This window comes from Hymenobacter puniceus, assembly GCF_014333525.1.
Taxonomy (GTDB): domain Bacteria; phylum Bacteroidota; class Bacteroidia; order Cytophagales; family Hymenobacteraceae; genus Hymenobacter.
Genome location: NZ_JACSCX010000002.1, coordinates 569,870 through 627,540 on the forward strand (window position 1 = coordinate 569,870; position 57,671 = coordinate 627,540).

A 57,671-nucleotide genomic window follows, 5' to 3' on the forward strand; every position below is an offset into this window, starting at 1 on the left:
GCCAGCCAACCGCCAAGTTCCAGAAAGAGGCGGCAACGGCCGTAGCAGCGGTAGGCGAGGAGGCCGTAGCTAAGCACTATGAAGTGTGGCTGAGTTCCTTAGCCAAGCTGCCCGTGCAGGAACTCACCCGCACCAACAACTACGGTGGCCACTCCTACACCTATACCGAGTGGCATTTTCTGAGCCAGACCAACCAGGAGGCTGTGAAAGGACTGCTCTGGACCTGCGTGCCGTTGCTGAATACCAGCATGCTGCATTTCGTGAGTGAGCTGGCCGCCAAGTGCTACCGCAAAATACCTGGCAAGGGGCAGCTGGCACCCAGCCTCGGCAATGCGGGCGTGTGGGCGCTGGCGCAGGGCGGCCTGCCGGGCGTGGCGCAGTTGTCGCGCCTGCACACGGCCGTGAAGCAGCCCAACACCCAAGCCCTGATTGGGCGCTATCTGGAAAAAGCGGCGCTGGAGCTGGGCATGACGCCGGCCGAGCTGGAAGACATGGCCGTGCCCGATTTCGGACTGGTAGACGGCCGGGCGGAGTATACCTTCGGCGACTACCAGGCCGTGCTGGCGCTGGCCGGCAACAAGGCCGAGCTGCAGTGGAGCAAAGCCGGCAAACCACTGAAATCAACCCCAGCGGCTCTGAAAAACACCCACGCCGATGAGCTGCGGACGTTGAAGCTCACCCAAACGCAGGTGCAGCACACCTACACCACCCAGCGCGACCGACTCGACCGGAGCTATATCACGGGCCGCCGTATCGGGTGGCCCCGGTTTCGGCGCTACTACCTGGAGCACGGCGTAGTGAGCGAACTGGCGCGGCCGCTCATCTGGCGCATCCATCACCCCGACAGCTCTCACCACGACGTTTTGTGGCAAAACGACGCCTGGCGGACTGTGCAGGGCGAGGCGGTGCCAGCGCTTACCGACGACGATTCGGTGCAACTCTGGCATCCGGTGTTGGCGGCCACCGATGAGGTGCTGGCCTGGCGTGCTCTGCTCGATTCGATTGAACTGCGGCAGCCTTTCAAGCAGGCGTACCGTGAGGTGTATCTGCTTACGCCGCCTGAGGAGCGCACCAATGTCTACTCCAACCGGATGGCGGCGCACGTGCTGCGCCAGCACCAGTTCAGTGCTCTGGCGCGGGGCCGCGGCTGGACCTACCGCCTGATGGGGGCTTATGATAAGGGCTACGAGTCGGACTCTACCACGCTGGAGCTGCCCGCGCACGGCTTGCAGGCGCAGTTCTGGGTGAGTGAGGTCAACGCCGACGACGCGTACAACGAGACCGGCATCTGGAACTACGTCAGCACCGACCAGGTACGCTTCGTGACAGACCACGGGCAAGTGCCACTGCCCGAGGTGCCGCTGCTGGTATTTTCGGAAGTGATGCGCGACGTGGATTTGTTTGTGGGGGTGGCCTCGGTAGGCAACGACCCGCTCTGGCGCGACAACGGCGGCTTGGTGCAGTACCGCAACTACTGGGAAAGCTACAGCTTCGGCGAGCTGGGCGAAGTGGCCAAAAACCGCAAACTGGCCCTGGAACGGCTGGTACCGCGCCTGAAAATCGGGAAGGTGAGCGAAATAAAGGGCAATTTCCTGGAGGTGCAGGGCAAGCTGCGGACCTATAAAATCCACCTGGGCTCAGGCAACATCCTGATGACGCCCAACGACCAGTACCTGTGCATCGTGCCCGACCGGTCCGTGAAAACCGCCAGCACCGCCGGCGTATTCCTGCCCTTCGAAGGCGACGCCGTGCTGTCCATCATCCTCAGCAAAGCTTTGCTGCTGATGGACGATGATAAGATTACCGACGACACAATAACCCGGCAGATCAAACAGCGCTAAACGTGGTAACCATAGCCATAGCCAAAAAAGCGCCTTCTGCTAGCAGAAGGCGCTTTTTTGGCTGCTGTCGGCAAAGTGACTACAGCTTGTCGTCGAAGTAATCGGTGATTTTCTGGTAGAGGTGGACCCGGTCTTTGCCGCTCACGTTGTGCGGGTGGCCGGGGTAAACGAAGTAGTCGAGCTGCACGCCTTTATCCACAGCGGCTTTCAGGTAGTCGAGGCTGTGCTGCCACACTACTACGTCGTCGATGGTGCCGTGGATGAGCAGCAGCTTGCCCTGCAGCTTATCTACGTAGTTGAGCAGGTTGGCCTGGGCGTAGCCGTCGGGGTTTTCCTGGGGCGTGTCCATGTAGCGCTCCGTGTACATGATTTCGTACAGGCGCCAGTCGACGACCGGCCCGCCGCCCACGCCCACCTTAAACGTGCCGGGGCTGCGCGTCATCAGCGTGGTGGTCATGAAGCCGCCGAAGCTCCAGCCGTGGATGCCGATGCGCGCCGCGTCTACATAAGGCAAGCTTTTGAGGTAGTCGACGCCCTTGAGTTGGTCCTGCATTTCCACGGTGCCCAGCTGCCGGAACGTGGCCCGCTCGAAGGCCGAGCCCCGGTTGCCGGAGCCGCGCGAATCCACGGTGAACACCACGTAGCCTTTTTGCGCCATCAGCTGCATCCAGAGGTTGGAACCGCCCAGCCACGAGTCCGTGACGAGCTGCACGTGCGGGCCGCCGTAGAGGTACACCACGGTCGGGTATTTCTTGGCCGGGTCGAAGTTGGGCGGCGTAATGAGGCGGCCGTAAAGGTCGGTCTGGCCGTCGGCGGCTTTCAGCGTTACCATCTTCGTTTCGCCTAGCTGGTACTCGGCCACAGGATTCGGGGCTGTGAGCAGCGTTTGGGTGGTTTTGCTGTCGGCCACACTCACCGTGCGGATAATACGGGGCGTAGTGGTGCTGCTGAACACGTCGAGCAGCTGTTTGCCCGAGGGGCTCAGCGTGGCCGTGTGCGTGCCGGTTTCCCGCGTGATTTCGCGCGGCTTGCCGCCGCCGAGCTTCACGGCGTACACCCGCCGCTGCAGCGGGCTGGCCGCCGTGCTCTGGAACACTACTTCGCGGTTGTTGTCGGCGAAGCCCAGCACGTCCGTCACCTGCCACGGGCCCTGCGTGAGCTGGCGCAGTAGCTTGCCGCTGGTGCTGTAGAGGTACAGATGCTCGTAGCCGTCGCGCTGACTGCGCCACAAAAACTGGTCGGAGTGGCCGGGTACGAACTCCAGCGGGTGCAGCGGCTCCACGAAATCCTTGTCCGACTTCTCCTCGAAGAGCGTTTTCACGAAAGCGCCAGTGGTGGCGTCATATTGCCGCAGATGCATCTGGTTCTGGCCGCGGTTGAGCACGGCAACGTAGAGGCTTTTCTCATCGGGGCTCCAGCTGATGTTGGTCAGGTAATGTTCCTTGGGCTCACCGGTTTGCAGAAACACCGTTTTGCGGGTGTTCAGGTCGTAGACGCCCACCGTCACCTCGTGGCTTTTGTCGCCGGCCATTGGGTATTTGAACGGCTTTGCTTGCGCCGGCGTGGCCGAAATATCCACCAATGGGTAGTCCGTTACCATGGTCTGGTCCATGCGGTAGTAGGCCAGCCGATTGCCGGTGGGGCTCCAGAACGTGCCCTTCGTAATGCCGAACTCCGAGCGGTGCGCGGCCTGCCCATTCACGATAGCCGGGTTGGTTTCCTGGGTCACGGCCTCGTTTTCGCGGCCCGCCAGCGAAACGTACAGGTTCTGGTCTTTGGTGAAAGCCACCCGCGTGTTGGTGGGGTCCATTTCCACGTTTTCAGCGGCCTGGTCGTAGCCGAACAGGGCCGTGGCCTGCTTGCTGGCCACATTCACGCGGTACACTTTGTTGGCCCGCGTCAGCAGCGCCTGTTGCGGGCTCACCCACGTGACGGTCGGAAACGCCGTGGCTTTTACGGTCGGGGCGCCGGCTGCCTGCAGTGCCTGGCCCAGCTCGGCCAGCGAGAAAATGGCGGTGGCAGTGCCGTTGCTGCCGCGCACCAGCTCGTCCTGGCCGTTGGTGGTGCGCACGTAGCTGTATTCGTCTTTCGAGCCCGGAATCCAGGAAAGTTGGCGCAGATTTTCGGGCTGCAGGTTGCGGTTGAGGAAGGCGTCGGCCATGGTCAGGCGCTTCTGCTGGGCCTGTAGCGCCGGCAGCTGCGCTGCCACCAACAGGAGCGCCAGCAGCAGCCGGCGCAAAGGAAATGTACGCATGCGGAGAGAAGGGTAGGAGGGTAGGAAAGCGGAAAATTACGGCGGATTTCCCGGAGCCCCCGCGCCGGTCTGCCTGCGGCCACCGCGCCGGCCGGCCCTGCTGCCGATTCCGGCAAAATGCGGAAACGATTCAGGCCCTGAATCGGTTATAGCAGGCCGGGTGACGTGTCTGCAGTCCGGTTATCTGCCCGTTTTTCCGTATTTTTGCGCCATGAACAGCAAGCCGTTAATCGAGTACGACGAAGACGTACTGCTCCTGGAAGAAACCACCGATGTGCGCGACCTAATCGTGTACAACGACGACGTCAACACCTTCGACCACGTCATCAAAACCCTGATGGACGTGTGCGGCCACCAGCCCGAGCAGGCCGAGCAGTGCACGCTCCTCATTCACTACAAAGGCCAATGCACCGTCAAGCACGGCGCCTACGAGGAGCTGGCCGCCATGTGCACCGCCCTTCACGACCGGGGTATTTCGGCGGATATCCTTTGATTTAGTTGTCAGTTGCTAGCTGTTGGTTGTCAGTGCCATTCTAGAGTCGAATGCACTGCCTGAGACAAGCAACGGACAGCCAACAACCAAGTATACATGGAGTTTCCTTCTAAGCTGATAGAAAACGCTGTCGGCGAACTGTCGAAGCTACCCGGAGTAGGCAAAAAGACGGCCCTGCGGCTGGCCTTGCACCTGCTCAAGGCCGAAGCCGATACCACGGCCACCCTGGCCGAGGCCTTGGCCAAAATGCGCTTCGAAATCCGCTACTGCGACACCTGCCACAACATTTCCGACACGCCGGAGTGCGCCATCTGCGCCAACCAGCTCCGCGACCATAGCACGGTGTGCGTGGTGTCGGACATCCGCGACGTCATTGCCATCGAGAATACCGGCCAGTATAAGGGCACCTACCACGTGCTGGGCGGCGTCATTTCGCCCATCGAAGGCGTGGGCCCCAGCGACCTGCAGATCGACAGCCTCGTGGCGCGCATGGGCGGGCCGGAGTCGGAAATCAAGGAAGTGATTCTGGCCATCAGCCCCACCATGGAAGGCGACACCACGGCCTTCTACCTCTCGCGCAAGCTCCGCGACTTCGAGGGCGTACACATCAGCACCATTGCCCGCGGCATTCCCATGGGCGGCGAGCTGGAATACGCCGACGAAATCACGCTGGGCCGTAGCATCGTGGAGCGCCAGCGCCAGGCGCGGTAGCCAACCTCACCCCCTAGCCCCCTCTCCAAAAGAGACGAAGAACTAGCTTTAAAATAGTAGCATAGAAAAGCCCGTCGGATACTCCGACGGGCTTTTATTTATTTAATGAGCGAGTCTAAAACTAGTTTCAAAACTAGCGGCTAGTCCCCCCTCTCTTTTGGAGAGGGGGCTAGGGGGTGAGGCCAATCGTTGCTACCTTTCGGCCTCTATGCCGCCGCTATCCGTGAAGCTTTCCGTCGTCATCGTCAATTACAACGTCTGCTACTTCCTGGAGCAGGCCTTGCTGTCGGTGCGGCGGGCCACGGAGCGGCTGGGGCAGCCGGTAGAGGTGTTTGTGGTGGATAACAACTCCGTGGACGGCTCGGTGGCCATGGTGAAGGCCCGGTTTCCGGAAGTTATCCTCATCGAAAACAAGGACAATCCCGGCTTCAGCAAAGGCAACAACCAGGCCCTGCGCCAGGCCACCGGTGAGTACCAGCTGCTGCTCAACCCCGACACGGTGGTGGAGGAAGACACCTTCCGGGCCTGCTGCGAGTTCATGGACGCGCACCCCAACGCCGGCGGGCTGGGCGTGAAGATGCTGGACGGGCAGGGCAAGTTTCTGCCCGAAAGCAAGCGCGGCCTGCCCACGCCGGGCGTGGCGTTCTATAAGATATTCGGGCTGGCGCGGCTGTTTCCGGCCTCGCGCCGCTTCGGGCGCTACCATCTCGGCTTCCTCGACAAAGATCAGCCCCACGAAATAGACGTGCTGAGCGGCGCCTTCATGCTCATGCGCAAAGCCACTCTCGACCAAGTGGGCTTGCTCGACGAGGACTATTTCATGTACGGCGAGGACATCGACCTGTCGTACCGCATCACGCAGGGCGGCTGGAAAAACTACTACTTTCCCGGCACCCGCATCATCCATTACAAGGGCGAAAGCACCAAGCGCACCAGCGTCAACTATGTGTTCGTGTTCTACCGGGCCATGGTGATTTTCGCGCAGAAGCACTTTGCGCCCGGGCGGGCGGGGTTGTTTTCGCTGCTCATCAACGGCGCTATCTGGCTGCGGGCGGGGGCGGCGGTGGCCATGCGCCTGCTCACCCAGGCGGCGCCCGTGCTGCTCGATGCCAGCCTGATCTACGGCGGCATGTTTTTCCTGAAAAACTACTGGGAAAACAACCACAAATACGTGCGCACCGACTACCCGCCGGAGTTTATGCTGGTGGCAGTGCCGGCCTACTTGGTGGTGTGGCTGACGTCGGCGTACCTAAGCGGGGCCTACGACCAACCCACCAAAACGGCCCGCATTGTGCGCGGCATTTTCGTGGGCACGGTCCTGATTTCGGCCATCAGCAACTTCTTCGACGCCTACCGCTTCTCCAAGGCCCTGATTATTCTGGGCGGCGTGTGGGCGGTGGTGGCGCTGGTGGGGCGGCGCCTGGCCACGCACTTCCTGCGCTACCACGATTTGCGCCTGAGTGAGAAACGGCAGAAAAACGTGGCCATCGTAGGCTCCGGAGCTGAAAGCCTGCGGGTGCGCCATTTGCTGGAGCAGGCCGGCGTGCAGGCCCGCATCATCGGCTTCATCATGCCCGCCGCCGAGGTAGCTGCCGTGTCCACGTCCGCGGTTGATAACCGAGGCCTGCGGACTGCCAATAGCAGTAACACAGCTACGTTGGCGGCACCTCCACTGCTGGCCGAGCCCACCGACGAAGCGCTGGGCGAGGTGCGGCAGCTGGAAGACATCATCCGCATCTACGCCCTCGACGAGCTGATTTTCTGCGGCCGCGACCTGTCGGCCAGCCAGATCATCAGCCTCATGGTGAGCTTGCCACAGCAGCCGCCCGTAGCCTACAAAATCCTGCCCCAGGACAGCGAATACATCATCGGCAGCTCCAGCAAAGACTCGCCCGGCGACTACTACACGCTGGATATCACCCTGAATCTGTTTCGGCCCGAGCAGGTGCGCAATAAGCGGCTGCTCGACATCTTCACCAGTTTGCTGCTGCTGCTGGCCTCACCGCTGCTGTTAGGGTTCCAGCAGCACAGGAGTGGTTTTTTGCGCAACTGCGGGCGGGTGCTGGCCGGCTCCTGCACCTGGGTGGGGCTGCGCTACGCCGCCGCGCCCCAGCGCCTGGCCCGTGCCATCCTCTCGCCCGCCGACGGTGTGCAGGCCAGTGCCCCGCTCACCGAGGCCACCCGCCGCCGCCTGGAGCTGCTCTACGCCAAAGACTACGAGCCCGGCACTGACCTGCGCATCCTGCTCCGCCGCTTCCGCTGGCTGGGGACCGAATAGCGCGCCTGTCATTCCGACATTCCGCGAATCGAGCGGCGAGAGGAATCTGGACAAACTCACTCAGCCGTCTACTCAGATTCCTCCTGTGTCGGAATGACAGACGACCGAGTCCCTACGTTACTTTCGCCGTACTTTTGCCTTATCCCCACCCCAAATTCCCCTCCCGCATGTCCGACGCTTCCACGCTCACGTCTTCTGTTCTTTCCGACCGTATCCTGGCCATGCAGGAGTCGCAGACCATTGCCATGGCCAAAAAGGCCCGCGAGCTGGCGGCGCAGGGCGTGGACGTTATCAGTTTGAGCTTCGGCGAGCCGGATTTTCAGACGCCGCAATACATCAAGGATGCCGCCAAAAAGGCCCTCGACGACGGCTACACGTTCTACACGCCCGTGCCTGGCATCCCGGAGCTGCGCCAGGCCATTTGCGACAAGCTGCAGCGCGACAACCATCTCAGCTACAAGCCCGAAAACATTGTGGTGAGCACCGGCGCCAAGCAGGCTTTGGCCAACGTCGTGCTCAGCCTCATCAACCCCGGCGACGAGGTAATTGTGTTTGCGCCGTATTGGGTGAGCTACGAGGAGATGGTGCGCCTGGCCGAGGGCACCAGCGTTACGCTGATGGGCTCGTTGGAAAACGACTTCAAGGTGACGGCCGCCGAGCTGGAAGCCGCCATTACGCCGCGCACCAAGCTCATCATGTACTCGTCGCCGTGCAACCCCACGGGCTCGGTGTTCAGCCGGGAAGAGCTGGGCGCCATTGCTGAGGTAGTGGCCCGCCACCCGCAGGTGCACGTGCTGGCCGACGAGATTTACGAGTACATCAACTTCGTGGGCGAGCATGTGAGCATCGCGCAGTTTGAGGCCATCAAAGACCGGGTAATTACAGTAAATGGCTTCTCGAAAGGCTACGCCATGACGGGCTGGCGCGTGGGGTACCTGGCTGCCAACAAGGAAATTGCCAGTGCCTGCGAGAAGATGCAGAGCCAGATTACGTCCGGTACCTGCTCCATTGCCCAGCGTGCGGCCCTGGCGGCCCTGCTGGGCGGCCGTAGCTCCGCCGACGAAATGGTGGCCGCCTACCGCCGCCGCCGCGACCTGGTGCTGGCCCTGTGCCAGGAAATTCCCGGTTTCCGTACCCCCACACCCAGCGGCGCCTTCTACGTATTCCCGGATGTGAGCAACTGCTTCGGCAAAACTACCCCCGACGGCCAGGTAATCAACAACGCGTCGGACCTGGCCATGTTTATGCTGCACGATGCCCACGTGGCTGCCGTAGATGGCGGCGCTTTCGGGGCCCCGAACTGCATCCGGTTCAGCACCGCCGCCGCCGATGAGAAGCTGCGCGAAGCCTTCATCCGCATCAAAAACAGCCTGGTAAAGCTGAAGTAGCGAGCTTTGCAGCGGAAACGTAGCGCGAACTGTGTAGTTCGCGTCCCCGCGCCATTTAGTCAATTCCAACGGCGCGGGGACGCCCCCTCCTCAGTTCGCCCTACTGCTTTTCTGGCACCAAGTCGGCGCAACGCGTTACTTCCTACCTTTGCGGCCTCTTACCTGAATCTGCCGTAATGCCCGCTGCTGCCTCCGCGCCCACTTCACTGCCCGAACTGTTTGCCGCTTTCAATGGCCTCACCGTCCTGATTGTCGGCGACGTGATGCTCGACGCTTACGTGTGGGGCAAGGCGGCGCGTCTTTCGCCCGAAGCCCCGGTGCCCGTCGTGACGGTGAGCCGCACCGAGCAGCGGCTGGGTGGGGCCGCTAACGTGGCCCTGAACGTGCAGGCGCTGGGTGCCACCCCGCTGCTGTGCGCCGTAATCGGCGACGACCAGGGCGGCGACCAACTGCTGGAACTGCTGCATACCACCGGCCTCGCCCCCGACGGTATGGTGCGCTCCAGCCACCGGCCCACCACCGTGAAGCAGCGCATTCTGGCCCACGGCCAGCAGCTGCTACGCATCGACTCGGAAGTGGAAACTGACCTCAACAGCACCGAAAACGCCGACCTCACCGCCCGCTTCGAGCAGCTGCTGGACCGCGCCGATGTGGTAGTGTTCGAGGATTATGACAAGGGCGTACTCTGCGAAGCCAGCATTCAGCACTTCATCAGTCTGGCCCGGCAGCGCGGCATTCCTACCGTTGTCGATCCGAAGAAGAAAAACTTTCTGGCATACCGCCACTGCACGCTGTTCAAGCCCAACCTAAAGGAACTGCGCGAAGGCCTGGGGCTGACGTTCGACGAGGCCGACCAGCCAGCGTTCGAGGCGGCCGTGGCGCAATTGCGCGAGCTGCTCAGCCCCGACAACGTGCTAGTGACGCTGTCGGAGCGCGGCGTATTCGTAGAAAACGGCCGCTTCACTAAAACTTATATCCCGGCCCACCTGCGCAGTATTGCCGACGTTTCGGGTGCCGGTGACACGGTTATCAGCATTGCGGCACTGTGCGTAGCGCTGGGCATGCCGGCCCCGGTTACGGCCGCGCTGGCCAACCTCGGCGGCGGCCTTGTGTGCGAGCAGGCCGGCGTAGTACCTATCAAAAAAAGCCTGCTGCTGGCCGAAGCCCAGGAAACCGGATTAGATATTAGATATTAGGGCTTGGTGCTTAGAAATGAGTAAATAGAAAAAAGGCCCCGCCGTAACCCGGCGGGGCCTTTCCCATACACCCTAAGCCCTAAGCCCTAAGCCCTAAGCCCTAAGCCCTAAGCCGGGTGCTGTATTCTTTCACGGTTTCGATGAACACCTTCACGTTGTCTGGGTTGGTGTCGGGGTAGACGCCGTGGCCAAGGTTGGCAATATGGCAGTGTGGGCCGAACTGGTCGAGCATGGCAATGGTGGCGGCGCGCACCTGCGCGGGCGTACCATAAAGGGCGCAGGGGTCGAGGTTGCCCTGCAGAGTTTTGTCGCCGGTGAGCGGGCGTACGGTGCGGGCGTCCTGGTTCCAGTCGAGGCCGATGGTGCGGCAATTGAGCTGGGCGAAGTCTTCCACGGCCCAGAAAGCGCCTTTGGCAAACACCGTCACGGGCACCTCGGGAATAGCGGCGCAGATTTCGGCAATGTAGCGAGTGCTGAATTCCTTGTAGTGCGCGGGCGGCAGAATCCCGGCCCACGAGTCGAACACCTGCACGATGTTGGCGCCGGCCGCTACCTGCGCCTTCAGGTAGGCAATAGTAGTAGCCGTGATTTTGCCGAGTAGCTCGTGCGCCAATGCCGGATCTTGGTACAGCATGCGGCGAGCCTTGCTGAAGGTTTTGGAGCCGTGGCCCTCCACCATATAGGCCAGAATGGTCCAGGGCGCGCCGGCAAACCCGATGAGCGGCACCCGGCCGTTTAGGGCGCGCTTCGTGACGCGGATGGCTTCCAGCACGTAGCCCAAGTGTTCCTCGGGGTCGGCGATGCGCATGCGGGCCACGTCCTGCGCGGTTTTGATGGTTTCCGGGAACAGCGGCCCGCGGGCTTCTACCATTTCGTAGGTGAGGCCCATGGCGTCGGGCACCACCAGAATGTCGGAGAAGATGATGGCGGCGTCCACGTCCAGAGCATCCACGGGCTGAATGGTGACTTCGGCGGCCAGCTCGGGCGTTTCCACCAGCTCTTTGAAGCCGCTGAGGCGGGCGCGCAGTGCGCGGTATTCGGGCAGGATTCGGCCGGCCTGGCGCATCAGCCAGACGGGCGTACGCTCGGTTTCTTCGCCACGGGCGGCACGGAGGAGGAGGTCGTTCTTAAGCACAGGTTTCGCTGATTATTTCGCTGATTCCGCCGCTGCCAAGGCCAGCAGCCGGGGCGCAAAGGTACGCTGCATAGTTTGCAACCGCACACGTCTTATCAGCAGTCCGAATTGGAGTTCTCCTAACTACTGCACCGATAGATAATGATTGTTTTACGGTCGGTTAAAAAGCCAATAAACCGATACGCATTCATGGCGGAACTACCTCCACTTAACCTATAGGCGAATAAAGCAGGCTCTATATTGCCCGCCACTGCAGTAAATGGTTCGCTGCTGATAAATGTGGAATCATAGGCATAAGTAACCAGTGAAAGGGTTGTGTTAGTGGTTACTTGGTGAAGAATGTGCTGATAAACTGGAGCTGGAACCTCAATTCTTGCGCAGGCGCTGTAGTCGCCGTGTTGGTCAGGGTAACTTGCATCCTTGTCTATTATGCTACCTGCCTTGGGAAAAGGCAAAGAGGTGATTTGGTGGAATTCCTTCTCATAAAAGTCATCGGTCGGGTAAAATGCAGTATACACGAAGTAGCCTGTTATCAGTGAAATAGCTACAGGCAAAAACAGAAACAACCGGGCTGCTTTCTGAGAACGTTTAACCAGCCAACGGTAAATGCCCCAGCAGATAGTTGCTGGTAAGGCCAGCAGCAAACAGATTGTAAGCAGGAGTATCAATAAGAAATTCATTACTACCGGCTCAAGCCCGGAAACAGCGCCACAATAGCCGTAGCCATAAAATTCACCCCGATAGCCAGCGTCAGGAAGCCCATGATGCGGGCCAGCGCCGCCATGCCGGGCCGCCCCAGAAACCGTGTGAGCCTGAGCGACGACATCAGGATGATGTAGGCCGCCAGCGCCACCAGCACGAAGCCCAGCACAATCAGGCCCATGTCGGAGTAGCTGAGCTTGCCCGTAAACAGGCCGATGCACACGGCCATGGAGCCGGGCCCCGACAGCATGGGCATAGCCAGCGGCGTGAAGCTGATGTCGTTTTTGTGCATGCTTTCCTCCAGCGTTGCTTCCGACACTTTGGCGCGGTTGCCGCCCGGCGTGAGCAGGTCGAAGGCCGAGCGCATAAGCAGGATGCCGCCCGCAATGCGCAGGTGGTGGATGTTGATGCCGAAGAAGTTGAGCACATACTGCCCTGCAAAAAACGACACCGTGAGTACGCCCACCATGTACAGGCAGGCCTTGAGCCCGATGTTGGCGCGCTCGGCCGGCGTGTCTTCCTCGGTTAGCGTCAGAAAGACCGGCATAGCCCCAAAGGGGTTCACAACCGAAAACAGCGTGGTGAAAGTGGCGAGCAGAATCTCCATAGACCAGACGTGTAGCGCGGCTAAAGGTACGAGCCTTTGAGAATCAGCAAGCAGGGAAAATGCTATGTTTATAGCTGAACCGCCGCCCGGGTAGCCCGTAGAAGCAATTTCCCGGCAGGTTCATCCTGTTTTTCCTCTCTCTCCGCTGCATGAATACCACTCTTCCTCCCACCGTGGCTGCCGCCGATGCCGCGGCCGCTACTGAAACGCCGCTGGTTGGCATCATCATGGGCTCACAGTCCGACCTGAAAACGATGTCAGCGGCGGCCGAGCTGCTGCGCCAGTTCAACGTGCCGTATGAAATTACGCTGGTTTCGGCGCACCGCACGCCACATCGGCTGGTGGAGTATGCCGAAACGGCCCGCAAGCGTGGGCTGCGCGTCATTATTGCCGGAGGGGGCGGGGCGGCCCATTTGCCCGGTATGGTGGCCTCTTTCACTATGCTGCCCGTAATTGGAGTGCCCATCAAGTCGGCGGCCTCCATCCATGGCCTCGACTCCATTCTGTCGATGCTGCAGATGCCGGCCGGCGTGCCCGTAGCTACGGTAGCGCTAGACGGTGCCACCAATGCGGCCGTGCTGGCCACCCAGATGCTGGCCCTCAGCAACGCCCGCCTGCACGACGTGCTGGAAAAATACCGCGCCTCACTGAAAGATAAAGTGATGCGTACGATTGAAGAGCTGCGTAAAGGTGGCTTCAACGACGAGTAATTGCTGGTAGCTAGTACCATTCCACCTCTTTCCACTCCTTTTCTGCTCTAATGCCTGACTTCAACTCGTTGCCTTGGTGGCTTACTGCTCTCCACGGCTTGGTTTTTTTCCTGACGCTGGCTAGCCTGGTGGCAACGCTGCTGCCGCTGCTTCGGGAAACAGCGTGGTGGATCCGGGTATTCGATTTTCCGCGCCTGCAGATTGTGGCAGTGGCCTTGATTACCATGGCAGGGGGCTTGCTGCTAGGTTGGCACACATTGCCTGGCTGGTGGGGAATAGCGGCCCTGGCTGCCCTGGTCGTTGCCATGATCTACCAGTTTTTCCGAATTCTGCCGTATACCCGGCTATCCAAAAAGCAGGTCGGGGATAGTACGCTGCAGGATGGCAAGCGGCATCTGAGTTTGGTGATGATGAATGTGCTGCAGTTCAACAAGCAGGGCCAGCAGGCGCTCAAGGTGATTCAGGACACCGACCCCGATATTATCATGGCAGTGGAAACCGACCAGTGGTGGTATGAGCAGCTGAAGCCGCTGGAAGAAACGCACCCCTATACCTGCCACGAACCGCTCGACAACACCTACGGACTACTGTTTTTCTCCCGCCTGCCGCTGGAAGGCTGCGAAATCAAGTACTTGCTCGACGATGACGTGCCCAGCCTGCATACCCTCGTGCAGCTCGCCGATGGCCACACCAAAGTGCGTGTGTATGGCCTGCACCCCAAGCCGCCAGCCCCCGCCGAGTCCAAAACCAGTACCAAGCGCGACGCCGAACTACTGTTGGTTGGCAAGGCCATCGATAATAAAGACGAACCAACTATTGTGTTCGGGGATATGAACGATGTGGCCTGGTCGCACACCTCCGAGTTGTTCCGCCGCATCAGTGGCCTGATGGACCCACGCGTAGGTCGCGGCCTGCTGCCTACCTTTCACGCCGATTATTCACTGTTGCGCTGGCCTCTCGACCACGTGTTCGTGTCGGCCGATTTCAAGGTCGATGACATGGAGAGGCTACCGTATGTAGGCTCCGACCACTTCCCCATTTACATTAAGCTCAGCTACGAACCACACGACAAGGAGGAGCAAGAAGAAAATTGCGAGGAGGCTGATGCCGACGACCACGCCGAGGCCGTTGAAAAAATAAAGGAGGGCTTTGAAGAAGAGAAAGAGGAGGAAGTAGCAGAGGCCGACGACCCCGGGCACAAGACCGAGAAGCTGACTACATAGTTATAGGTAGGCAATTAGCTGGAAGTAGCTGAACAGTTGAGCTGGATGCCAAGCAGAACCGTAGGACGTTGGTTTGGCTGGCAGGCCAACCGGCAGAGTGAGTGCGAGCAGAAAATGCACGCTGAAAAAGAGTTTGCATACCAAAAGACTAGATGCAAACACGTAGTTTCGTTGTCCGATTCTCATTTTCCGCTCTGCTTCCTGTCCAGCTATGAAGTCTTTATTGCCATCCGCAAGCAACCTGCGCATCTACTTCGAAAACCCGGTGGGCATATTGCTGGAACACCCACTTGGTTATGCCATTGTGCAGTACAAAGCCGGAAAGCGCAACTTCGAGGAAATGAAGGCTTTTCTCACGCATACCAGCACGCTTATGCACGCCCGCAATTGGAATAAAATCCTGGGTGACCAGCGTGATATGGTGGCCTTCACGGAGGAAGAGCGCATCTGGATTACCGGAAACTGGCTGCAGCGTACTGGTACTACCGGCCAGCCAATCTACGGAGCTGTGCTAGTGGCTCACGACGTATTTGCGCGCCTGGCCATGAATTTGGTTATGAACGAGGCCCGTGAGTCCAATCTTATTTACCGTCTCTTCGAGGAGGAAGCTGCTGCAGAAGCCTGGCTGCGGCAGCTTCCGTAAGCTCAGCCCACTGAAAGGTACCCTGGTAGTGGGGGCCTTACACACGAAAAAGCCCCGAAGCATCTGCTTCGGGGCTTTTTTACGCTACGGGCAAGGTAGGCTTACTTGTTGCCGTCCACTTCTTCGTAGTCCACGTCGGTAACGTTGTCGTGAGGCTGGCTTTGCTGGCCGTTGCCGCCGGGCTGGCCGGCACCACCGAAGGGGTTGCCACCGTCGGCGCCGGGCTGGCCGCCTTCGGCACCGCCCTGGGCGTACATCTCCTGCGAAGCCGCCTGCCAAGCCGTGTTAATGGCTTCCATGGCAGTATCAATCTGGCTGATGTCTTTGCTCTCGTGGGCCTTCTTCAGGTCGGCAAGGGCATTTTCAACGGCCGTCTTGTTGCCGGCGCTCAGTTTGTCGCCGTACTCTTTCAGTTGCTTCTCCGTCTGGAAAATCATCGAGTCGGCAGCGTTTACCTTGCCGATACGCTCGGTTTCGGCTTTGTCGGCGTCGGCGTTGGCAGCAGCCTCGGCCCGCATCCGCTCAATGTCAGCATCGGTCAGGCCCGACGAAGCTTCGATACGGATTTTCTGCTCTTTGCCAGTGCCTTTGTCTTTGGCCGAAACGTGCAGGATGCCGTTAGCATCGATGTCGAAGGTTACTTCGATCTGCGGAACGCCGCGGGGCGCTGGCGGAATCGAGTCGAGGTGGAAGCGGCCGATGGTACGGTTCTGCGAAGCCAGCGGACGCTCGCCCTGCAGTACATGGATTTCCACCGACGGCTGCGAGTCCGAAGCCGTCGAGAAGGTCTCGCTCTTCTTGGTCGGAATCGTGGTGTTGCTCTCGATGAGCTTGGTCATGACGCCGCCCATCGTTTCGATACCCAACGAAAGCGGGGTCACGTCGAGCAGCAGCACGTCCTTTACTTCACCAGTCAGTACACCGCCCTGGATGGCAGCGCCCACGGCTACTACTTCGTCGGGGTTGACGCCTTTCGAAGGCTTTTTGCCGAAGAACTTCTCCACTTCTTCCTGGATGCGCGGAATGCGCGTCGAGCCACCTACAAGGATTACCTCATCAATGTCGGAAGTGCTCAGACCAGCATCTTGCAGCGCTTTCTTGCACGGCTCCATCGAGCGACGCACCAGATTATCAGCAAGCTGCTCGAACTTGGCGCGGCTCAGCTTCACTACCAAGTGCTTGGGGCCTGAAGCCGTAGCCGTCACGTACGGCAGGTTGATTTCAGTTTCCGTCGACGACGACAGCTCTACTTTGGCTTTCTCAGCAGCTTCCTTGAGGCGCTGCAGGGCCATAGCGTCTTTACGCAGGTCGAGGCCTTCGTTTTCGCTGGCAAACGTTTCAGCCAGGAAGTTGATGATTACCTGGTCGAAGTCGTCACCGCCAAGGTGCGTGTCGCCGTTGGTGCTCAGCACTTCAAACACACCATCACCCAGTTCGAGGATGGAAATATCGAACGTACCGCCGCCAAGGTCATACACGGCAATCTTCTGGTCTTTGTGCTTTTTGTCGAGGCCGTACGCCAAAGCGGCGGCGGTGGGCTCGTTGATGATGCGCTTCACATCGAGGCCGGCAATGGCGCCGGCTTCTTTGGTGGCCTGGCGCTGGGCATCGTTGAAGTAAGCAGGCACCGTAATTACGGCTTCCGTTACTGGCTGGCCGAGGTAGTCTTCGGCGGTCTGCTTCATTTTCTGCAGTACCATAGCCGAAATTTCCTGCGGCGTATACTGCCTGTCGCCGATTTGTACGGCTACCGTATTGTTAGAGCCGCGCACCAGCTCGTACGATACGTGCTTGCTTTCTTCAGTTACTTCACCGAAGCCACGGCCCATGAAACGCTTAATCGACTGTAGCGTGTTGGTAGGGTTGGTAATCGCCTGGCGCTTGGCCGGGTCACCGACTTTCCGCTCACCCTTGCCGTTGTCGAGGAATGCCACGATGGATGGCGTAGTGCGGCGGCCTTCGCTGTTCGGAATAACTACCGGCTCGTTGCCTTCCATAACGGCCACGCACGAGTTGGTGGTGCCGAGGTCAATACCAATTATTTTGCCCATCAGAATGGTTATCGTTTAGGAGTTGGAGTGTCAGGTTGGAGGATGCGAAGTGCTCGCTCTTGGGGAGTTACAAGACGCGTACCAGCCGCAAAAAGCCTGCTTTTTCGTGACAGATTGTCATTTATGAGCAGTTCGCTAAGTGGTTTCGCGACGGTCTGGCTTTTACGCAAATAAGCTCGGCAGGATATGCTGACACGGGGGCAGGGTAGAGTAAAGAGTCTAGCTTTTAGCCGGTGCTACCAAGAAGGTGCGTAGTGTGTTGTCCTCGGACTGGAATACTTGTGGGTCTACATTATCTCCTGGTGTATAATCGGTGTGGAATTTCGTAAGCCCATAGAAGCTTCCACCGAACAACTGAAGATCCGCATCTGCACCCCATTTATAGTTTTGTGCTTGTCCTACGTCGGCAATAGAAATGATTTCCACTGTTGACTCTGAAAGCATCCTTGCCTCCGCTTTCAACCACAGCTGATTTTGGTAGCCTTGCACAGGTAGATGTATCTCAAGGGTAGACTCTGGGTCTATATGGGCTGGTATAAAGGTGTCGAGGAAGAAACTCAGAATTTCAGTGAGGTTTTCAGGGCCTCCAAATGCTTCAAATTTGCCATTCTCTACTTTATAGCTGAACCAGTCAGTTGCACTCCTGTCATGCGATACATAACTAATAGTCGTTTGCCTGATACATGTATCTGTTAGATCTATCGAGACTATCCAGCCAGGATTATCTAATGTTTGTACGGATATACCATGCCAGACAGAAACCCCATATGTGTGCTCCCAATCACCGTTGCAGTTGAGGATATACCAGCGTTGAATCCTTTGCAGAAGGTCCATTAGCTATTAATTGATTTGAGTATGCATTCGTAAACTTCTGAATCGTCTGCTCCCACAGAGCTTTATTTTTCCACCAGTAGGGTTCGTGGCCGGAGCCGGGGAAATCCTGCCGCTGCTTTGGGCCACGCAAGGCCGCATAAATGCCGTCGGTTTCGGCACGGGTTACGCGCGGGTCGGCGGCGCCCCAGAGTAGCAGCGTGGGCGTGCTGGTGCGCGCCGCGTAGCGCGTGGCGTCTAGGTCGAAGGCCCAGAAGTTGTTGGCCAGTCCGCCCCACAGCACTAGCAAGTTGGCCATGGGGAAGGGCGGCACGTGCATGGACCGGAAGCGGCTTTGGGCGGTCTGCAACATCGAGCCGTAGGGGCACTCCAATATGTTGGCATCGGGCCGGATATCCAGTTCGGCTTCAGCGCGCAACGTAGCCACGGCACCCATGGAGTTGGCGTAGACGAACACTGGGCCGGGTTGCTGCTGTAGCCAGCGTACGGCCGTGGCTACGTCGTTGGCCTCGTGGTGGCCCACGGTACAGACGTTGCCCTCGGAGCCGCCATTGCCGGCAAAATCGGTGAGCAGCACGCTGTAGCCGAGGTGGCGGAAGTAAGCGGCTTCGGTCAGAAGCTTGCTTTTAGAGCTGGTGTAGCCGTGAAACAGTGCCACGGTGCCGCGCGGCTCCGGCACCGGCGCATACCATAATTCCAGCCGGCCGTTGGGGCTGGCGAGGTACACCGTGCGGTACGGAAAGTCCGGCGTCTGCTGGTTGACAGGCTTGGGGTTTTTGATGCCCGTAAGCAGAATCCCCACTTTCTGCAGCGCCGTCAATTGCTCTGGGTTATCGGTGTGGGAGCCGGGTTCAGTGGTGAAATGCGTGAAGCGCCAGGCATGGAAGAACGCCACGGCGTTTAGGGATATAGCTGCCAGCAAGAGGCAGACGAGGAGCCGCTTTAGGATAGGGGACATATACAAAGCCGAAATTAAAGCGAAAAGCGAGTTTCCCTCCTTGGAAAGGAAGGGGAACTCGCTCTTATATCTAGCGCAAATAGCACGCTCAGTAAGCAGTATCGGCCACTAGCCGCGGCTGCTACGGCCGCCACCGGCGGGACCGGGCTTGCGGCCCGCCGTGCCCCGCCCCGCCGATTTCGGGCCGGGCTTGCTACCAGTTTTGCCGGGTGAGGCATTCTTCGGCTTGCCGTTGGAGGGTTTGGCGCTGAACGTGCCCGGCCGGCCGGCACCGCGGCTGCCGGCAGCGCGACCATCGGCAGTGCCGGCTTTGGCGCCGCCCTGGCCGCCAAACCCGCCCCGGTTGTAGCCGCCGGCGCTGTTCTGGCCGGTTTTGCTGGTGGCCGGGCGCACGCCGCCGGGCCAGTATTCCGAGGTTTTGGTGGTGGGTTTATAGGTGCCGGCAGCGGCCGTCTGGGCGGCCATGTCTTCGCGCAGGGTTTGCACTTCGGCTTCAGTCAGCTCGCGCCACTGGCCGGGCTGCAGTTCAGCTACGGCCAAGTCGGCGATGCTGGAGCGCACGAGGCGCAGGGTGGGGTAGCCCACGGCAGCCGTCATTTTGCGCACCTGCCGGTTCATGCCCTGCGAAATCCGGATCTGCACCCAGCTAGTGGGAATGGCAGCCCGGAAACGCACTGGCTTGCTGCGCTCCCAAAGCTGGGGAGCTTCCGGTAGCATCTCCACCTCAGCGGGGCTGGTATAGCCGGTTTTCAGGTCAACGCCGCGGCGCAGGTTTTCCAGGGCTTCTGCGGTCGGAATACCTTCTACCTGCACCCAATACGTTTTCGGCACCTTGAAGCGCGGCTCCGACAGGCGGTGCTGCAGCTGCTTGTCGTCGGTGAGCAGCACGAGGCCTTCCGAGTCGTAGTCCAGCCGGCCCACCGGATAAATGTCGGGCACGGCCACGAAATCCTTGAGTGTCTGGCGCCCGGCTTCGTCGGTGAACTGTGTGAGAACTTCGTAGGGCTTGTTGAGCAGAATGTAACGCATGGCGCAAAGGTACCACGCATTATTGCGCCAGAGTATGTGCCGGCTGTAGAACAATGTAGAGACGCGACACTTCGCGTCTTGTTGTTGGTGATGTTGTTCTGTAGGCGAAGTGCCAAGACCGTTCAACGACGCGACGCGAAGTGTCGCGTCTCTACACCGTTCAACTCATTACACCCCGCCAGAATACTTGCGGGTAGCCCATTCCAGCGTGGCCAGCGCCAGCAGCACGAAAAACAGCCACTTCAGGTTGATCAGGTCTTTTAAGTCTTCCTGCGAGTAAATGACGGGCTTGTAGTCGGCCTTGAGGATGTCGTTGGTGAGCTGCTGAAACTGCTGCGGGAAGTAGAGGCGGGAGTTGCTGCGGCGGGCCAGCTGGTAGAGCAGGTTGTGGTCGGCGCGGCTCTGCAGGGCTTCAAGCTGCTGCTCCTGCACTAGTACCTCGCCGCGGTCCTGCTGCGCCTGGCCCGAAAGGGTGGCGCGGGCCACGTAGCGGTAGAGGCCGCCGGGCAGCGCGCCCAAGTGCAGCGGCGCGCCGTCTTCGGCATTGGTATATGTGAACGTGCGGGCTTTCTGCTGCTCATCGGTGAGCGTGAGCGTGATTTGCTGGCCGTAAGTGCGTTCGAAGATGGTGTTGTAGGTTTCGGCCGCGAAGGTCACGTCGTCCTGCGAGCTGAACACATCCTGCGTGGGGTACACGTCGAGGCGCTTCTTGTTGGCGTTCTGCGTGAGCAGCTGCAGCGTGCGGTTCACCAGCCGGTCGTAAGCTTCGGGCCGGTCGTCGTGTTCCACGGCTTCCTGCAAGCGCCACTGCCAGCTGCCTTCGGTGAGCAAAGTGGCCTGGCGCTGCTGCGGCGTGCCGCCGAAGATCAGCAGCGGCTTCTGAGTGCGTACCCGGCCCACCTGCTGCCAGAGCGCGGCTTCAGCGCCGCCGCCCAGCCGGTAGTCGCCGAACGGCACCGGGGCGGGCGGGTAGGCGGCAAAACGGCGCAGGGCGTCGTCCTCGAAGGTGAAGCGCGAAAAAGCCGGGTTGAGCGTCGGCGTCACGTCGTCGGTCTGGGAGCTGCGGGGCTGCACCGTGAGGCCTGTACCGAGGGCGTTATAGGCGGGGAAATCGGACTGTGCGCCCAGCACGTAGAGGGCCGGAGTGCGGCGGCGGCGCACCTCGGCCAGCACCTCGGCCCCCACGCCGGAGCGGGCCGGCAGCTGGTGCAGAATGGCCACATCGTAGTCCTGGCCGGCTTTCAGGGGGTTGATGCCGGGCAGGTAGGTGACAAGGTCGAAGTTGTCGTTGCCCTGGATGGCGGCGCGCAGGGCCTTAAGGTCGGGGTGGGGGACGGCGCCGGCCAGCAGCACCCGCAGCTTGCCTTTCACCACTTCGAGGTAAGCAAACTTATTGTTGTTGAGAGCTGTGAATTCGCCGGCCTGGCGCTCCACCACCACTTCGTAGCGGCGCTTGCCGGGCGCAGGAGCCACCACCGTAAAGGCCACCTTGGTGCGCCGCTGGCCTGCCGGTAGTGCCACGCGCCGGGTCTGGAGCACGCGGCCGTTTTCGCGCAGCTGCACCACGGCCGCGCCGCCCGCAAACCCGTCGTAGGTGAGGTCGGCTTCAATGGGAAACCGGTTGCCACTGAACGCTACGCGGTTGTAGGTAAGGGCAGGAATATTGAGGTCTTTCTTCGGTACTGTGTCGCCCAGGGCCAGGCTGTAAATCGGGAACCGAAACTCCGAGAAAGTCGGCGACTGGCCCTGGTTCACGATGCCATCGGAGGCCAGCACCACGCCGGCTAGGTTGCGGCCCTCGTAGCTTTCCTGAATGCCACTCAGCAGGGCATTAAGGTCGGTGGAGGCGGCCGTAAAGCGTAGCGAGTCGGCGGAACGCGCCGGGCCGATGAGCGGGCGGGTTTCCACCGTGAAGCCCTTGGCTTGCAGCGCGGCGGCCATTTGCCGCAACCCGCTGGTGGTCTGGCTCAGCACCGGCCGGGGCGTAAACAGCGCTACCGACTGCGAGTTGTCGACGGCCAGCACGATGGTGGGCTTTTCGGTGGTGGTGGTCGTGGTGTTGATGAACGGTGAGAGCAGCAGGAAACACAGGAAGCTCACCACCACGAAGCGCAGCGCCGCCAGCCCGTAGTTCAGGCGGCGGCTCCAGGGCGCCTTGGCCGAGTAAAGCAGCGCCGCATAGGCCGCGCCCGCTAGCAGGCACGGCAAAATCAACCAGGGAGAAGCAGCTATAGAAATCAAAAGACGGAAATAGCGAGTGAGCAGGCTAAGAACCCCGGCAAGCGCCACAGAGTTGCGTAGCGCGCCAAGGCCGGGTAGCGAAGGTAGCAGGTTGCGGGGGGAGAAGACAGAAGGAAACGTGTTGCCGCTTACCTTGGTGCGTAATCAGGCCCCGCTATGCTCCAGAAGGTAGTTCCCGTTTTGTTTGTGCTGATGTGCGCGGCGTTTGTGCTGTTGCCGAAGCTGCTTTTGCCGCCCGCCCACAGTCTGCAGGGTTTACCCAACATCAGATACCAAGACACAATCTGTATCCAGGTTGAATATGCCGGGTGTGGGGAGTGGGGTGGGCACCGCGAAATGATTAAGGTGTATCAGGAGGAGGTAGATCATCGGGAGATAGGCTACGAGGAAATGATAAACACCAAGCGTCCTTTTCTGGCCGAATACTGGGTAGACTCAACAGAATGTTCCTACCGGACAGACAGAAAGTTTCTGCTGCATAAACGCCAGATACTAACCTCTTCCCAGGAAGCTACTGTGCTACGGTACATTCAGGATTTTGTGCCTGCCAGCCTGCAGGCAAGGCAATTCCATGACATGATGGATGGCAATGGGTACGTGGTTTATCTGCCAGTCCTAGGAGAGGAATCTGTAGTACTCAGCTTTTCGAGTTCAGGGAAAGATATATTCCAAGAGTTACACGGGAAAATGTTCAAAAAGTAAGATTGAAGTATTGTCGTCAATTCTCGCTTTTCAACATTCGTATGAGCCGTACTCTGCGCTTTCAGATCCTATTCCGAAAAAAGGCGAAGGCGAGAAAATCATCAATACATCACCACCTCCGCGCACAGCCGCGCAATTTCCAGCTCCTCGTTGGTAGGCACCACCAGCACCCGCACCCGGCTGCCGGCCGCCGATAAGTCGCGGATGCCGGGGGCGCGGCGGGCGTTTTCGGTTTCATCGAGCTGGATGCCCAGGAAGTCCAGGTTGGCGCACACCAGCTGGCGCACCAGCGCGTCGTTTTCGCCCACGCCGCCCGTGAACACCACCGCCTCGGCTCCGTTGAGGATGGCCAGGAAGCTGCCGAGGTACTTCTTGATGCGGTGGGCGTAGAGGTCGTAAGCGAGGCGGGCGCGCGGGTCGCCTTCGTTGAGTTGGCGCGTGATGTCGCGCATGTCGCTGTGGCCGGTGAGGCCGAGCATGCCGCTTTCCTTGTTGAGCAGGTTCTTCACGTCGTCGAGCGAGTAGCCCAGCTGCTCTACCAAGTGGAAAATGACGGCCTGGTCGGTGTCGCCGGCGCGGGTGCCCATCACCAGCCCGTTCATGGGGCCGAAGCCCATGCTGGTATCCACGGCGCGGCCGGCCACGGTGGCGGTCATGCTGCAGCCGTTGCCCAGGTGCACTGTAATCACGCGGGCGTCGGGCTGGCCCAGGTAGCGCAGGGTTTCGCGGCTCACAAACTGGTGGCTGGTGCCGTGGAAGCCGTAGGCGCGCAGCCCGTGCTTGGTATACAGCTCCTCGGGCAGCGCGAAGCGGTAGGCGTGGGGCGGCAGCGTGCTATGAAACGCCGTGTCGAACACCGCCACCTGCCGGGCCTGCGTAAACAGCTGCTCGGCCACCTCCATACCCAGCAGGTTGGCCGGATTGTGCAGCGGGGCCAGCGGAAACAGCTCCCGAATGCGGGCCTTCACCTCTGGCGTCACCAGCGTCGGCTCCCGGAATTCCTCGCCGCCGTGCACGGCGCGGTGGCCCACCAGCTGCACGTCGGCCGGATCGGGCAGCACGCCGGTTTCAGGGTCGGTGAGCAGGCGCATGGCCTGTTCCAGGCCGGTGCGGTGGTCGGGGATGGGCAGGGTGTGGCGCTCGGTGTGCTCCTGGCCGTCGGGCAGTAGGGTGGTGTGCGTGAGCTGGCCATCGGGCAGGCCGATGCGCTCCACCAGCCCGCGGGCCAGCGGCTGCTCCTGCGGCCAGCGAAACAGTTGGTACTTCAGCGAGCTGCTGCCGGAGTTGATGACGAAGATGTGCATGGGGAGAGGCGGGAGAAATAGGAGCTGCTTGGGAGGTCGACAAAACACCAGACCGTCATGCTGAGCTTGCCGAAGCATCTCTACCGCTTCGTTGGATGATTTGTGCGAAGCGGTAGAGATGCTTCGGCAAGCTCAGCATGACGGTCTATTCAAGATGCTGGGGCGCGAACTGCAAAGTTCGCGCTACTGCGCTACCTCCTTCTTGGCCGGCAGCAGCTTCTTTACCAGTCGTACTACCTGGTCAACCACGAAGCCAACCACCAGACCGCCCAAGCCGCAGGCCACTACTTTGGCCAGCCAGGCCACGGCGGGCATGGAGGCCAGGGCTACTTCCAGCTCGTGCAGCAGGTGGGCGGTGAACGGGATGCCGTGGGCAATGATTTCGGCGCCCACCCACAGCATGGCGGCGGTGCCCACGTAGCTCAGGATGCTGAGAAACTTCGGCATGAACTTCACAAGGCCGCGGCCGAAGCTCTTGGTGGCTGCGCTGTTGTCGCCCTCGGCCAGGTGCAGGCCGATGTCGTCGGCCTTCACAATCAGCCCCACGAAGCCGTACACGGCCACCGTGATAAACACCGCCACGGCCAGCATCACCACAATCTGGTTCACGATGGGCTGGTCGGTTACCTGACTGTAGGCAATGGCCATAATTTCGGCCGACAAAATGATGTCGGTGCGGACGGCGCCGGCCACGCGCTGCTTTTCCAGCTCCTCCGGCGTAATGGTTTCCAGCTGCTCGGTTTCCGCGTGGGTCTCGGGGTGCTTGCTGAACATGGAATGCACCTTCTCGTAGCCCTCGTAGCACAAGTAAGCCCCGCCCAGCATCAGGATGGGCGTAATGGCCCAGGGCGCGAAGTAGCCCAGCACCAGCGCCGCCGGCGTCAGAATCAGCAGCTTGTTGAACAGCGACTTTTTGGCAATCTGGTAGATGATGGACAGCTCCCGGCTGGGGTCGAGGCCCACCACGTACTTGGGGGTCACGGCCGTGTCGTCAATTACGATGCCCGACACCTTGCCGGTGGTTTTTGCCACCTGCGCCGGCACATCGTCCAGGCTGGCGGCACTGACTTTCACTAAAGCCGAAATATCATCTAGTAAGGCAAAAAGTCCGGAGGCCATGTAGGTTGGTTGGGTGGTGGGATAAAAAAGAAAGGTGTTTTGTTGGCGTAGCGGGGCGCAAGCTACCGGATAGAATCCGGAGCGCCGCGGCGCCGGCCCGTACTGGATCAGGCGGAGGCCGGGGTGCGGCCGGTGCTCTGGCCACGGTCGGGATGGCAGCCAGAAACGTGCATACGTGCTGTTTGCCCATTCCGATGCTTGGGGAAAGCTGCCCGCCGGCTACTGTCCCCTCCCCGGCAAGGCCGTGAAGCACGGGAGCTACGGGGCAGCAATAGCGAATCTGGAATATTGCCGCTATTTTGGGTTCATGCGCGGTCTCAACAAAGTCACCCTCATTGGCAACCTCGGCAAAGACCCGGAAATCAACATACTGGACGGCAACGTGGCCGTAGCAAAATTCTCGCTGGCGACCTCCGAAACCTACCGCGACAAAGCCGGCCAGGCTCATACCAGCACCGACTGGCACAGTGTGGTGCTCTGGCGCGGCCTGGCCGAGCTGGCCCAGGCCTACCTGCGCAAAGGCAGCTTGGTGTACCTGGAGGGCAAGCTCAAAACCCGCCATTACGACGACGCGGCCGGCCAGCGGCACTACGTGACGGAAATTATTGGGGAGCAGCTGCTGATGCTGGATAAAAAGCCGGGCGAGCAACTGTCGCCGCTGGCGCCATGAAGGCGGCGGTTTCGCTCCGCCTGACCGATGATCGGGCCGGCTTTCGGGTGTTCTTTCCCTACTCCGACGCCGCCCTGCGTCCGGCGCTACTGGCGGCTGGCGTGCAGTACCGGGCCGCCCTGCGGGGCTATTGGCTGCCAGCCACGCCCGAAGCCGTGGAGCTGCTGCGGCAGGCGTGCCAGCGGGCAGCGGTGCCGCTGCACGTGCCAGTGGTACCAGCGCTGGCCGTGGCTCCGCCGCCACCTACCGCGCACGAGGTACTGCTGGCCCGCTACTGCCAGCTGATTGCCCTAAAGCGCTATAGCCCCAACACACTGAAAAACTACCGGGGCGCATTTCAGCTGTTTCTGACGCACCACGCGCCGCGCCTGCCGCTGGAGCTCAGCAGACAGGATGTGCTCAACTACCTGGCCGGCCGTGTGGCCGCCGGCATCTCCGAAGCCTACCAGAACGTGCTCATCAACGCCATTAAATTCTACTACGAGCAGGTAGAAAACCAACCGCGCCAATACTACGAAGTGCCCCGGCCCAAGCAGCCGCTCACCAATCCCAAAGTGCTGGCCCAGGTGGAGGTGCGCGCACTTTTGCAAGGCACTGAAAACATTAAGCATCGGGCCATGCTCATGCTGGCCTATGGGCTGGGACTGCGCCTGGGCGAAGTGCTGGCCCTTACGCCGCAGGACATCGACAGCCGGCGCATGGCCCTGTATGTGAGAGGCGGCAAAGGGAAGAAAGACCGGGACCTGCCCCTGCCTGATAGCCTGCTGCAACTACTACGGGAGCAGTTTCGGCAGTTTAGGCCAGTCACGTTTCTATTTGAAGGCCAGCGGCCGGGGGAGCCTTATAGTGAGCGTAGCCTGCAACTGGTAGTGAAGCAGGCGGCGGAGCGGGCCGGAATTCGCCGGCCCGTTACGCTGCACATGTTACGGCACAGTTATGCAACCCATTTGCTGGAGGCCGGTACTGACATTCGCGTTATCCAGGACCTATTGGGGCACAGTAGTATTAAAACCACTGAAATTTACACCCATATGGCTCAACGCAGCCGACCTGTTTCTCCCCTCGACAGTCTCGGATTGTAGGGACCGGGTTTCGGCAATAAGGCGAACGTCAGTACTATTACCGAAAGACTATTTCGTACAGAGCGTATATTGCCGAAACACAAACCCCCTCGCTACCTTCGGCAATAAAAATGTTATGCGCTATATAGTAAGCAGTCATGAACTTTGAGGAAACAAAGAACATTTACGCTTTCGCTGATGGAAACGTTACAACGTTTAAATTGGAATACGAGCCAAGGCGGTTTTCCATAGGACTCGACATAAAGAAGTTCAAAGGAAAACAGAAGTTTGAGCCATGTACAATTGAACTCGTGTTTAGCGGAACAACAGAGCTATACATATTTGAAGACTTTCCAACCAGTGGCGGGTATACCGATATTACATTTGTGAAACTTGATACGGGTGAGTTTTACTTAACACTTGACCCATATGGTAATTCGGGGGTTCCGCATGATGAAGACAATTTCGTAATGAAAGCTGAGACTCTAATGTTTGTCAACGAAGCGGGAGAAGTAAATGAAGTTCTGTAACATTAGTTATATAAGCGCATAACAGAGGCTTCCCAAAATGGCATCTATGTGCTAATTTGGAGTGGTAAAATAAGAATCATCAACAGAACAACGGCTGAACTGAAGGAATGCCAATGCTGCCACTTCGGAAAGCCTTTGGCCGATGGCTGCAAGCATTTGTGACACCTTAATTTAAAGTGTTTTATGTTAGACAAAACCTCATGGAAAGACTTACTAGCGAAAGCAAGAAAAGGTGATGCAACTGCTCAAAATGAAGTTGCAGACCATTTCTCTTTTGGACTTAAAACAACCACAAACGAAATCATTGTTAGACAAAACTTTTCATCTGCATTTTCGTGGTATGAGAAAGCTGCGATAAATGGAGTTGTTGATGCCTTGACAAACTTGGCAGACTTTTTAAGCGAAGGAAAAGGTTGTGAAAAAGACATTAATAAAGCCATTGATAATTATTTGTTGGCAATTGACAAAGGTTCAAGCAGAGCTGCATTAAATTTGGGAACAATTTATAGAGACAAGGAAAATTTCAAAAAAGCTTTTGAATATTATTCCTTAGCAGACAAAGTTGGTAAAGCTGATTATTCTTTAACTATTGGACTTTGCTACTATTATGGAATTGGTGTTTCAATTGACAAAGTAATTGCTTGTAAACAATTTCATAAAGTTTCAATCGACAAGTTGCAAAGACACACAATATGAAATTGATGAAGCAAACTATCTTCTTGGACTTTCTTATTTGACAGGAGAAGGAGTAAAAAAATCAATTGGTAAATCAAGAGCATATTTGAAACTTGCAAATGCAGACAACGACAATAGAAGTGCAGAACAAATTTTGTTTAATATTGGACAAAACAAACATTAGCAAAATATGCCTGCAGCCAACATTAGGTTTGGCGTTATTGGGGCTTGACGAATATTGCCTCAACATTTGTTCTTTATTGTGCTTCAGTTCGGGCTCGACGTTATAAATTTGGCTTATGAATAAAACATCAGCAATATTGCAATTATTGGGCTTCAGTTATGGGCAGACGGAATACTAATTCCCCAACAACGCCAAGCTTTTTTCGTTGGCCTAATAAAAACAAAAAGGACCCGTTGCTTTAAATGAAGCAACGGGTCCTTTTTGTTACTGCCAAATCTACCCCTGTGCCTGAATGGCCGTCAGTAGCACCGTGTTGTAGATGTCGTCGACGGTGCAGCCGCGGCTCAGGTCGTTGACGGGCTTGTTCAGGCCCTGCAGCATCGGGCCAATGGCCAGGGCGCCGGTTTCGCGCTGCACGGCTTTGTAGGTGTTGTTGCCGGTGTTCAGATCGGGGAAGATGAGCACGCTGGCCTGGCCGGCTACCGGCGAGCCGGGCAGCTTCTGCTGGCCCACGGCGGGGTCCACGGCAGCATCGTACTGGATGGGGCCTTCCACCAGCAAATCGGGACGGAGCTGGCGCACGAGCTGGGTGGCCTGGCGCACCTTGTCCACATCGGCGCCCTCGCCGGAGGTGCCCGAGGAGTAGGACAGCATGGCCACCCGCGGCTCGATGCCGAAGCGCCGGGAGCTGTCGGCTGAGGAAATGGCAATTTCGGCCAGCTGCTCGGCGGTAGGGTTGGGGTTCACGGCGCAGTCGCCGAACACCGCCACCCGATCCGGCAGGCACATAAAGAACACCGACGACACCACCGACACGCCCGGCCGCGTCTTGATGAACTGCAGCGCCGGCCGAATGGTGTGCTGCGTGGTGTGCACCGCCCCCGACACCATGCCGTCGGCCAGGCCCTTGTACACCATCATCGAGCCGAAATACGACACGTCGGTCATCAGGTCGCGGGCCATTTCCAGGGTCACGCCTTTGCTGCGGCGCAGCTCAAACAGGGTTTCGGCGAAGCCCTGGAACAGCGCGGAATTGGCCGGGTCGAGCAGCTGCACGCGCTGCGGGTCCAGGGGGCGGCCGAGGCGCTTGGCGGCGGCCAGAATCTGGGTTGGGTCGCCGAGGATGGTGAGGCTCACCACGTCCTGTTCCAGCAGGCGGGCCGCCGCGCGCAGCACCCGGTCGTCGTTGCCCTCGGGCAGCACAATGTGCTTGCGCTGGCTGCGCGCCCACTGCAGCAACTGGTACTGGAACATGTGCGGGGTGAGGCCGCGCGGCGCAAACGTGCTGAGCTGCTCCAGCAGGCGCGGCGCATCGAGGTGGCGCTCAAACGTCTGGATGGCCAGCCGGATTTTCTTGGTTTGCTGCGGCCCGATGCGCGCCTGAATGTTGCCGATGCGGGTGGTGGTCTGGAACGTGCCCGACTCCACCAGCAGAATCGGCACGGCCGCGGGCAGGCCCTCAATCAGGCGCAGCACCGAGTCTTCGGGCCGGTAGCCGCTGGTGAGCACCAGCCCTGCCACCCGCGGGTAGCTGGCCGACATATTGGCCTGCAGGGCACTCAGAATAAGGTCGGCCCGGTCGCCGGGCGTGATGATGAGCACGTTTTCCTCGAGGCGCAGCAAAAAGTTGGGCACCTGCATCGAGCCGTTGATGAAGTGGTCGACGGGGTTGGTGAGCTGGTCGGCCCCAAACAGCAACTCCCCGCCCAATTGGTCGTGGATTTCCTGCATGGTGGGGCTGCGCAGGGCCGCGCTTTCCGGAATAAGGGCCAGCTGGGTTTCGGGCGGCAGCTGGTCGCGGAGCAGGGTGCGTACCTCATCCAGCTGCGCTGGGGCCACGCGGTTGAGCACCAACGCCAGCACCTGCACCTCGCTTTCCAGCGCGTCGCGGCGGATGGACAGGGCGGCGTTGACGAGCTGCTCCACGGTTTTGTCGAGGCCTGAAATCAGCAGCACCACCGGCACGCTCAGGTTGCGGGCCACCTGCCAGTTGAGGTCCAACTCCAGGGCCAGGCTGCTGCCCACGAAGTCGGTGCCTTCCACCACTACAAAATCGTGGGCGGCTTCCAGCTGCTTGAAGCGGTGGATGATGGTGTCGAGCAACTCGCCGGCGCGGCCGGCTTCCACCATGCGCAGGGCCTCCTGGCCGGTGTAGGCGTAGGTATCGGGGTAGGCGAGGGGCAGCTGGAAGTGCTGCAGCACCGTCTGGATGTGGTAGTCGGGCTGGCCGTCGGCGAGGGGCGTGATGATGGGCTTGAAGTAGCCCACCCGCTGCGCCTGCCCCAGCAGCAGGTGTACTAGCCCCAATGTCACAACGGATTTGCCGCTGTACGGCTCAGCGGTGGCAATGAAAACGGCTTTGCTCATAGGTAAGTCGAGGGTAGTCAGAAGCCCTTACGGATGCGGCGCAAGGTAGGGCTGAAGTGGTCGGCAGCGTCACTAACCTTATCAATTCTCAGCGCGGCCCGCTGCGCTCCGCACGACGGTCTTTTTGAATTCCCCACGCGTTCAGAATGCCAGCCTCACCGCTGCAACACCTTCACTAGCTCCGGACTGTCGAATATGGCAACGGGGGAAATAACCGGCTCGTTCAGCGGCAGGTGGCTGCCGTACCGTTCGCGCAGCTTGGCCTGCACGGCGGGGTGGGAAAGGTCGAAGTCGCGCAGGTGCTGGAGCTGTCCGATTTCGCGGCCAGTTGCCTGCTGGTACATCTTCCATAGCAGCTCCGAGCAGTAAATTCGCTCGTCCGACCAGCCGAAGTACAGGTCGTAGCGGCGGCCGCGGTATTGCTCGCCGGCGGCGTGCAGCTTCCGCAGCACCGGGGGCGTCAGCACGGCCTGGGCGTCGCGCAGGCGCTTTACCACGAAGCGGCCGCCTTGTCCCCGCGCCACCCAAGCCGCTAGGGAGGTTTCACTCACGGGCTGCACGGCCTCAAACACGCGCCATTCGCCGTTTTTCCGGAACAGGATGCCGCAGTGGCTGTACGCGGAATGCGTAGCCAACTGAATGGCACGGCTCTGGGCTGATTGAGACGTCTGGAAAATCAGGTCGCCGTCATGCAGGCGCGGCGCTAGCTGCTGCACGGCGGTGCGAGCCGCCTGGGCCTGGCGCAGCCGGTCGTAGCGGCGGTGCAGGCGCGGGTAGGCCAGCACCGTGAGCAACAGCAGGGGCAGCAGAAACAGCAGCAAGCGGCGCATAGTGGGGTGGGCAGTTAGAGCTAAAAACTAGTTCCCCTCCTTAGAAATGAGGGGTTAGGGGTGGTTGATGCGGGTTGAACAGTTTTTAGAATTAGCTCTAGTACCGTTCAACGAATATCAACCACCCCTAACCCCTCCTTTCCAAGGAGGGGAACCAGCACTAGTATCTAAGTTTAAAAAAACTAGGTCAGCATGCCGCCGTCTACCTGCAGCACCTGGCCGGTGATGTAGCTGCTGTCGTCGGAGGCGAGGAAGGCAGTGGCTTTGGCCACGTCCTCGGGGGTGCCGCCGCGGCGCAGCGGAATGGCTTTGCGCCACTCGTCTACCTGCTTGGAATCGAGGGCGTCGGTCATTTCGGTTTCAATAAATCCAGGCGCTACCGCGTTGCAGCGGATATTGCGCGAGCCCAGCTCCAGCGCCACCGACTTCGTGAAGCCGATAATGCCCGATTTGGAGGCCGCATAGTTGCTCTGGCCGGCGTTGCCTTTGATGCCTACCACCGAGCTCATGTTGATGATGCTGCCGGCTTTGGCGCGCATCATGGGCTTGGTAGCGGCTTTGGTGAGGTTGAACACCGATTTCAGGTTCACAGCCAGCACCTGGTCCCACTGCTGCTCGCTCATGCGCATCAGCAGGCCGTCCTGCGTGATACCGGCGTTGTTCACCAGAATATCCAGCTTACCGAACTCGGCCACTACATCGTCTATCAGCTTTTCGGCTTCGGCATACACCGAGGCGTCGGAGCGGAAACCTTTCACTTTGGTGCCGTGGGCGGCCAGCTCTTCTTCCAGCTGCTGGCCCTTCTCCACGCTGGAGAGGTACGTGAAAGCCACCTGCGCGCCCAGTTGGGCAAAATGTACCGCAATGGCGCGGCCGATTCCTTTGGAAGCGCCCGTAATCAGGGCCACTTTTCCGTCGAGCAATTTTGTCATGCGGCGAAGATAGGTGCGTTATTGGTTTTTTGTTGCTCGTAGGGCACTGTCAAAGCCGGTGCGTCGGAAACCAGTGCGCCGCCGGTTACCTTGCAGCTGCTCTGGCGCGTTGGTACTGCCTACGGATAGAGTGAGGAACGAAAGATCAATAACAAACAACGAATTGCTCGAAACCGACATCTGCATTCTGGGCGCCGGGCCCGGCGGCGCCACGGCGGCCCTGCACCTAGCCACCGCTGACCACCGCTGCCTGCTGCTGGATAAGGCCACCTTCCCGCGCGACAAAGTGTGCGGCGACGCCCTCAGCGGCAAAGTCATCAACGAGCTGCGCCGGATAGGGGAGGCGCTGCCCGCCCAGCTGGCCGCCGACCCTGCCCAGGTGCCCAGCTGGGGCATCGATTTCTATGCCCCCAACGGCCGCAAGCTGGCCGTGCCCTTCAAACCGCACTATAACCCCGCACACGACCGCGCCGCCGGCCACATCATTAAACGCCTCGACTTCGATAATTTCCTGGTGGAAGAAGTGCGCCGCCGCCCCGAAATCGACTTCCGCGAAAACATTGATGTGGCGCTACCCGAGCAGCAACCCGACGGCCGCTGGCTGCTACGCACCACTGACGGCACGCCCGTGGCGCTAGCGCGCCTGCTGTTGGTGGCCAATGGCGCGCAGTCGGGGTTTGCGCGGCAGGTGGCCGGGCACGCGCTGGAGCCAGCCCACCACTGCGCCGGCCTGCGGGCCTACTACCGTGGCGTACAGGGCCTACACCCCGATAATTTTATTGAGCTGCACTTCATCCAGGATTTTCTGCCCGGCTACCTGTGGGTGTTTCCGCTGCCCAACGGCGAGGCCAACGTGGGCGTGGGCATGCTCACGGAAGCCGTGTCAAAAAAGAAAGTGAATCTGCGCGAAAGGCTAGCCGAAATCCTGCAAACGCACCCGGCTCTCAAAGACCGTTTTGCCGGGGCCGAGCGGCTGGGGCCGGTGCGCGGCTTCGGGTTGCCGCTGGGCTCTAAGCGCCGCGTGCTGTCGGGCCCCAACTACCTGCTGCTCGGCGACGCCGCCTCGCTCATCGACCCGTTCACGGGCGAAGGCATCAGCCATGCCATGGTATCGGGGCGGCACGCGGCCGATTGGGCGGGCCGGGCGCTGGCGGCGGCGGACTTTTCGGCCGGTTTCCTGCGTGGCTACGACGCGGCCGTGTACAACCGCCTGGGCCAGGAGCTGCGCCTGAGCCGCGCCATGCAGAAGCTGCTCGACTACCCGTGGCTGTTCAACTTCGTAGCCAACCGCGCCGCCAACAACCCCACGCTGGCCGAAACCCTCTCGATGATGTTCCTGGACCTGGATATGCGCGAGCGGCTGCGCCAGCCCAGTTTCTATGTGAAGCTGTTATTTGGCAAGTAGTACGTTGTCATTGCGAGCGGAGCGAAGCAATCCTTCCTCTCCGTGCGCTAAGCGTGAATTAAGCAGAAAGCCCTCCGGCGTTAGTGGACTACACTACTGCCGGAGGGCTTTCTGTTTAGGAAAACGTCTGCCACGAGAGCAAGGATTGCTTCTTCCTTCGTCCTCACAATGACAGGGGATTACTTGCCGGCGTAGCGGCGCAGGCTTTTGGCGGCTTCGGGATTGAGCTGGGTGGCTTTTTCGAGGTCGGTTTTGGCCTCGGCGGGCTTGTTGATGGAGGCGTAGCTGATGCCGCGGTACTCGTAGGCGTCGGCGTAGGTGGGGTCCAGCTCAATGGCTTTGGTGAAGTCGGGAATGGCGCCTTTGAAGTTAAACATCTGCATGCGGGCCGCGCCCCGGCCGAAAAAGGCCTCCTTGTCGGTGGGGTTGTAGCGGGTGGCTTTGCTGAAGTCGGAGATGGCAGGGGCGTACTGCTTCAGCTTGAGGCGATTCAGGCCTCGGTTGTAGTACACCTCGGCGTTGGTGGGCTTGAGGCGGGCGGCCAAGTTGTAGTCGGCAATGGCGTCGGCGTAGTCCTTGAGGTGGCTTTTGGCCTTGGCCCGGGTCAGCAGCGCGTCGAAGTTGCGGGGCGAGCCTTTAAGCGTCGCATCAGCAATGCGAATTTCATTGCGGTAGTCGGCGCTGGATTTGCGGGCGGCGGCCTCCATCGTGCCGGGCGCTGGTACCGGCGCGGTTACGGTGGCAGCCGTTGCTACCTCCGTACCGGTGCCGGAAGTAGCAGCAGGCGCAACGGTTTCCTGGCGCATGGCGCGCTGCGCGGAACCGGGCTTGTCGGCTTCGACGGTGGTGGCGCACTCACTGAAAAACAGCAGGCTACCGGTGATGGAAAGCAGAGAAAGTAGACGGTGGTTCATGAGCAAGGCAGTCAGAAAAGCGACCTGATGGCGCTGTAAAGTTAAATCGGGTCTTCTACGGCGCAACGACCCGAACGGATATAGCTAGTCCACTATTTTAAGTCCTCCATCGGGGCCGATGAGTAAGCTGCCGCCGTTGGTTGGCGAGTTGCGCCGCCTGCCTATCTTTGCCGGGCCCCACCTGCGGGGTCCGTGCCCGGCGCGGGTTTCCCAATCTCACCCTCAAGTACAACAACATGGCATTGCAATACGACCTGGTCGTTGTCGGCAGCGGCCCCGGCGGCTACGTGGCTGCTATCCGGGCTTCGCAGCTTGGTCTGAAAGTCGGCGTTATCGAGCGGGAGTCGCTCGGCGGCATCTGCCTCAACTGGGGCTGCATTCCTACCAAAGCTCTGCTCAAAAGCGCCCAGGTGTTTGAATACCTCAACCACGCCGCTGAGTATGGCCTCAAGGCCGAAGGTGTGGGCTATGATTTCGATGCCGTCATCAAGCGCAGCCGCGGTGTAGCCGAGGGCATGAGCAAGGGCATTAACTTCCTGTTCAAAAAGAATAAAATCGACGCCCTGATGGGTACCGGCAAGCTGCTGGCCCCCGGCAAAGTGGAGCTGACTAAAGCCGACGGCACCAAGGAAACCGTGGAGGCCAAGAGCATCATTCTGGCTACCGGCGCCCGTTCGCGCGAGCTGCCCACCATGCCCGTCGACAATAAGAAAATCATCGGCTACCGCCAAGCTATGGTGATGCCCGGGCTACCCAAGCGCCTCGTGGTAGTGGGTTCCGGCGCCATCGGCGTCGAGTTTGCCTACTTCTACCGCACCATGGGTTCCGAGGTGACGGTGGTGGAATACCTGCCCCGCATCGTGCCCGTGGAGGACGAGGAAGTGAGCCGCCAGATGGAGAAGTCGTTCAAGAAAATTGGCGTAAACGTGCTGACTTCGGCCGAGGTAACCAAGGTGGATACCAGCGGCGCCGGCTGCATCGTGACCGTGAAAACGGCCAAAGGCGACCAGCAGATTGAGTGCGACGTGGTGCTGAGCGCCGTGGGCGTGCAAACCAACCTCGAAAACATCGGTATCGAAGAGTTGGGCATTAAAGTAGAAAAAGGCCGTGTTATCGTGGACGACTTCTACCAGACCAACGTGCCCGGTATCTACGCCATCGGCGACATCGTACCCGGCCCTGCGCTGGCCCACGTGGCCTCGGCCGAAGGCATTATCTGCGTCGAGAAAATTGCCGGTCACCACCCCGAGCCGCTCAACTACCAGAACATTCCCGGCTGCACCTACGCCTCGCCGGAAATTGCCTCGGTAGGCCTCACCGAAGCCGAAGCTAAAAAGCAAGGCTACGATATTCTGGTGGGTAAATTCCCGTTCTCGGCCTCCGGCAAAGCCTCGGCCGGCGGCGTGAAAGACGGCTTCGTGAAAGTCATCTTCGACAAGAAATATGGCGAGTGGCTGGGAGCCCACATGATTGGCGCCAACGTAACCGAAATGATTGCCGAAGTGGTGGTGGCCCGCAAGCTGGAAACCACCGGCCACGAAATCATCAAGTCGGTGCACCCGCACCCTACTATGAGTGAGGCCGTGATGGAAGCCGCCGCCGCTGCTTATGGTGAGGTTATTCACTTGTAAACCTGTCATATAGATTCAGTTTGTGCCGAAATGCAAAAGGCCCCGAAACTAGATGGTTTCGGGACCTTTCGCTTTTGGTAAAAATCAGACTTAACTACCCAACCGGCTGTCCTGCCGGAACCGCGCCACCTTCGCCCGGATTTCTTCCAGCCCCAGGTTATGCACGCTGCCCAGGTGAGTGGTCTGGAACTCCTTGTGCGGCACGTACGAGCCATCCTCCACGGCCAAGCCCACCTGCTTGTAGGCCGTGCGGAAGGGCGTACCGGTCTGGATCAGCTGATTGATGTTCTCCACCGTGAACACAGCGTCGTACTTGGGCTGGTTGAGCAGGTCGGGCTTGATGCGCAGCTGGGGCAGGGCAAACAGCACGATGTCGAGGATATCGAGAAACTGTGTCATCGGCTCGAACAGGATTTCCTTCAGAATCTGGAAGTCCCGGTGGTAGCCGCTGGGCAGGTTGCCGGTGGCCAGCATGAGCGTATTGGGCAACGCCTGCAACGCGTTGCAGCGGGCCCGGATCAGCTCGAATACGTCGGGGTTTTTCTTGTGGGGCATGATGCTGCTGCCGGTAGTGAACTCCTTAGGCAGCTCCACGAAGGCCATGTCCTGCCCGTTGTAGAGCACTAAGTCGTAGCTCATTTTGGCAAGGGTGGCGGCCATGCCGGCCAGGGCGAAGGCCATGGTTTTTTCGGTTTTGCCGCGCAGCATCTGGGCTCCCACGCTGCTCACGGCCAGATTGCCGAAACCCATTTCCCGGGTGGTCTGCAATCGGTCAATGGGGAAGGAACTACCGAAGCCCGCGCCCGAACCCAGCGGGTTCTGGTCGGCCACGGTGTGGGCCGCTTCGAACAGGGCCAGGTCCAGCAGCAAGTGCTCGGCGTATGCCGAAAACCACAGCCCGAACGAGCTGGGCATGGCCGCCTGAAAGTGCGTGTAGCCGGGCATCAGGTCGGTTTTGTGCACTTCGGCCTTCTGCAGCAGCACCTCCACCAGCTCCAGGGTTTTGGCCGCCGCGCGCCGGGTGTAGTCTTTCAGGAACAGCTGAATGGCCGTCAGCACCTGGTCGTTGCGGGAGCGGGCGGTGTGGATTTTCTTGCCCGCGTCGCCGTAGTGTTCGGTCAGGTACGCTTCGATTTTGGAGTGCACGTCCTCGAAGTCTTCGCCGATGGTGAACGTGCCGGCTTCCAGCTGGGCGGCCAACTCCTGCAGGCCCTGCTGCAACTGCTGGTTTTCCGCCGCGGAAATCAGCCCCGCCCCGGCCAGCATGTTGGCCTGAGCCTGCGACGCCTGCACATCAAACTGCGCCAGGTACATATCCAGCTCCCGGTCGCGTCCGACGGTGAACTGCTCGATTTTCTTATCAACGGCAATGCCTTTATCCCAGATTTTCATGGTGTGGTTCTTATGGCTCGGGTGTGGGTTCTCGCAGTGTTTCGCAGTGGAAAAGCGCAGTGTTTCGCAGTGTTCAGACGACGTTAGCACACTGCGAAACACTGCGCCTTCCACTGCGAAACACTGCGAGAAATGCTACAACTCCAGCCCGTCCAGCAACTCAACATACCCCTGCACGCCGGCGCGGGTTTCGCTGAGCAGGATGTACTCGTCGGGGGTGTGGGAGCGGGCCGAGTCGCCGGGGCCGATTTTGACGGTGGTGAAGGGCATCATCGACTGGTCGGAGAGGGTGACGGAGCCGAAGGTACGGCGGCCCAGCGCCACGCCGCGCTGCACCAGCGGGTGCGTGAGCGGGATGCGCGAGGAGTTGAGGTGAGTGGAGCGCGGCGTCACCTCGGCCCCGATGAGGCTGCGCACGAGCTCCACCACTTCGGGGTTGGTGTACAGCTCGTTGGTGCGCACGTCGGCCACGAAGGTGCAACGGTCGGGCACCACGTTGTGCTGGGTGCCGGCCTGCAACTGCGTTACCGTCAGCTTCACCGGGCCCAGCAACTCCGACACCCGCTCAAACCGATAGTCGCGCAGGCGCTGCACGTCGTCGAGGGCTTTATAGAGGGAGTTTTCACCTTCCTCGCGGGCCGCGTGGCCGGTACGGCCGTGGGCCACGCAGTCGAGCACTACCAGGCCTTTTTCGGCCACGGCAAGGTCCATCTGCGTTGGCTCGCCCACGATGCCCAGGTCAATTTTCGGCAGCAGCGGCAGCAGCCGGCGGATGCCGTTCACACCCGACACTTCCTCCTCGGCCGTAATGGCGCAGATGAGGTTGTAGGGCAGATTCTCCCGCTCGTGGAAGTAGAGGAATGTGGCCAGCAGACTCACCGCCGAGGCCCCCGCGTCGTTGCTGCCCAGGCCGGTTAGCCGGTCGCCCTCTACCACGGCCCCGAACGGGTCGGCGGTCCAAGATGTGCCGGGCTTCACCGTGTCGTGGTGGGAGTTGAGCAGGATGGTGGGTTTGGCCGGGTCGAAGTTCTTCGAAACGGCCCACACGTTATTGGCGTCGCGCTGGGGGCGGGCCCCCCGGAACGCCAGAAACCGAAAAATCAGCTCGGCCGTCTGGTCTTCTTCCCGCGAGAACGAGGGCGTCTGCACCAGTTGGGTCAGCAGCTCGATGGCGTCGTGGGTGAGGGCAGTTAGCTCCGGCATAGCACGGTTTTTACGGGCTCGTTGATGCGCAGGGCGTGCTCGATGACTACCCGCGCCACGCCGGCTTCCAAGGCAGCAAAGGCGTTATCCAGCTTGGGCACCATGCCGGCCGCAATGATGCCCGCGGCCTTCAGCTGCTGGTACTCGGCGGCGGTTATCTGCGGAATTACCGAGGCGTCATCGGCCACGTCGCGCAGCACGCCGTCCTTCTCAAAGCAGTAGTGTAGCTCCACGGCGTAGTGCGGGGCCAGGGCGCAGGCCAGCACGCTGGCAATGGTATCGGCGTTGGTGTTGAGCAACTGGCCCGCGCCGTCGTGGGTGATGGCGCAGAATACGGGCAGCAGGCCGGTTTCCAGCAGCTGGCGCAGCAGGGGCACGTTCACGGCGTCGGCCGGCAGGTCGCCCACAAAGCCGTAGTCGATATCACGCACCGGCCGCCGCACGGCCCGGATGGCGTTGCCATCGGCCCCCGACAAGCCCAGCGCGTTCACGCCCGCGGCCTGCAGGCCGGCCACCAATTGCTTGTTGGTTTTGCCGGCGTAGAACATGGTCACGATGTCGAGGGTGGCCGCGTCGGTGATGCGGCGGCCCTGCACCATCTGGGGTTCCTGGCCCAGGTCGCGCAGCATCTGGCTGGCGCCTTTACCGCCGCCGTGCACCAGCACCTTGCGGCCCGGCACCCGCGCCAGCTCCCGCAGAAACTGCTGCAGCTGGGCGTCATCATCAATAATGCCGCCCCCGATTTTAAAAATTTTCAGGCCTTCGCTCATAGGATGCAAGTAGGGAGAAATGCGGCATTGCGCGCCGTACGCTGTCAAAATGAGGCTCATCGGGCCCCGGCCGCAACCGGGCGGCCTCACTGTTAAGAAATTTATTTTGCTCCCGGAGCGGCAAAGTTTCCGAAAAAAATCCTCTAGTTTTGCAACGATTTAGCGGTTTAAACGATTTAAACCGTGAAAACACTCCCTCGCCGCCCCGCGGCACCCGTCATGATTCAACTCTCTTCTATTGCGCTTCTGCGACGACCTAGACTGGTCGTGCGAATCATGCCAGCTTAATCGCTGGCTGCAATAGTACGTCCGGGTTCCGCCTCTACCGCGAACCGACGCCGGGTCCTCCCACCGGAGCCCACCCCAAGAGACACCTTCCGAATCAACCGACCGTAGTCCGAGTGTAAGCCTTCGTGTGACGTTGCCCGGTATCCGCCGGGATACCCCGCTCCCCGGCCTGCTGGCCCCACCTTCTTTTTGGGTTTTTGTCGCTATCGGCGTTTCTGCCTGAGCATAGGCTTTGCCTGGCCCGCGCCGTTCCCCTCCCGCTTTTCGTCTTTCCGAGTCTGCTGCCAAACTGAGGCAGCCCACCGAGCTTTGACCATGTTCCTACGAGTCGCCGATGCTGCCGATGCGCAGTATGTGGAAACCCTCTGTCAATGGTACGCCGAATCCGCCAAAACCCGCGGCGTCGGCATTGCCAAGCGTGATCCTAACTATCTGATTAAGAAGATGGAAAAGGGTGATGCCATCATTGCCTTCATCGATGACCAGCTGGCGGGTTTCTGCTACATCGAAACCTTCGAGGACGCGAAATTCGTGGTGAACTCGGGGTTGATTGTGAACACCGAGCTGCGCAAGGAAGGCCTGGGCCGCGCCATCAAGCACCGCGTGTTTGAGCTGTCGCGCACCAAGTACCCGGCGGCTAAGATCTTCGGTATCACCACTTCGGCGGCCGTGATGAAGATCAATAACGAGCTGGGCTACCGCCCCGTGACGTTCCCCGAGCTCACGCAGTCGGACGACTTCTGGAAGGGCTGCTCCAGCTGCAAAAACTACGGTATCCTGATGGAAAACCAGCGCAAAATGTGCCTCTGCACCGGCATGGTGTACGACACGCTGGACGACAGTTTCACGCAGCAATCCATTGAAATTCTGGCGCAGAAGCAGTAATCGGTAGTCACCTGAACGTCATGCTGAGCTTGCCGAAGCATCTCTAGCGCTTCGTTCTCACGATTGAGTTAGCCAGAGGTAGAGATGCTTCGACTACGCCTCCGGCTTCGCTCAGCATGACGTTCTTTTTTCCACAACCTCAGCACGCGAGATGCTTCGGCTCCGCCTCTGCATGACGGCCCACTAATACTACACAGCACTCCATGAAAAAAAAGGTAGTTCTCGCCTATAGCGGCGGCTTGGATACGTCCTATTGCGTGGTGTACCTGACCCGCGAGCTGGGTCTGGAAGTCCACACGGTGATTGTCAACTCGGGTGGGTTCTCCGAGGAGGAGCTGGCCGGCATCGAGCAGCGCGCCTACGAAATGGGCTCCACGCGCCACGAGGTGATTGACGTAACCGAGCGGTTCTACCAGCAGTGCCTGCGCTACCTGCTGGCCGGCAACGTGCTCAAAAACGACACCTACCCGCTGAGCGTGAGTGCCGAGCGGATGTTCCAGAGCCTGGCGCTGGCCGAGTACGCCCGCGAAAACAAGGCCGACTACATTGCCCACGGCAGCACCGGCGCCGGCAACGACCAGGTACGCTTCGACGTGGCCTTCTCGGTGATTTCGCCCGATACCGAAATCATCACGCCCATCCGCGACCTGGGCCTTTCGCGCCAGCAGGAAATCGAGTATCTGCAGCAGAATGGGGTGGAGATGAGCTGGGAAAAAGCCAAATACTCCATCAACAAAGGCATCTGGGGCACCAGCGTGGGCGGCGTGGAAACCCTGACTTCCCGCCAGGGCCTGCCCGAGTCGGCCTGGCCGACGCAGCTGAGCAAGCACGAGCCGCAGGAAATCAGCATCACCTTCGAAAAAGGTGAGCCGGTGGCCTTGAACGGCGAAACCATGAAGCCGGTGGACCTGATTGTGGCCCTCAACGAGCTGGCCGGTCAATATGCTATTGGCCGCGACACGCACGTGGGCGACACGATTCTGGGCATTAAGGGCCGGGTGGGGTTTGAAGCGCCCGCGCCGCTGATTCTCATCAAAGGCCACCACTTGCTGGAAAAGCACACGTCCAGCCGCTGGCAGCTGCTGCACAAAGACTACATCGCCAACTGGTACGGCACGCTGCTGCACGAGGCCCAGTATCTCGACCCGGTGATGCGCGACATGGAGGCGTTCCTAGAATCGTCGCAGGAGCGGGTGTCGGGGACGGTGTACGTTACCTTGAAACCGTATCAGTTTGAGCTGCTGGGCGTGGAGTCGCCGTTTGATATGATGCAGTCGAAGGTGGCCACCTACGGCGAGGAAAACAACGCCTGGGACTCGCGCGACGCGAAAGGCTTCATCAAAATCTTCAGCAACCAGCTGCGGATTCACTCCTCTTTCAACGATGAAAATTAAGGCGGGCATCGTCGGCGGGGCCGGCTACACGGCGGGGGAGCTGCTGCGGATTCTGCTGCACCACGAGTTTGTGGAGCTGGGTGGCATCGTGAGTTCCTCCAACGCCGGCAACCCCATCTACCAGGTGCACGACGACCTGGTGGGCGAAACGGAGCTGCGCTTTGCAGCCGAGTTGCAGGGCGACGAGGACGTGGTGTTTCTGTGCCTGGGCCACGGCAACTCCCGGGCCTGGCTGGAAAAGCATCCGCTACCCGAAACCACCCACATCATCGACCTGAGCAACGACTTCCGCCTGGAAGTCGACGCCGAGTTTGAAGGCCGGGAGTTTGTGTACGGGCTGCCGGAGCTGAACAAGGGCCAAATCCAGCAGGCCCAGAGCATTGCCAACCCCGGCTGCTTCGCCACGGCCATTCAGCTGGCGCTGCTGCCGCTGGCCCAGGCCGGCAAGCTCACGGATGATGTGCACGTATCGGCCATTACGGGCAGCACGGGCGCGGGGCAGAGCCTCTCGGAAACGGTGCATTTCTCGTGGCGCACCAACAACGTGTCTATCTACAAGCCCTTCACGCACCAGCATTTGGGTGAGATAGGGGAGAGCCTGGCGCAGCTGCAGCACGAGCTGGATGTGGACATCCACTTCATCCCGTACCGCGGCAACTTCACCCGGGGCATCTTCGCCAGCGTCTACACGCCGTCGGATCTGACCCAGGACGAGGCCCGCGCGCTGTACCAGCAGTTCTACCAGGACGCCCCGTTCACTACGGTATCGGACAAGGAAGTGCACCTGAAGCAGGTCGTCAACACCAACAAGTGCCTGTTGCACGTGCAGAAACTCGGTAAGCAGCTGCTCATCACCTCGGTTATCGATAACCTGGTGAAAGGTGCTTCCGGCCAGGCCGTGCAGAACATGAACCTCATCTTCGGCCTGCCCGAAACGACGGGTTTGGGTCTAAAAGCTGCTAGCTTTTAGCTGTTGGCTATTAGCCCAGTTTTGCCACCATTCGCACAATTCAAAAAAAGCTAACAGCCATCAGCTAGTAGCTAACAGCTAAAAGACCATGGAGCTTTTCAACGTGTATCCGCTCGTCAACATTACGCCCGTGAAGGCGCTGGGGGCGAAACTCTGGGACGACAAGGGCCAGGAGTACCTGGATTTTTACGGCGGGCACGCCGTTATCAGCATCGGGCACTCGCATCCGCACTACGTGCAGCGCCTCACCGAGCAACTCGGCAACATCGGCTTCTACTCCAACTCGGTGCAGATTCCGATTCAGCGGGAGCTGGCCGAGAAGCTGGGCCGTGTGTCGGGCTACGAGGACTACACGCTGTTTCTGTGCAACTCTGGGGCCGAGGCCAACGAGAATGCGCTGAAGCTGGCTTCCTTCCACACCGGCAAGAAGCGGGTCATTGCCTTCAAGGGCGCGTTCCACGGCCGTACCTCGGGTGCGGTAGCCGCTACGGACAACGCCAAAATCGTGGCGCCTTTCAACGCCGACCACCACATCAGCTTCCTGGAGTACGACCTGGCGGCGGTGGAGCAGGTGCTGCAGGGTGGCGACGTGTGCGGGGTCATCATCGAGCCCATCCAGGGCGTGGGCGGCATCATCATGCCCTCCGATGAGTTTCTGCAGGGGCTGGCGGCGCTGTGCCAGCAGTACGGCGCGCTGCTGCTGGCCGATGAGGTACAGAGCGGCTACGGCCGCAGCGGCAAGTTCTTCGCCCACCAGCACGCCGGCATTCGGCCCGACGTTATTTCGGTGGCCAAAGGCATGGGCAACGGCTTCCCTATCGGCGGCATCCTGATTGCGCCCGAATTGAAGGCGTCCTACGGCCTGCTAGGTACCACGTTTGGCGGCAACCACTTGGCCTGCGCCGCTGCGCTGGCGGTGCTGGAAGTTATTGAGCAGGAAAACCTGGTGCAGCACGCCGCCGAGCTGGGCGACTACCTACGCACGGAGCTGGAAACCCACGCCGGAGCCGAAGAAATCCGCGGCCGGGGCCTGATGGTGGGCATCAAGTACGACTTCCCCATCAAGGACCTGCGCGACCAACTGCTCTCGGAGCACCACATCTTCGTGGGCAACGCCTCCGACCCCACGGTGTTACGTCTGCTGCCGCCGCTGAATATCACTAAGGACGAGGTAGACCGGTTTTTGCAGGCGCTGTACGCATTAATTCCGGCCGAAGTGAAAAAGTAAACGACCTGTGGCCTAACTTGCAGCCCCAATGAGTAGCACCCTGAAGTTACCGAGCCACGCTCCCCTTCTGATAAGCTGCCCGCTGCCATTGGTGACTCCTGCGCAGCAACCGGCCGGTTCTTTCCCTGAAAGAACAGCCTCCCCCTTTTCCTTCCAGCAGTTGTGCCCGCCCGACTTTCCGATGCCTGACATTTGGAAGTGGCAGGGTGCGGGACCGATTGATTTAGTTTCTTTCTCTCCCGTTTGGCTTACCTCATTGTTCGGCTGGAATAGACCCCCGGTATTCGGTTCTGTTCCAGCCGAAATTGTATCCGGAAGGTTCCAAAGCCTTCGCCACCAGCATTCTTCCAACCAAGGCTAGAATATGCTTCTTCAGAAACCTCCTTTCCGTTGTGAGACTAGGCAAGCAATTGATGAGCTGGCAAAGGAGTTGAACTTGCCCAATGAGCCGCATATGCAGGACTGGACATGGGAAGTGGCAAATCCACTTGATATTGACAAATACGTTCAGCACTACCTCTCCTTGACCGACGAGGATAAGAAGTTTGCCTTGATGGAAATCATTATTCAAGCGGTAGAGAATCAAGAAAAAACTGTGGAATTCTCAAAATGCTGGGGAGTTCTGGAGCCAATCTTAAAAGAGAATTTCTCCTTACATGAGTGGAGCATATGGTACTGGTCATTTTTCGAAACTGATGATTTAGCCAACTGCTGGCTTATTGCGCCTTTCATGCGTGAAGTTTGGTATAGTGCCAATGGCTTTTTCGATAAGTCATCTATTGGTTAGAAACTCACTGACAATACAGGTCTTTTTCACCTTACCTAAATGTCCAAAACAGTAAAACTCGTCCTCGAAGACGGTACTGAAATCCAGGGCCAGTCGTTCGGCGCCTTCACCTCCGCCGCGGGCGAGGTGGTATTCAGCACGGCCATGACCGGCTACCCCGAAAACCTCACCGATCCGTCCTTCGCCGGGCAGATTCTGGTGCTGACCTACCCGATGGTGGGCAACTACGGGGTGCCGGGCGAGGAGCTGTACGAGTCGATTTCAAAGATTTTCGAGTCGGACAAGATTCACATTGCCGGCCTCGTGGTGAACTACTACTCCGAGGAGCACAGCCACTGGAACGCCGCCAAGAGCCTCGGCGACTGGCTGGCGGAGTACAACATCCCCGGCATCTTCGGGGTGGATACCCGCATGCTCACCAAGAAGCTGCGCGAGAAGGGGGCCATGCTCGGCAAGATTGTGGCTGAGCAGGACGTGCCCCTGCACGACCCCAACCTGGAAAACCTGGTGGCCCAGGTGAGCCCCCAGGGCGTGCAGCACTACGGCACGGGCCAGCACAAAATCGTGCTGGTGGACTGCGGTACCAAAACCAACATCATCCGCTGCTTCTTGGAGCGCGACGTGGAGCTGATTCGGGTGCCCTGGGACTACGACTTCACCCAGCTCGACTACGACGGCCTCTTCCTGAGCAACGGCCCCGGCGACCCCAAAATGTGCACCGCCACCATCGGCCACCTGCAAACCGCCCTGACGCAGGACAAACCCATTTTTGGCATCTGCCTGGGCTCCCAGCTCATGGGCCTGGCTGCGGGCGGCGACACGTTCAAGCTGAAATACGGCCACCGCAGCCACAACCAGCCCGTGAAGCTCACCGGCACCCAGCGCAGCTACATCACCAGCCAGAACCACGGCTTCGCGGTGGATACGGCCACGCTGCCCGCCGAGTGGGACATGCTGTTCGAAAACCTGAACGACGGCACCTGCGAAGGCATCAAGCACAAAACCAAGCCCTTCTTCTCCACCCAGTTCCACCCCGAAGCCGCCGGCGGCCCGCAGGATACGGAATTTCTGTTTGACCAGTTTTTGGACGCTGTGGCGGAGTATAAGGAAGGTCGATAGAAGATTACAAAAGGCTGTCATGCTGAGCGGAGCACAGCGAAGTCGAAGCATCTCTACCGCTTCGTTGAAAACCACCATACAGCTTATGCCCAAACGCAGAAATTTGAATGGAATTCCCCACAATATCACTCAGAGCTTCTTTGGGACGGAGCGGTATTATAGCTGCGGTTATATGGGCGACTGGCTATTGAATGCTGCAAGGCAACTCAACCTAACAAAAGCATCATTGAATGTAATGACTGCCACGTTTGAGCCCGCAGAGTTGAACATTCAGCCACTAACTCTAAATGCTAGAGAGTTAAAGAGCATAATTGCTAGAGAATTACTGGCAAATGGCTTTGAATCAACCTTCATAACAGAAGCTCATATCGACTTTCAATTTCTCAATCCAAATGTCTACCGGACAACACTATACTGTTTTCCATATTTAGTAGACAAACATGGAAAACGTTACGAATCAGGCCGAATTATAGCAGATGGATTTGAGTCGGATTTCGATGTTTTTGATGAAAAGAACATTCATCCGGCGAAGAAGGAAACAAGTATTCTTGACAAGTTGAAGGGTCTATTCGACCAATGAATAGTTGAGCGAATTGCCCAGTAGAGATGCTTCGGCTTCGCTCAGCATGACGTTCTGTTTGCACACACACGACATAATGAACAAACCCAACAAAGTTCTCATCCTTGGTTCCGGCGCGCTGAAAATTGGCGAGGCCGGGGAGTTCGATTATTCCGGTTCGCAGGCCCTTAAGGCGCTGAAGGAGGAAGGTATCCGCACCATCCTCATCAACCCCAACATTGCCACCGTGCAGACGTCGGACAACATTGCCGACGACGTGTACTTCCTGCCCGTGACGCCCTTCTTCGTGGAGGAAGTTATCAAGAAGGAGCAGCCCGACGGGATTCTGGTGGCCTTTGGCGGTCAGACGGCGCTGAACTGCGCCGTGGCTTTGTACCGCGCCGGGGTGTTTGAGAAATACAACGTGCAGGTGCTGGGTACGCCCGTGCAGGCCATTATTGATACCGAGGACCGGGATATTTTCAAGGAGAAGCTCGACCAGATTGGCGTGCTCTCGGCCCGCAGCGTGGCCGTAACCAACATGGACGACGCGCTGGCGGCGGCTGAGAAAATCGGCTTCCCCATCATCGTGCGGGCGGCGTTTGCGCTGGGCGGGCTGGGAAGCGGCTTCGCCAACAACATGGACGAATTGCGCGCTTTGGCCCAGAAATCCTTCACCACCTCCGACCAGATTCTGGTGGAAGAGTCGCTGAAGGGCTGGAAGGAAGTGGAGTACGAAGTGGTGCGGGATGCTTACGATAACTGCATCACGGTCTGCAACATGGAGAACTTCGACCCCATCGGTATCCACACCGGGGAGAGCATCGTGGTGGCCCCGTCGCAGACGTTGAGCAACCGGGAGTACCACAAGCTGCGCAGCATCGGCATCAAAACCATCCGCCACCTCGGCATCGTGGGCGAGTGCAACATTCAGTACGCCCTCGACCCCGTGTCGGAGGATTACCGCGTGATTGAGGTGAATGCCCGTTTGTCGCGCTCCTCGGCGCTGGCTTCCAAAGCCACGGGCTACCCGCTGGCCTTCGTGGCCGCCAAGCTGAGTTTGGGCTACTCGCTGGCCGAGCTGAAAAATAGCGTGACCCAGACCACCTCGGCCTTTTTTGAGCCGGCCCTGGACTACGTGGTGGTGAAGCTGCCGCGCTGGGATTTGGGCAAGTTTGAGGGCGTGAACCGGCAGATTGGCTCGGCCATGAAGAGCGTGGGCGAGGTAATGGCCATTGGCAAATCGTTCGAGGAAGCCATCCAGAAAGGCCTGCGCATGCTGGATACGGGCAAGCGCGGCTTTGTGGCCAACAAGCCCGAGCAGGTGGACAACGCCACCATCGACCAGCTGCTGAGCGAGCCGAACGAGGAGCGCATCTTCGCCATCAACCTGGCCTTCGAGGCCGGCTATACCATCCAGCAGGTCCACGACCTGACCAAGATTGACCTATGGTTCCTGCAGCGCCTGCTCACCATTTTCGAGCTGAGCAACCAGCTGGCCGCCCGCCGCGGCAGCGGCGTGGATGCCCTGGAAACCGGGCTGCTGCGCGACGTGAAGAAGGCCGGTTTCTCGGACCAGCAGATTGCCGTGAAGCTGCTGGGCGAGGGCGACGTGAAAGCCGATGAGCTGCTGGTGCGCGCCCGCCGCAAGGCCTTGGGCGTGCTGCCCGTCATCAAGCAGATTGACACGCTAGCGGCCGAATTCCCGGCCAAAACCAACTACCTCTACAGCACCTACCACGGCACCGAAAACGACCTGGAGCCCGAAACCGACAAGTCGGTGGTAGTGCTGGGCTCGGGCGTGTACCGTATCGGCTCGTCGGTGGAGTTTGACTGGTGCGGGGTGAATGCCGTGCAGACGGCCGCCGAGGAAGGCTACAAAACCATCATCATCAACTACAACCCCGAAACCGTTTCCACCGACTACGACGTGTCGGACCGGCTGTATTTCGAGGAGCTGAGCTTCGAGCGGGTGATGGACATTCTGGAGTTCGAGCAGCCTGAGGGCGTGATTCTGAGCACCGGCGGCCAGATTCCGAACAACCTCGCCACCCGTCTGGCCGACGCCAACGCGCCCATCCTGGGCACCGCGCCGGCCCGCATCGACGAGGCCGAAAACCGCCACAAGTTCAGCAGCATCATGGACGAGCTGGGTATTGCCCAGCCCCGCTGGAAGGAGCTCACCTCACTCGACGCCATGTTTAAGTTCGTGAACGAAGTGGGCTACCCGGTGCTCATCCGGCCGAGCTACGTGCTGTCGGGGGCGTCCATGAACGTGGTGTCCAACGCTTTCGAAATGGAAGCGTTTCTGAAAGCCGCCGTGGAAGTAAGCGCCGAGTACCCGGTGGTGGTGTCGGAGTTTATGCAGGAGGCCAAGGAAATTGAGCTGGACGCGGTGGCCGACAAGGGCGAAATAGTGAGCTACGCCATTTCCGAGCACGTGGAGTTTGCCGGTGTGCACTCCGGCGACGCCACCATGTACTACCCGCCCCAGCGCGTGTACGTGGGCACGGTGCGCAAGCTCAAAATCATTGCCGAGAAGATTGCCAAGCGCTTCCAGATTAGCGGACCGTTCAACATCCAGTTCCTGGAGAAAAACCGCGAAATTCGGGTGATTGAGTGCAACATCCGCGCCTCGCGCTCCTTCCCGTTCGTGAGCAAGGTGTCGGGCAACAACCTGATCAAAAAGGCCACCCAAGTGCTGCTGGGCAAGGACGTAACGCGCGACGAGAGCGAGCGGGTGTACGATTTGCCCTTCGTGGGCGTGAAGGCCCCGCAGTTCTCCTTCACCCGCCTGCCCGGCGCCGACCCGGTGCTGCGCGTGGACATGGTGAGCACCGGCGAAGTAGGCTGCCTGGGCGACACCGCCGAGGAAGCCCTGCTGAAGTCGATGCTGAGTGTGGGCTACAAGATTCCGCAGAAAACCGTGCTGATTTCCGGCGGCCCCATCAAGTCGAAAGTCACGCTGCTCTCGGCCGTGGAGCTGCTCGTGCAGAAAGGCTACCAGATTTACGCCACCCAGGGTACGCACCGTTTCTTCGCCGAAAACAGCGTGCCCAGCAGCCTGCTCTTCTGGCCCGATGAAATGCAGGAGCCCAACGTGCTGACCTACCTCAAAGAGAAGAAAATCGACCTAGTCATCAACATCCCCAAGAACCTCTCGAAGGGCGAGCTGGATAACGACTACAAAATCCGCCGCACGGCCGTGGATTTCGGAGTTGGTTTGCTGACGAATGCCCGCCTAGCCAAAGCCTTCATCCAGGCCTTCTGCCGGCTGGAAATGAAGGATTTGAAGATCAAAAGCTGGAACGAGTATAAGGCTATGTAAGGCTTGTCAGGGACGAGGAAAAAAAAGAACGTCATGCTGAGCTTGCCGAAGCATCTCTACTGCTTCGTTGTAGAAGTAATCATATACCACTGCGGTAAAGATGCTTCGACAAGCTCAGCATGACATTTTTGTATTATTTTCTGTCGAAAATCTGAAGATGATCTAATCATGCGTTTTCTTATATCAATCAGCTCTATTTGTCTATTGCTTGTTTCACCACAAAGAGGCAACCAATTGTATAAATCATATTATATGACTTTGTGCCCTGGTGGAGCACATTGTTTTAATTATAAAATAATATTTAAAAATAACAAATTTACCGAAATAGGATATAGCACCAGCGTAGCCTTTCCTCAGACAAAAGCTGTCGGAATTTATGATATACAAAATGATACACTGATACTTAGATTTCAAAAGCACATAGCGAGTAGACGAAAGATAAGATTCAGAATGAAAAATATATTTAAAAAAATACACCCTATTGCCAGAAGGCGTGTTAATTTTTGTGCTAATAGCGATACTACATTGTACTGTATACAATACTATCTAATTCGTAATGATAGTCTTATTTCGCTATATCGTCCTAAAGCTAATGGCCCATTCAAAAAGAGCCGGTTTTTCTATAAGACGAAATAAAAGTACCCCCGACTGGCGCGAGTTTAGCGCAGCATAACTCGTGACCAGCCATGACGTGGAGGTCGTACCTCCACTACCGCACTGGCGGCAAGGCGGATAATGGTTATCCGCCTTATTCAACAACTTCGTTCTACTGCGAGGCGCTTCCTCACCCGCATGGTCGGCACGAGTTACGCTGCGCGAAACTCGCGCTAGGCTCCATACTATCTTCCCCATGAAAAATTTCACCTCCTTCGCCGACGCGGGCGACTATAAAGCCCTGTTGCAGCAGGCCCTGGAAATCAAGGCCAACCCGTACGGGTACCAGCACGTCGGGCGCAACAAAACCGTTGGGCTCATTTTCTTCAACCCCAGTCTGCGCACCCGGCTCAGCTCGGTGAAGGCGGCCTACAACCTGGGCGCGCAGGCCTGGGTGCTCAACGCCGGCGCCGACTCCTGGACCCTGGAAATGGCCGATGGCGCGGTGATGAACGGCGGCACCCAGGAGCACATCAAGGACGCTATTGCGGTGATGAGCCAGTACTGCGACGTGCTGGGCGTGCGCACCTTCCCCACGCTCAAGGACCGGGAGGCCGACTACAGCGAAGAAGTGTTCCGGAAAATCATGCACTACGCCACGGTGCCCGTCATCAGCCTGGAAAGCGCCACGCTGCATCCGCTGCAAAGCTTCGCCGACCTGATTACGGTGGCCGAAACCAAGCGGAAGGAACGGGTGAAAGTGGTGCTCACCTGGGCTCCGCACGTGCGCGCTTTGCCCCAGTGCGTGCCCAACTCGTTCTGCGACTGGTTCTCGGAAATCGACTGGGTGGATTTTGTCATCACCCATCCCGAGGGCTATGAACTGGACCCAAAATTCACGAAAGGGGCCCGCATCGAGTACGACCAGAAAAAAGCCCTCGAAGGGGCCAACTACGTGCAGGCCAAAAACTGGAGCAGCTACCAGCAGTATGGCCAAGTGCTCCAGAACGACCCCGCCTGGATGCTCACGCCCGAGCACATGGCCCTCACCGACGACGCCAAATTCCTGCACTGCCTGCCCGTACGCCGCAACGTGGAAGTGTCGGATGCGGTGCTGGATGCACCCGGCTCGCTCATCATTCAGGAGGCTGGCAACCGCACTATTTCCATGCAGACGGTGCTGCACGAGCTGCTGAAGTAAAGCGGGTAGGATAAGTGAAGTTTACATAGATTTTTATGTATATTAATAAGCTGGCTGCCTGCCGCCAGTTTGAGCTTCACTTAACCGCATCACCATGAAAACGCCCGCCGCCTGTGCCCTGTTGCTATTAATAGCCGGGGCTGCCACCGCGCAAACCGTCCCGCCCCCGGTAACGCCCACCACGCCGGTTGTCTCAGATTCAGTGCGCAAGCCAACCCCGCCCAGCGCCGACGGGCAGCAGGGAACTATGGTTTCGCCGGCCGTGGCTGAGCCGCAGCCGGCCAAAGTGAAGGAGAAGCGCAAGCGCACCCGCATGCGCACCAACCCTAATTTCCCGGAGTAAACCGGCGAGCTTCTGCGCCACTGAAAAGCCGAACTGCTTCCTGAAGTGGTTCGGCTTTTTGCGTATCAAACACCTGCGAATCGTTGCCAAATCAAAGAAAAAGCCCAAGGCTGCCAGGCGGTTTGTGGGCAAAATCCGTTAGTTTTCTGATAGGGGATTTTAGCAGAAGAACATGCAGCCAACTGGTTTTGGCAGGGGATTTTGGGTGCGAACCACACAGCTGCTCAGTGGGCAAAGTGAAGCCTTAGCTGAACCATACGGAGCAAGGCTACGTTATAGGCTATTCAAAAGGCAGCCACGCGGCTGACTTAAGTAGTTCACCTTCAATCAAGTTTACATGAAAAAGCTACTTGCTATTGCCGCCGTGCTCGTAACCGGTATGTCTGCTGCCAACGCACAGACCACCAACACCACGACCACGACCACCACGCAGCCCGAACAGAGTACCACCATCCAGACGCAGCCTGCGCCCGGCGTGATTAACTCCACCACGACCACGCAGCCAGCTTCTACCACCACTACCGTAGAAACGCAGTCGAGCACCAGCGTAGCGCCTGCTACCACGCTGCCCGCCGATGCTAAAGTGAAAGACAAAAAGAAGAAGCGCAAAATCAAAACCGACGCTGACTAACCGCTCAGGCGAAAGTCTCGTTAGTTGAAAGCCTGGCTGCACTTGTTGCAGCCAGGCTTTTCTTTTGGCGGAGTGCGGCGGCCTGTGCAATTTAGCTTGCGCAAAGGCCGGTTGATTGACGACATAAAGGAGCAATACGACGCTTCCCTGGCAGATTCCTGAGGATATGAACGACCCGGCAATTCGAGCTTTACTGTATCCGCGGCTAGCCGGCGGGGTGTACATCGATGAGCTGCCCACCGGTACCACCCGCGCCGATGTGGTGCACATTACGCCCGATTTTCTGCACGGCTACGAGGTGAAAGGTGATGCCGACACGCTGCAGCGGGTGCCCAACCAGCTGCGCTGCTATGGCGAAGTTTATGATTTCGTGACGTTCGTCGTGACCGAAAAGCACCTGCCGAAGCTGTTGCCGCTGTTGCCCGAGTGGGTGGGGGTGCTGGTGGTAATCGGGGAGGAGCTACAGGAGCACCGGGCCGCCCGCTACAACGCCACCGTGGCCCCGGCACCACTGGCCTGCCTGCTGCTGCTAGAGGAAGTAAAACAGTTTTTGCTGGCCCGCGGCCTGCATGGCGTCAGTGGCTTGCGCCGCGCCGAAGTGCTGCAGTTTTTGCGCACCACGCAGCTGGTGCCGCTTTCCAGCCTCGCCCGCTACGTGCGCGAGCGGCTGATGGCCCGCCTGCCCGACCGAATGGCTGCCCGCGCTGAACGCAAAGAGGAGCGCCAGCGGCTGGCTGGCCTCCGCAAACGGCGCAAGGCCCGCAAAGCGGCCACCAGGAAAAAGACCCCAAACCCAACGGCTACCAGCAAGCCCGCCAAGACGTCCGCCAGAAAGCCCGCGGCACGCTAAAGGCCGAGTGTGAGCTGCTTGCCCACAAAATCTTCTGGGGTTTCGAGGTTGGAAAGCGCCACGCCCAGCAGCCGCACGCCTTTGGGTAGTGGTAGGCAGCCCTGTATAAGCTCCTGACTTATTGCGGCCAACGCGGCTTTGCTGGCCAGCGGTGCCAGTAGGGTCCGGCTGCGCGTAATCTGCTGGAAGTCGGCGTATTTCACCTTGAGCGTGAGCGTGCGGCCCAGCAACCCGGTGCGCTGGCAGTGGTCCCAGACGGAATCCAGGCAGGGCTGCAGACCCGAGAGTAGCTCCTCCAGCGTATGCAGGTCTTCGGCAAAAGTGGTTTCCGAGCCCACCGACTTGCGCACCCGGTCGGGCCGCACGGGGCGGTGGTCTTGGGCGCGGGCAATGAGGTAGTAGTGCCCACCCGCCTTGCCAAAATGCTGCCGCAGAAATGCCTCGTCCTGCTGCCTGAGGTCCAGGCCCGTGAAGATGCCCAACTGATTCAGCCGCGCCGCCGTGGCCGGCCCGATACCGTGAAACTCGCCGACCCGCAGCTGCGCCACAAACGCCAGCCCCTGCTCGGGCCGAATCACGAACTGGCCGTTGGGCTTGCGATGGTCGGAGGCCAGCTTCGCCAGAAACTTATTGTAGCTGATGCCCGCCGAGGCCGTTAACTGGGTTTGACGCAGGATTTCAGCCCGGATTTCGCGCGCTACCTGCGTAGCCAGCCCGATGCCTTTCAGGTTTTCGGTGACGTCGAGGTAGGCTTCGTCCAAGGAAAGCGGCTCGATGAGCGGCGTGTACTCGGCGAAGATGGCCCGGATCTGCCTTGACACTTCTTTGTACACCTCGAAGCGTGGCTTAACGAACACCAGCTCCGGGCACTTGCGCAGCGCCGTGCTGGAGGGCATGGCCGAGCGCACCCCAAACTGCCGGGCCTCGTAGGAGGCCGCCGCCACTACGCCCCGCGCCCGCGAGCCACCCACGGCCACCGGCTTACCGCGCAGTGCCGGATTGTCGCGCTGCTCCACAGAGGCGTAAAACGCATCCATGTCGAGGTGAATGATTTTGCGGGTTTCGGTGGAGTCCACGGCGGAAAAGCGGGGCTACTGCGGCAGGCTGATGCGCGCGCCTTCGTACAGCGCTTTGTTGTCAGGAGGAAATTGCGCGTCCAGTTGGGCTTTCTCGTTGAGAAAGCGCGGGGCATCCTGTTGCGAGAAATCCCACTTGCCCACGTAGTGCATCTGGCCTGGCTGCAGCGTGAAGTAGTAGCGCGTATCGGTGAGCTGGCCCTGGCCTGGTTTGCGCAGCGCATCAAGCCCATACGAGTACTCGTACCACTGCAGGGCGTAGCGGCCGGGCGGCAGTGCCACGCAGAAGCTGTTTTCGCTGCGGCTGCGCATGGCCGGCTTCACCAGAATCCGGTAGAACTTGCCGGAAGTTAGGTTAAGCACGCGCACATACTGGGGCAGCCCGCCGCTGCTGAAGCCAAGGCGCTGGATGCAGTTGCCGTACAGCACGCCTTTATCCGCAGGCAATACTTTGTTGTCGGCAGCGCCCCAGAGTCGGGTTGGCAGCACAAGGAACGGGCCCGGGTTGGCATCCAGCGAATCAGAAGCCGCCACCGGAGGCTCTTTGGTGAGGCTGAAGGTGAGCGGTACGGTGTAGACCACCTGAACCGGCTGCTTATTCTGGGTGCCGGGCTGCCAGCGCACGGCTTTCAGCCGCTGCGCCATGCGTAGCGCTTCCTCGTCCAAGTCGGCCCGCACGCCCTTCTTCACCTTGATATCGGCCACTTCGCCGGTGGGCGCCACTGCAAACGACAGGTACACTTTGCCCTGTACTCCGTCGCGCAGGGCTTTGGGCGGGTACTGCAGGCCGTCAGTCAGGAGCCGGAACAAGGCATCCGGGCCGCCCGGAAACACGGGCATAGTTTCCTGATAGGTGTAGGGCTTTTGAGTGGTATCGGGTGGGGCGGGTTGGTGCTGGGCCAGCGCCGGGCGGCAGGGCATCAGCCAAAGCAGGCCCATATAGAAGAGAACGTAGCGCATATCAACCCGCAAGTTACCCTAGTCCTGCACGGGTTCCAAGGGCACCGTTTGCGCCGCCACGGCCGGCTTGGGTTTGCGGCTCACCAGAAACACACCCCCGAAAATCAGCAGCGCCTGCCAGGCCCGGTCCCAAGTCAGCACGTCTTTGCCGAGGCTCACGGCAATGAGTACGGCCAGGGCCGGCTGCAGGTAGATATAGGCGCCCAGCAGGGCGGGGGAGGCGTATTTCAGGGCCCAGTTGTTGAGCAGGTAGGCCAGAATCGTGAGGCAAATCACCATGTAGGCAATGGCGGCCCAGATGCTGGCCGGGAAGTTGGCGTAGTCGGGTTGCTGCACCTGCTGCCAGCCGGCCGGCACCGCCAGGAAGGCGCCCACCAAAAAGATGCGGGCCAGCACCGTGAACGGGTGGTACTTGCGCATGAGTGGCATCACTAGCACCAGATACACCCCAAAGGCCGTGGCGTTGAGCAGGATGTAGACGTTGCCCAGCAGTCCATCCTGCCCACCGGCCGCCACGGGGCCTTTGCTCAGGATGATGCTGGCCGCGCCCGCGCCCGCCAGCGCTATACCCGCCAGCCGGGGCAGAGTAAGCTTTTCGCCTAGCAGCACCGCCGAGGCCAGCACCGTCACGACCGGGGCAATGGTCTGGATGAGCGAGGCGTTGATGGGCGACGTCAGGTTCAGGCCCGAGAAGAACAGCAGCTGATTCAGCCCGATGCCCAGAATACCGCAGGCCACCGCCCGCAGGTTATCGGCGCGGCCCTGGATGCGGTCCTGCGGCGCTACGATGCGGCTTACAATCCCGAAAAACACCGTCGCGCCTACCACCCGCAGCAGCACCAGCCCAAACGGCCCCATATACTGCGGCATTACATCTTTGGAAATACTGTAGTTGGCGGCGTAAATCAGGGCCACCACAAAAAGAGCCGAGTGGACCCTAGCGGAATTTTTCATTGCAGGCGAAGGTAGTAGCGCGAACTTTGTGGTTCGTGTATTTTGTGGTTCGCGTATAGCGAGTCCCCGGGGCAGTTGTTTCTGCCCAACATCCGGCGCCACCCGAAGTTTGTGCCCCATTCTCGCTCCTATGTCTACCGGTTCCCTTTTCGATTCCGACTCCAAGCCGTCCTTTATACCGCCGGCCGCGGCCAATGCGCCGCTGGCCGAGCGCCGCCGCCCCCGCACCCTGGCCGAGTACGCCGGGCAGCAGCACCTCATCGGGCCCGAGGGCGTGCTGCGCCGCTACCTCAGCGCCGGCCGGCTACCCAGCCTGATTCTGTGGGGCCCACCGGGCGTGGGCAAAACCACGCTGGCCAATCTGCTGGCGCAGGAGTTGGGCAAACCCTTTGCCTCGCTTAGCGCCGTGAATGCCGGCGTGAAAGACGTGCGCGAGGTGATAGAGCGGGCCCGCAAGCAACGCGGCACCGTACTATTCATCGACGAAATCCACCGGTTCAGCAAAAGCCAGCAGGATGCGCTGC

50 protein-coding genes (2 of these 50 running past the window's edge) are annotated in these 57,671 nt (G+C 59.5%); 29 read left to right on the forward strand and 21 right to left on the reverse strand.

The annotated features are described in order from the left end of the window. Positions 1-1,841, forward strand: the 3' portion of a protein-coding gene (locus tag H8B14_RS07550) for a DUF4132 domain-containing protein (protein WP_187315003.1). Its footprint begins 712 nt before the window's first position; 1,841 of the gene's 2,553 nt are visible here — the last part of the coding sequence; the start codon falls outside the window, past its left edge; its stop codon occupies positions 1,839-1,841. A gap of 79 nt (positions 1,842-1,920) precedes the next feature. On the opposite strand, the gene H8B14_RS07555 is transcribed toward H8B14_RS07550, so the two are convergent. Further along, positions 1,921-4,095 (reverse strand): S9 family peptidase, encoded by a 2,175-nt coding sequence (locus H8B14_RS07555; protein ID WP_187315004.1) that lies wholly within the window; start codon positions 4,093-4,095, stop codon positions 1,921-1,923. A 211-nt stretch (positions 4,096-4,306) separates the two neighbouring features. Here H8B14_RS07555 and H8B14_RS07560 point away from each other — a divergent pair, with 211 nt between their 5' ends. The 5 genes from H8B14_RS07560 to H8B14_RS07580 all read left to right on the forward strand — a co-directional run bounded on the left by H8B14_RS07560 (position 4,307) and on the right by H8B14_RS07580 (position 10,161). Continuing rightward, entirely contained in the window at positions 4,307-4,588 is a 282-nt protein-coding gene (locus tag H8B14_RS07560) for an ATP-dependent Clp protease adaptor ClpS (RefSeq protein WP_044013626.1), read from the forward strand. Between the two features lie 96 nt (positions 4,589-4,684). Then, positions 4,685-5,299: a recombination mediator RecR gene (gene recR / locus H8B14_RS07565; protein WP_187315005.1), complete on the forward strand. Its 615-nt coding sequence runs from the start codon at positions 4,685-4,687 to the stop codon at positions 5,297-5,299. Between the two features lie 208 nt (positions 5,300-5,507). Continuing rightward, positions 5,508-7,577 carry a glycosyltransferase family 2 protein gene (locus H8B14_RS07570; protein WP_187315006.1) on the forward strand — a complete coding sequence of 690 codons (2,070 nt, stop codon included), beginning with the start codon at positions 5,508-5,510 and terminating at the stop codon, positions 7,575-7,577. Between the two features lie 167 nt (positions 7,578-7,744). Beyond that, entirely contained in the window at positions 7,745-8,965 is a 1,221-nt protein-coding gene (locus tag H8B14_RS07575; protein WP_187315007.1) for a pyridoxal phosphate-dependent aminotransferase, read from the forward strand. Between the two features lie 176 nt (positions 8,966-9,141). Then, positions 9,142-10,161: a bifunctional heptose 7-phosphate kinase/heptose 1-phosphate adenyltransferase gene (locus H8B14_RS07580; RefSeq protein ID WP_187315008.1), complete on the forward strand. Its 1,020-nt coding sequence runs from the start codon at positions 9,142-9,144 to the stop codon at positions 10,159-10,161. A gap of 100 nt (positions 10,162-10,261) precedes the next feature. Here H8B14_RS07580 and hemE read toward each other — a convergent pair whose 3' ends face one another. The 3 genes from hemE to H8B14_RS07595 form a co-directional block, all read right to left on the reverse strand. Further along, positions 10,262-11,296: a uroporphyrinogen decarboxylase gene (gene hemE / locus H8B14_RS07585; RefSeq protein ID WP_187315009.1), complete on the reverse strand. Its 1,035-nt coding sequence runs from the start codon at positions 11,294-11,296 to the stop codon at positions 10,262-10,264. A gap of 119 nt (positions 11,297-11,415) precedes the next feature. Then, positions 11,416-11,940: a hypothetical protein gene (locus H8B14_RS07590; RefSeq protein ID WP_187315010.1), complete on the reverse strand. Its 525-nt coding sequence runs from the start codon at positions 11,938-11,940 to the stop codon at positions 11,416-11,418. Between the two features lie 38 nt (positions 11,941-11,978). After that, the gene (locus tag H8B14_RS07595; protein WP_187315011.1) at positions 11,979-12,605 is read right to left on the reverse strand and encodes a MarC family protein; all 627 of its coding nucleotides are present in this window, start codon (positions 12,603-12,605) and stop codon (positions 11,979-11,981) included. Positions 12,606-12,832: 227 nt separating this feature from the next. Between H8B14_RS07595 and purE the strand changes: the two genes are divergently transcribed. From purE to H8B14_RS07610, 3 genes are all read left to right on the forward strand, one after another. Continuing rightward, positions 12,833-13,315: a 5-(carboxyamino)imidazole ribonucleotide mutase gene (purE, locus tag H8B14_RS07600; RefSeq protein ID WP_410054455.1), complete on the forward strand. Its 483-nt coding sequence runs from the start codon at positions 12,833-12,835 to the stop codon at positions 13,313-13,315. A 50-nt stretch (positions 13,316-13,365) separates the two neighbouring features. Further along, a complete protein-coding gene (locus H8B14_RS07605) occupies positions 13,366-14,538 on the forward strand; it encodes an endonuclease/exonuclease/phosphatase family protein (protein WP_187315013.1) in 1,173 nt (390 codons plus the stop codon). A gap of 211 nt (positions 14,539-14,749) precedes the next feature. Next, complete coding sequence (locus H8B14_RS07610) at positions 14,750-15,181, forward strand: hypothetical protein (RefSeq protein WP_187315014.1); 432 nt, start codon at positions 14,750-14,752, stop codon at positions 15,179-15,181. Positions 15,182-15,282: 101 nt separating this feature from the next. Here the strand turns inward: H8B14_RS07610 and dnaK are convergent, their stop codons facing one another. The 5 genes from dnaK to H8B14_RS07635 form a co-directional block, all read right to left on the reverse strand. Next, positions 15,283-17,232, reverse strand: coding sequence for a molecular chaperone DnaK (gene dnaK, locus H8B14_RS07615; protein ID WP_187315015.1), 1,950 nt, complete (start codon positions 17,230-17,232; stop codon positions 15,283-15,285). A gap of 219 nt (positions 17,233-17,451) precedes the next feature. After that, positions 17,452-18,066, reverse strand: a complete 615-nt coding sequence (locus H8B14_RS07620; protein ID WP_187315016.1) for an immunity 53 family protein — start codon at positions 18,064-18,066, stop codon at positions 17,452-17,454. Continuing rightward, entirely contained in the window at positions 18,014-19,021 is a 1,008-nt protein-coding gene (locus H8B14_RS07625; protein WP_187315017.1) for an alpha/beta hydrolase, read from the reverse strand. Before H8B14_RS07625 ends, H8B14_RS07620 begins: the two co-directional genes overlap by 53 nt. Before the next feature lie 108 nt (positions 19,022-19,129). Continuing rightward, positions 19,130-20,050, reverse strand: a complete 921-nt coding sequence (locus H8B14_RS20865) for a pseudouridine synthase (RefSeq protein ID WP_222840561.1) — start codon at positions 20,048-20,050, stop codon at positions 19,130-19,132. 168 nt (positions 20,051-20,218) lie between these two features. Then, entirely contained in the window at positions 20,219-22,258 is a 2,040-nt protein-coding gene (locus H8B14_RS07635; protein ID WP_187315018.1) for a VWA domain-containing protein, read from the reverse strand. 189 nt (positions 22,259-22,447) lie between these two features. Between H8B14_RS07635 and H8B14_RS07640 the strand changes: the two genes are divergently transcribed. After that, positions 22,448-22,993 carry a hypothetical protein gene (locus H8B14_RS07640; protein WP_187315019.1) on the forward strand — a complete coding sequence of 182 codons (546 nt, stop codon included), beginning with the start codon at positions 22,448-22,450 and terminating at the stop codon, positions 22,991-22,993. A gap of 101 nt (positions 22,994-23,094) precedes the next feature. Here H8B14_RS07640 and H8B14_RS07645 read toward each other — a convergent pair whose 3' ends face one another. Then, entirely contained in the window at positions 23,095-24,297 is a 1,203-nt protein-coding gene (locus H8B14_RS07645; RefSeq protein WP_187315020.1) for an acetate/propionate family kinase, read from the reverse strand. A gap of 183 nt (positions 24,298-24,480) precedes the next feature. Further along, the gene (locus tag H8B14_RS07650; protein ID WP_187315021.1) at positions 24,481-25,416 is read right to left on the reverse strand and encodes a DUF808 domain-containing protein; all 936 of its coding nucleotides are present in this window, start codon (positions 25,414-25,416) and stop codon (positions 24,481-24,483) included. 307 nt (positions 25,417-25,723) lie between these two features. Here H8B14_RS07650 and H8B14_RS07655 point away from each other — a divergent pair, with 307 nt between their 5' ends. The 4 genes from H8B14_RS07655 (at position 25,724) to H8B14_RS07670 (ending at position 28,373) form a co-directional block, all read left to right on the forward strand. Then, positions 25,724-26,086: a single-stranded DNA-binding protein gene (locus H8B14_RS07655; RefSeq protein ID WP_187315022.1), complete on the forward strand. Its 363-nt coding sequence runs from the start codon at positions 25,724-25,726 to the stop codon at positions 26,084-26,086. Further along, complete coding sequence (locus H8B14_RS07660; RefSeq protein WP_187315023.1) at positions 26,083-27,168, forward strand: tyrosine-type recombinase/integrase; 1,086 nt, start codon at positions 26,083-26,085, stop codon at positions 27,166-27,168. Before H8B14_RS07655 ends, H8B14_RS07660 begins: the two co-directional genes overlap by 4 nt. Positions 27,169-27,305: 137 nt before the next feature. Beyond that, positions 27,306-27,677: a hypothetical protein gene (locus H8B14_RS07665; protein ID WP_187315024.1), complete on the forward strand. Its 372-nt coding sequence runs from the start codon at positions 27,306-27,308 to the stop codon at positions 27,675-27,677. Between the two features lie 183 nt (positions 27,678-27,860). Continuing rightward, on the forward strand, positions 27,861-28,373 hold the full coding sequence (locus tag H8B14_RS07670) for a tetratricopeptide repeat protein (RefSeq protein WP_187315025.1): 513 nt from the start codon (positions 27,861-27,863) through the stop codon (positions 28,371-28,373). Between the two features lie 439 nt (positions 28,374-28,812). Here the strand turns inward: H8B14_RS07670 and pta are convergent, their stop codons facing one another. From pta to fabG, 3 genes are all read right to left on the reverse strand, one after another. Then, entirely contained in the window at positions 28,813-30,903 is a 2,091-nt protein-coding gene (gene pta, locus H8B14_RS07675; RefSeq protein ID WP_187315026.1) for a phosphate acetyltransferase, read from the reverse strand. A 155-nt stretch (positions 30,904-31,058) separates the two neighbouring features. After that, positions 31,059-31,733 (reverse strand): YiiX family permuted papain-like enzyme, encoded by a 675-nt coding sequence (locus tag H8B14_RS07680; RefSeq protein WP_187315027.1) that lies wholly within the window; start codon positions 31,731-31,733, stop codon positions 31,059-31,061. Between the two features lie 182 nt (positions 31,734-31,915). Next, positions 31,916-32,665, reverse strand: a complete 750-nt coding sequence (fabG, locus tag H8B14_RS07685; protein ID WP_187315028.1) for a 3-oxoacyl-[acyl-carrier-protein] reductase — start codon at positions 32,663-32,665, stop codon at positions 31,916-31,918. Between the two features lie 163 nt (positions 32,666-32,828). Here fabG and H8B14_RS07690 point away from each other — a divergent pair, with 163 nt between their 5' ends. After that, positions 32,829-34,070: an NAD(P)/FAD-dependent oxidoreductase gene (locus H8B14_RS07690; RefSeq protein ID WP_187315029.1), complete on the forward strand. Its 1,242-nt coding sequence runs from the start codon at positions 32,829-32,831 to the stop codon at positions 34,068-34,070. A 179-nt stretch (positions 34,071-34,249) separates the two neighbouring features. On the opposite strand, the gene H8B14_RS07695 is transcribed toward H8B14_RS07690, so the two are convergent. Beyond that, complete coding sequence (locus H8B14_RS07695; protein ID WP_187315030.1) at positions 34,250-34,984, reverse strand: tetratricopeptide repeat protein; 735 nt, start codon at positions 34,982-34,984, stop codon at positions 34,250-34,252. 236 nt (positions 34,985-35,220) lie between these two features. On the opposite strand from H8B14_RS07695, the gene lpdA reads away from it, so the two are divergent. Then, positions 35,221-36,615, forward strand: a complete 1,395-nt coding sequence (lpdA, locus tag H8B14_RS07700) for a dihydrolipoyl dehydrogenase (RefSeq protein WP_187315031.1) — start codon at positions 35,221-35,223, stop codon at positions 36,613-36,615. A gap of 90 nt (positions 36,616-36,705) precedes the next feature. Here the strand turns inward: lpdA and argH are convergent, their stop codons facing one another. The 3 genes from argH to argB all read right to left on the reverse strand — a co-directional run bounded on the left by argH (position 36,706) and on the right by argB (position 39,980). Then, complete coding sequence (argH, locus tag H8B14_RS07705; RefSeq protein WP_187315032.1) at positions 36,706-38,007, reverse strand: argininosuccinate lyase; 1,302 nt, start codon at positions 38,005-38,007, stop codon at positions 36,706-36,708. A gap of 135 nt (positions 38,008-38,142) precedes the next feature. Then, positions 38,143-39,210 (reverse strand): M20 family metallo-hydrolase, encoded by a 1,068-nt coding sequence (locus H8B14_RS07710; RefSeq protein WP_187315033.1) that lies wholly within the window; start codon positions 39,208-39,210, stop codon positions 38,143-38,145. Next, positions 39,198-39,980, reverse strand: a complete 783-nt coding sequence (gene argB / locus H8B14_RS07715; RefSeq protein WP_187315034.1) for an acetylglutamate kinase — start codon at positions 39,978-39,980, stop codon at positions 39,198-39,200. The genes H8B14_RS07710 and argB overlap by 13 nt, the downstream gene beginning before the upstream one ends. Positions 39,981-40,583: 603 nt before the next feature. Between argB and H8B14_RS07720 the strand changes: the two genes are divergently transcribed. The 12 genes from H8B14_RS07720 (at position 40,584) to H8B14_RS07775 (ending at position 54,157) form a co-directional block, all read left to right on the forward strand. Further along, positions 40,584-41,153, forward strand: coding sequence for a GNAT family N-acetyltransferase (locus tag H8B14_RS07720; protein WP_187315035.1), 570 nt, complete (start codon positions 40,584-40,586; stop codon positions 41,151-41,153). Between the two features lie 203 nt (positions 41,154-41,356). Then, a complete protein-coding gene (gene argG, locus H8B14_RS07725) occupies positions 41,357-42,547 on the forward strand; it encodes an argininosuccinate synthase (protein WP_187315036.1) in 1,191 nt (396 codons plus the stop codon). Then, entirely contained in the window at positions 42,537-43,517 is a 981-nt protein-coding gene (gene argC / locus H8B14_RS07730) for an N-acetyl-gamma-glutamyl-phosphate reductase (protein ID WP_187315037.1), read from the forward strand. The genes argG and argC overlap by 11 nt, the downstream gene beginning before the upstream one ends. An 88-nt stretch (positions 43,518-43,605) precedes the next feature. Further along, positions 43,606-44,745, forward strand: coding sequence for an aspartate aminotransferase family protein (locus tag H8B14_RS07735; protein ID WP_187315038.1), 1,140 nt, complete (start codon positions 43,606-43,608; stop codon positions 44,743-44,745). A 364-nt stretch (positions 44,746-45,109) separates the two neighbouring features. Beyond that, entirely contained in the window at positions 45,110-45,532 is a 423-nt protein-coding gene (locus H8B14_RS07740; protein ID WP_187315039.1) for a hypothetical protein, read from the forward strand. Positions 45,533-45,571: 39 nt separating this feature from the next. Further along, positions 45,572-46,651, forward strand: a complete 1,080-nt coding sequence (gene carA / locus H8B14_RS07745; RefSeq protein WP_187315040.1) for a glutamine-hydrolyzing carbamoyl-phosphate synthase small subunit — start codon at positions 45,572-45,574, stop codon at positions 46,649-46,651. Between the two features lie 64 nt (positions 46,652-46,715). Then, positions 46,716-47,231: a hypothetical protein gene (locus tag H8B14_RS07750; protein WP_187315041.1), complete on the forward strand. Its 516-nt coding sequence runs from the start codon at positions 46,716-46,718 to the stop codon at positions 47,229-47,231. A gap of 76 nt (positions 47,232-47,307) precedes the next feature. Continuing rightward, positions 47,308-50,538, forward strand: a complete 3,231-nt coding sequence (carB, locus tag H8B14_RS07755) for a carbamoyl-phosphate synthase (glutamine-hydrolyzing) large subunit (RefSeq protein ID WP_187315042.1) — start codon at positions 47,308-47,310, stop codon at positions 50,536-50,538. A gap of 850 nt (positions 50,539-51,388) precedes the next feature. Beyond that, on the forward strand, positions 51,389-52,333 hold the full coding sequence (locus H8B14_RS07760) for a Rossmann-fold NAD(P)-binding domain-containing protein (RefSeq protein ID WP_187315043.1): 945 nt from the start codon (positions 51,389-51,391) through the stop codon (positions 52,331-52,333). A 94-nt stretch (positions 52,334-52,427) separates the two neighbouring features. Next, entirely contained in the window at positions 52,428-52,676 is a 249-nt protein-coding gene (locus H8B14_RS07765; RefSeq protein ID WP_187315044.1) for a hypothetical protein, read from the forward strand. A 337-nt stretch (positions 52,677-53,013) separates the two neighbouring features. Beyond that, positions 53,014-53,307, forward strand: coding sequence for a hypothetical protein (locus H8B14_RS07770; protein ID WP_187315045.1), 294 nt, complete (start codon positions 53,014-53,016; stop codon positions 53,305-53,307). Positions 53,308-53,473: 166 nt separating this feature from the next. Next, positions 53,474-54,157, forward strand: coding sequence for a sce7726 family protein (locus H8B14_RS07775; RefSeq protein WP_187315046.1), 684 nt, complete (start codon positions 53,474-53,476; stop codon positions 54,155-54,157). Here H8B14_RS07775 and dinB read toward each other — a convergent pair. From dinB to H8B14_RS07790, 3 genes are read right to left on the reverse strand one after another with little or no spacing between them, the layout of a single operon-like run. After that, complete coding sequence (gene dinB / locus H8B14_RS07780; protein WP_187315047.1) at positions 54,154-55,233, reverse strand: DNA polymerase IV; 1,080 nt, start codon at positions 55,231-55,233, stop codon at positions 54,154-54,156. The genes H8B14_RS07775 and dinB overlap by 4 nt on opposite strands. A 15-nt stretch (positions 55,234-55,248) precedes the next feature. Then, entirely contained in the window at positions 55,249-56,193 is a 945-nt protein-coding gene (locus tag H8B14_RS07785; protein ID WP_187315048.1) for an energy transducer TonB, read from the reverse strand. An 18-nt stretch (positions 56,194-56,211) separates the two neighbouring features. After that, positions 56,212-57,147 (reverse strand): DMT family transporter, encoded by a 936-nt coding sequence (locus H8B14_RS07790; RefSeq protein ID WP_187315049.1) that lies wholly within the window; start codon positions 57,145-57,147, stop codon positions 56,212-56,214. Between the two features lie 130 nt (positions 57,148-57,277). On the opposite strand from H8B14_RS07790, the gene H8B14_RS07795 reads away from it, so the two are divergent. After that, a protein-coding gene (locus H8B14_RS07795) for a replication-associated recombination protein A (RefSeq protein ID WP_187315050.1) crosses the window boundary here: on the forward strand, positions 57,278-57,671 show its start. The gene runs 938 nt beyond the window's last position; only the first 394 of its 1,332 coding nucleotides appear in the window; the start codon lies at positions 57,278-57,280; the stop codon falls past the right edge of the window.

Coding starts and splice junctions, on each gene's coding strand:
- H8B14_RS07650 (WP_187315021.1), bottom strand. CDS start 25,416: ATGGCCTCCGGACTTTTTGCCTTACTAGATGATATTTCGGCTTTAGTG.
- H8B14_RS07560 (WP_044013626.1), top strand. CDS start 4,307: ATGAACAGCAAGCCGTTAATCGAGTACGACGAAGACGTACTGCTCCTG.
- H8B14_RS07570 (WP_187315006.1), top strand. CDS start 5,508: ATGCCGCCGCTATCCGTGAAGCTTTCCGTCGTCATCGTCAATTACAAC.
- H8B14_RS07575 (WP_187315007.1), top strand. CDS start 7,745: ATGTCCGACGCTTCCACGCTCACGTCTTCTGTTCTTTCCGACCGTATC.
- argG (WP_187315036.1), top strand. CDS start 41,357: ATGAAAAAAAAGGTAGTTCTCGCCTATAGCGGCGGCTTGGATACGTCC.
- purE (WP_410054455.1), top strand. CDS start 12,833: ATGGGCTCACAGTCCGACCTGAAAACGATGTCAGCGGCGGCCGAGCTG.
- H8B14_RS07770 (WP_187315045.1), top strand. CDS start 53,014: ATGAAAAAGCTACTTGCTATTGCCGCCGTGCTCGTAACCGGTATGTCT.
- H8B14_RS07605 (WP_187315013.1), top strand. CDS start 13,366: ATGCCTGACTTCAACTCGTTGCCTTGGTGGCTTACTGCTCTCCACGGC.
- H8B14_RS07580 (WP_187315008.1), top strand. CDS start 9,142: ATGCCCGCTGCTGCCTCCGCGCCCACTTCACTGCCCGAACTGTTTGCC.
- H8B14_RS07790 (WP_187315049.1), bottom strand. CDS start 57,147: ATGAAAAATTCCGCTAGGGTCCACTCGGCTCTTTTTGTGGTGGCCCTG.
- H8B14_RS07625 (WP_187315017.1), bottom strand. CDS start 19,021: ATGTCCCCTATCCTAAAGCGGCTCCTCGTCTGCCTCTTGCTGGCAGCT.
- H8B14_RS20865 (WP_222840561.1), bottom strand. CDS start 20,050: ATGCGTTACATTCTGCTCAACAAGCCCTACGAAGTTCTCACACAGTTC.
- H8B14_RS07765 (WP_187315044.1), top strand. CDS start 52,428: ATGAAAACGCCCGCCGCCTGTGCCCTGTTGCTATTAATAGCCGGGGCT.
- carA (WP_187315040.1), top strand. CDS start 45,572: ATGTCCAAAACAGTAAAACTCGTCCTCGAAGACGGTACTGAAATCCAG.
- pta (WP_187315026.1), bottom strand. CDS start 30,903: ATGAGCAAAGCCGTTTTCATTGCCACCGCTGAGCCGTACAGCGGCAAA.
- H8B14_RS07610 (WP_187315014.1), top strand. CDS start 14,750: ATGAAGTCTTTATTGCCATCCGCAAGCAACCTGCGCATCTACTTCGAA.
- lpdA (WP_187315031.1), top strand. CDS start 35,221: ATGGCATTGCAATACGACCTGGTCGTTGTCGGCAGCGGCCCCGGCGGC.
- recR (WP_187315005.1), top strand. CDS start 4,685: ATGGAGTTTCCTTCTAAGCTGATAGAAAACGCTGTCGGCGAACTGTCG.
- H8B14_RS07695 (WP_187315030.1), bottom strand. CDS start 34,984: ATGAACCACCGTCTACTTTCTCTGCTTTCCATCACCGGTAGCCTGCTG.
- H8B14_RS07645 (WP_187315020.1), bottom strand. CDS start 24,297: ATGCACATCTTCGTCATCAACTCCGGCAGCAGCTCGCTGAAGTACCAA.
- fabG (WP_187315028.1), bottom strand. CDS start 32,665: ATGACAAAATTGCTCGACGGAAAAGTGGCCCTGATTACGGGCGCTTCC.
- H8B14_RS07595 (WP_187315011.1), bottom strand. CDS start 12,605: ATGGAGATTCTGCTCGCCACTTTCACCACGCTGTTTTCGGTTGTGAAC.
- argH (WP_187315032.1), bottom strand. CDS start 38,007: ATGAAAATCTGGGATAAAGGCATTGCCGTTGATAAGAAAATCGAGCAG.
- H8B14_RS07555 (WP_187315004.1), bottom strand. CDS start 4,095: ATGCGTACATTTCCTTTGCGCCGGCTGCTGCTGGCGCTCCTGTTGGTG.
- H8B14_RS07640 (WP_187315019.1), top strand. CDS start 22,448: ATGCTCCAGAAGGTAGTTCCCGTTTTGTTTGTGCTGATGTGCGCGGCG.
- H8B14_RS07735 (WP_187315038.1), top strand. CDS start 43,606: ATGGAGCTTTTCAACGTGTATCCGCTCGTCAACATTACGCCCGTGAAG.
- H8B14_RS07665 (WP_187315024.1), top strand. CDS start 27,306: ATGAACTTTGAGGAAACAAAGAACATTTACGCTTTCGCTGATGGAAAC.
- argB (WP_187315034.1), bottom strand. CDS start 39,980: ATGAGCGAAGGCCTGAAAATTTTTAAAATCGGGGGCGGCATTATTGAT.
- H8B14_RS07660 (WP_187315023.1), top strand. CDS start 26,083: ATGAAGGCGGCGGTTTCGCTCCGCCTGACCGATGATCGGGCCGGCTTT.
- H8B14_RS07740 (WP_187315039.1), top strand. CDS start 45,110: ATGCTTCTTCAGAAACCTCCTTTCCGTTGTGAGACTAGGCAAGCAATT.
- H8B14_RS07720 (WP_187315035.1), top strand. CDS start 40,584: ATGTTCCTACGAGTCGCCGATGCTGCCGATGCGCAGTATGTGGAAACC.
- H8B14_RS07785 (WP_187315048.1), bottom strand. CDS start 56,193: ATGCGCTACGTTCTCTTCTATATGGGCCTGCTTTGGCTGATGCCCTGC.
- H8B14_RS07775 (WP_187315046.1), top strand. CDS start 53,474: ATGAACGACCCGGCAATTCGAGCTTTACTGTATCCGCGGCTAGCCGGC.
- dnaK (WP_187315015.1), bottom strand. CDS start 17,232: ATGGGCAAAATAATTGGTATTGACCTCGGCACCACCAACTCGTGCGTG.
- H8B14_RS07670 (WP_187315025.1), top strand. CDS start 27,861: ATGTTAGACAAAACCTCATGGAAAGACTTACTAGCGAAAGCAAGAAAA.
- H8B14_RS07760 (WP_187315043.1), top strand. CDS start 51,389: ATGAAAAATTTCACCTCCTTCGCCGACGCGGGCGACTATAAAGCCCTG.
- H8B14_RS07655 (WP_187315022.1), top strand. CDS start 25,724: ATGCGCGGTCTCAACAAAGTCACCCTCATTGGCAACCTCGGCAAAGAC.
- H8B14_RS07620 (WP_187315016.1), bottom strand. CDS start 18,066: ATGGACCTTCTGCAAAGGATTCAACGCTGGTATATCCTCAACTGCAAC.
- carB (WP_187315042.1), top strand. CDS start 47,308: ATGAACAAACCCAACAAAGTTCTCATCCTTGGTTCCGGCGCGCTGAAA.
- H8B14_RS07680 (WP_187315027.1), bottom strand. CDS start 31,733: ATGCGCCGCTTGCTGCTGTTTCTGCTGCCCCTGCTGTTGCTCACGGTG.
- H8B14_RS07710 (WP_187315033.1), bottom strand. CDS start 39,210: ATGCCGGAGCTAACTGCCCTCACCCACGACGCCATCGAGCTGCTGACC.
- argC (WP_187315037.1), top strand. CDS start 42,537: ATGAAAATTAAGGCGGGCATCGTCGGCGGGGCCGGCTACACGGCGGGG.